General features: G+C 49.6%; 57 protein-coding genes and 2 pseudogenes (1 of these 59 only partly in view). 35 read left to right on the forward strand and 24 right to left on the reverse strand.

The window, feature by feature from the left end:
* The 5 genes in view from AC6I8R_RS25750 to AC6I8R_RS25770 are tightly spaced (at most 42 nt apart) and all read left to right on the forward strand, a layout consistent with a single transcriptional unit that may run on beyond the window.
* Nucleotides 1-404 carry the 3' portion of a vWA domain-containing protein gene (locus AC6I8R_RS25750; RefSeq protein ID WP_208726992.1) on the forward strand. It extends 1,555 nt beyond the left edge of the window, so 404 of the gene's 1,959 nt are visible here — the last part of the coding sequence; the start codon falls outside the window, past its left edge; its stop codon occupies nucleotides 402-404.
* Entirely contained in the window at nucleotides 404-1,132 is a 729-nt protein-coding gene (locus tag AC6I8R_RS25755) for an ABC transporter ATP-binding protein (RefSeq protein WP_497833255.1), read from the forward strand. Before AC6I8R_RS25750 ends, AC6I8R_RS25755 begins: the two co-directional genes overlap by 1 nt.
* On the forward strand, nucleotides 1,122-2,336 hold the full coding sequence (locus AC6I8R_RS25760; RefSeq protein ID WP_497833256.1) for an ABC transporter permease: 1,215 nt from the start codon (nucleotides 1,122-1,124) through the stop codon (nucleotides 2,334-2,336). The genes AC6I8R_RS25755 and AC6I8R_RS25760 overlap by 11 nt, the downstream gene beginning before the upstream one ends.
* A gap of 42 nt (nucleotides 2,337-2,378) precedes the next feature.
* A complete protein-coding gene (locus tag AC6I8R_RS25765) occupies nucleotides 2,379-3,962 on the forward strand; it encodes an SUMF1/EgtB/PvdO family nonheme iron enzyme (RefSeq protein ID WP_021184031.1) in 1,584 nt (527 codons plus the stop codon).
* Between the two features lies 1 nt (nucleotide 3,963).
* Nucleotides 3,964-4,410, forward strand: a complete 447-nt coding sequence (locus tag AC6I8R_RS25770; protein ID WP_367617730.1) for an IrmA family protein — start codon at nucleotides 3,964-3,966, stop codon at nucleotides 4,408-4,410.
* Between the two features lie 119 nt (nucleotides 4,411-4,529).
* On the opposite strand, the gene AC6I8R_RS25775 is transcribed toward AC6I8R_RS25770, so the two are convergent.
* The 4 genes from AC6I8R_RS25775 to AC6I8R_RS25790 form a co-directional block, all read right to left on the reverse strand.
* Nucleotides 4,530-4,880 (reverse strand): hypothetical protein, encoded by a 351-nt coding sequence (locus AC6I8R_RS25775; RefSeq protein ID WP_036626171.1) that lies wholly within the window; start codon nucleotides 4,878-4,880, stop codon nucleotides 4,530-4,532.
* A gap of 350 nt (nucleotides 4,881-5,230) precedes the next feature.
* On the reverse strand, nucleotides 5,231-6,007 hold the full coding sequence (locus AC6I8R_RS25780; RefSeq protein WP_497833257.1) for a MipA/OmpV family protein: 777 nt from the start codon (nucleotides 6,005-6,007) through the stop codon (nucleotides 5,231-5,233).
* 81 nt (nucleotides 6,008-6,088) lie between these two features.
* Complete coding sequence (locus AC6I8R_RS25785) at nucleotides 6,089-7,363, reverse strand: sensor histidine kinase (protein WP_497833258.1); 1,275 nt, start codon at nucleotides 7,361-7,363, stop codon at nucleotides 6,089-6,091.
* A 4-nt stretch (nucleotides 7,364-7,367) separates the two neighbouring features.
* Nucleotides 7,368-8,072, reverse strand: coding sequence for a response regulator (locus tag AC6I8R_RS25790; protein WP_497833259.1), 705 nt, complete (start codon nucleotides 8,070-8,072; stop codon nucleotides 7,368-7,370).
* Between the two features lie 330 nt (nucleotides 8,073-8,402).
* On the opposite strand from AC6I8R_RS25790, the gene AC6I8R_RS25795 reads away from it, so the two are divergent.
* The 3 genes from AC6I8R_RS25795 to AC6I8R_RS25805 all read left to right on the forward strand — a co-directional run bounded on the left by AC6I8R_RS25795 (nucleotide 8,403) and on the right by AC6I8R_RS25805 (nucleotide 13,055).
* Nucleotides 8,403-8,717 (forward strand): DUF6678 family protein, encoded by a 315-nt coding sequence (locus AC6I8R_RS25795; RefSeq protein WP_051337961.1) that lies wholly within the window; start codon nucleotides 8,403-8,405, stop codon nucleotides 8,715-8,717.
* A 66-nt stretch (nucleotides 8,718-8,783) separates the two neighbouring features.
* Nucleotides 8,784-9,356, forward strand: a complete 573-nt coding sequence (locus AC6I8R_RS25800) for a hypothetical protein (RefSeq protein ID WP_036626174.1) — start codon at nucleotides 8,784-8,786, stop codon at nucleotides 9,354-9,356.
* A 486-nt stretch (nucleotides 9,357-9,842) separates the two neighbouring features.
* Nucleotides 9,843-13,055 carry an autotransporter family protein gene (locus tag AC6I8R_RS25805; protein WP_497833260.1) on the forward strand — a complete coding sequence of 1,071 codons (3,213 nt, stop codon included), beginning with the start codon at nucleotides 9,843-9,845 and terminating at the stop codon, nucleotides 13,053-13,055.
* Between the two features lie 84 nt (nucleotides 13,056-13,139).
* Here the strand turns inward: AC6I8R_RS25805 and AC6I8R_RS25810 are convergent, their stop codons facing one another.
* The 3 genes from AC6I8R_RS25810 to AC6I8R_RS25820 all read right to left on the reverse strand — a co-directional run bounded on the left by AC6I8R_RS25810 (nucleotide 13,140) and on the right by AC6I8R_RS25820 (nucleotide 14,352).
* Nucleotides 13,140-13,532 carry a nuclear transport factor 2 family protein gene (locus AC6I8R_RS25810; RefSeq protein ID WP_497833261.1) on the reverse strand — a complete coding sequence of 131 codons (393 nt, stop codon included), beginning with the start codon at nucleotides 13,530-13,532 and terminating at the stop codon, nucleotides 13,140-13,142.
* A gap of 271 nt (nucleotides 13,533-13,803) precedes the next feature.
* Nucleotides 13,804-14,019: a YdgH/BhsA/McbA-like domain containing protein gene (locus AC6I8R_RS25815; RefSeq protein WP_013508022.1), complete on the reverse strand. Its 216-nt coding sequence runs from the start codon at nucleotides 14,017-14,019 to the stop codon at nucleotides 13,804-13,806.
* A gap of 123 nt (nucleotides 14,020-14,142) precedes the next feature.
* Nucleotides 14,143-14,352: a YdgH/BhsA/McbA-like domain containing protein gene (locus AC6I8R_RS25820; protein ID WP_013508023.1), complete on the reverse strand. Its 210-nt coding sequence runs from the start codon at nucleotides 14,350-14,352 to the stop codon at nucleotides 14,143-14,145.
* Between the two features lie 798 nt (nucleotides 14,353-15,150).
* Between AC6I8R_RS25820 and AC6I8R_RS25825 the strand changes: the two genes are divergently transcribed.
* From AC6I8R_RS25825 to AC6I8R_RS25845, 5 genes are all read left to right on the forward strand, one after another.
* Nucleotides 15,151-15,666, forward strand: coding sequence for an RNA polymerase sigma factor (locus tag AC6I8R_RS25825; RefSeq protein WP_497833262.1), 516 nt, complete (start codon nucleotides 15,151-15,153; stop codon nucleotides 15,664-15,666).
* On the forward strand, nucleotides 15,656-16,645 hold the full coding sequence (locus tag AC6I8R_RS25830) for a FecR family protein (RefSeq protein WP_497833263.1): 990 nt from the start codon (nucleotides 15,656-15,658) through the stop codon (nucleotides 16,643-16,645). Before AC6I8R_RS25825 ends, AC6I8R_RS25830 begins: the two co-directional genes overlap by 11 nt.
* Before the next feature lie 238 nt (nucleotides 16,646-16,883).
* Entirely contained in the window at nucleotides 16,884-19,232 is a 2,349-nt protein-coding gene (locus tag AC6I8R_RS25835; protein ID WP_497833264.1) for a TonB-dependent siderophore receptor, read from the forward strand.
* Nucleotides 19,233-19,237: 5 nt separating this feature from the next.
* Complete coding sequence (locus AC6I8R_RS25840; protein WP_497833265.1) at nucleotides 19,238-20,470, forward strand: MFS transporter; 1,233 nt, start codon at nucleotides 19,238-19,240, stop codon at nucleotides 20,468-20,470.
* A 3-nt stretch (nucleotides 20,471-20,473) separates the two neighbouring features.
* The gene (locus tag AC6I8R_RS25845) at nucleotides 20,474-20,920 is read left to right on the forward strand and encodes a hypothetical protein (protein WP_021186217.1); all 447 of its coding nucleotides are present in this window, start codon (nucleotides 20,474-20,476) and stop codon (nucleotides 20,918-20,920) included.
* Between the two features lie 160 nt (nucleotides 20,921-21,080).
* On the opposite strand, the gene AC6I8R_RS25850 is transcribed toward AC6I8R_RS25845, so the two are convergent.
* Nucleotides 21,081-21,971, reverse strand: a complete 891-nt coding sequence (locus AC6I8R_RS25850; protein ID WP_497833266.1) for a LysR family transcriptional regulator — start codon at nucleotides 21,969-21,971, stop codon at nucleotides 21,081-21,083.
* Between the two features lie 127 nt (nucleotides 21,972-22,098).
* Here AC6I8R_RS25850 and AC6I8R_RS25855 point away from each other — a divergent pair, with 127 nt between their 5' ends.
* Nucleotides 22,099-22,851 carry an SDR family NAD(P)-dependent oxidoreductase gene (locus AC6I8R_RS25855; RefSeq protein ID WP_497833267.1) on the forward strand — a complete coding sequence of 251 codons (753 nt, stop codon included), beginning with the start codon at nucleotides 22,099-22,101 and terminating at the stop codon, nucleotides 22,849-22,851.
* Nucleotides 22,852-22,879: 28 nt separating this feature from the next.
* Nucleotides 22,880-23,344, forward strand: a complete 465-nt coding sequence (locus AC6I8R_RS25860) for an NUDIX hydrolase (RefSeq protein WP_497833268.1) — start codon at nucleotides 22,880-22,882, stop codon at nucleotides 23,342-23,344.
* Nucleotides 23,345-23,347: 3 nt separating this feature from the next.
* Here the strand turns inward: AC6I8R_RS25860 and AC6I8R_RS25865 are convergent, their stop codons facing one another.
* Nucleotides 23,348-23,830, reverse strand: coding sequence for a glutathione peroxidase (locus AC6I8R_RS25865; RefSeq protein ID WP_021186221.1), 483 nt, complete (start codon nucleotides 23,828-23,830; stop codon nucleotides 23,348-23,350).
* A 321-nt stretch (nucleotides 23,831-24,151) separates the two neighbouring features.
* Here AC6I8R_RS25865 and AC6I8R_RS25870 point away from each other — a divergent pair, with 321 nt between their 5' ends.
* The 4 genes from AC6I8R_RS25870 to AC6I8R_RS25885 all read left to right on the forward strand — a co-directional run bounded on the left by AC6I8R_RS25870 (nucleotide 24,152) and on the right by AC6I8R_RS25885 (nucleotide 27,009).
* On the forward strand, nucleotides 24,152-24,589 hold the full coding sequence (locus tag AC6I8R_RS25870) for a VOC family protein (protein ID WP_497833299.1): 438 nt from the start codon (nucleotides 24,152-24,154) through the stop codon (nucleotides 24,587-24,589).
* Between the two features lie 725 nt (nucleotides 24,590-25,314).
* Entirely contained in the window at nucleotides 25,315-25,893 is a 579-nt protein-coding gene (locus AC6I8R_RS25875; protein ID WP_497831424.1) for an LOG family protein, read from the forward strand.
* Complete coding sequence (locus tag AC6I8R_RS25880) at nucleotides 25,790-26,074, forward strand: NUDIX domain-containing protein (protein ID WP_497833269.1); 285 nt, start codon at nucleotides 25,790-25,792, stop codon at nucleotides 26,072-26,074. Before AC6I8R_RS25875 ends, AC6I8R_RS25880 begins: the two co-directional genes overlap by 104 nt.
* Nucleotides 26,075-26,130: 56 nt before the next feature.
* Entirely contained in the window at nucleotides 26,131-27,009 is an 879-nt protein-coding gene (locus AC6I8R_RS25885; protein WP_497833270.1) for an AEC family transporter, read from the forward strand.
* Between the two features lie 86 nt (nucleotides 27,010-27,095).
* On the opposite strand, the pseudogene AC6I8R_RS25890 reads toward AC6I8R_RS25885, so the two are convergent.
* Nucleotides 27,096-27,491: pseudogene (locus AC6I8R_RS25890) on the reverse strand (SDR family oxidoreductase); the annotation flags it as partial.
* 171 nt (nucleotides 27,492-27,662) lie between these two features.
* On the opposite strand from AC6I8R_RS25890, the gene AC6I8R_RS25895 reads away from it, so the two are divergent.
* Nucleotides 27,663-28,124 (forward strand): helix-turn-helix domain-containing protein, encoded by a 462-nt coding sequence (locus tag AC6I8R_RS25895; RefSeq protein ID WP_036627866.1) that lies wholly within the window; start codon nucleotides 27,663-27,665, stop codon nucleotides 28,122-28,124.
* Complete coding sequence (locus AC6I8R_RS25900; RefSeq protein WP_036627870.1) at nucleotides 28,124-28,699, forward strand: PIN domain-containing protein; 576 nt, start codon at nucleotides 28,124-28,126, stop codon at nucleotides 28,697-28,699. Before AC6I8R_RS25895 ends, AC6I8R_RS25900 begins: the two co-directional genes overlap by 1 nt.
* 86 nt (nucleotides 28,700-28,785) lie before the next feature.
* Here AC6I8R_RS25900 and AC6I8R_RS25905 read toward each other — a convergent pair whose 3' ends face one another.
* A complete protein-coding gene (locus AC6I8R_RS25905) occupies nucleotides 28,786-29,685 on the reverse strand; it encodes a DapH/DapD/GlmU-related protein (protein ID WP_021186225.1) in 900 nt (299 codons plus the stop codon).
* A gap of 81 nt (nucleotides 29,686-29,766) precedes the next feature.
* Nucleotides 29,767-31,335 carry an RNA repair transcriptional activator RtcR gene (gene rtcR, locus AC6I8R_RS25910; RefSeq protein WP_497833271.1) on the reverse strand — a complete coding sequence of 523 codons (1,569 nt, stop codon included), beginning with the start codon at nucleotides 31,333-31,335 and terminating at the stop codon, nucleotides 29,767-29,769.
* Nucleotides 31,336-31,521: 186 nt separating this feature from the next.
* On the opposite strand from rtcR, the gene AC6I8R_RS25915 reads away from it, so the two are divergent.
* From AC6I8R_RS25915 to AC6I8R_RS25925, 3 genes are read left to right on the forward strand one after another with little or no spacing between them, the layout of a single operon-like run.
* The gene (locus AC6I8R_RS25915; protein ID WP_497833272.1) at nucleotides 31,522-32,745 is read left to right on the forward strand and encodes an RtcB family protein; all 1,224 of its coding nucleotides are present in this window, start codon (nucleotides 31,522-31,524) and stop codon (nucleotides 32,743-32,745) included.
* A gap of 11 nt (nucleotides 32,746-32,756) precedes the next feature.
* Entirely contained in the window at nucleotides 32,757-33,563 is an 807-nt protein-coding gene (locus AC6I8R_RS25920) for a nucleotidyltransferase domain-containing protein (protein ID WP_497833273.1), read from the forward strand.
* The gene (locus AC6I8R_RS25925) at nucleotides 33,560-35,140 is read left to right on the forward strand and encodes a hypothetical protein (protein ID WP_497833274.1); all 1,581 of its coding nucleotides are present in this window, start codon (nucleotides 33,560-33,562) and stop codon (nucleotides 35,138-35,140) included. Before AC6I8R_RS25920 ends, AC6I8R_RS25925 begins: the two co-directional genes overlap by 4 nt.
* Nucleotides 35,141-35,143: 3 nt before the next feature.
* Here the strand turns inward: AC6I8R_RS25925 and AC6I8R_RS25930 are convergent, their stop codons facing one another.
* Together AC6I8R_RS25930 and AC6I8R_RS25935 are read right to left on the reverse strand one after the other, a co-directional pair.
* Nucleotides 35,144-35,494 carry a hypothetical protein gene (locus AC6I8R_RS25930; RefSeq protein WP_497833275.1) on the reverse strand — a complete coding sequence of 117 codons (351 nt, stop codon included), beginning with the start codon at nucleotides 35,492-35,494 and terminating at the stop codon, nucleotides 35,144-35,146.
* A 209-nt stretch (nucleotides 35,495-35,703) separates the two neighbouring features.
* Entirely contained in the window at nucleotides 35,704-36,405 is a 702-nt protein-coding gene (locus AC6I8R_RS25935) for an NADPH-dependent F420 reductase (RefSeq protein WP_497833276.1), read from the reverse strand.
* A gap of 142 nt (nucleotides 36,406-36,547) precedes the next feature.
* On the opposite strand from AC6I8R_RS25935, the gene AC6I8R_RS25940 reads away from it, so the two are divergent.
* From AC6I8R_RS25940 to AC6I8R_RS25955, 4 genes are all read left to right on the forward strand, one after another.
* A complete protein-coding gene (locus AC6I8R_RS25940; protein ID WP_497833277.1) occupies nucleotides 36,548-37,228 on the forward strand; it encodes an O-methyltransferase in 681 nt (226 codons plus the stop codon).
* Between the two features lie 104 nt (nucleotides 37,229-37,332).
* The gene (locus tag AC6I8R_RS25945; protein WP_497833278.1) at nucleotides 37,333-37,755 is read left to right on the forward strand and encodes an Rrf2 family transcriptional regulator; all 423 of its coding nucleotides are present in this window, start codon (nucleotides 37,333-37,335) and stop codon (nucleotides 37,753-37,755) included.
* A 146-nt stretch (nucleotides 37,756-37,901) separates the two neighbouring features.
* The gene (locus AC6I8R_RS25950; protein WP_497833279.1) at nucleotides 37,902-38,291 is read left to right on the forward strand and encodes a DUF1360 domain-containing protein; all 390 of its coding nucleotides are present in this window, start codon (nucleotides 37,902-37,904) and stop codon (nucleotides 38,289-38,291) included.
* A 312-nt stretch (nucleotides 38,292-38,603) separates the two neighbouring features.
* Entirely contained in the window at nucleotides 38,604-39,014 is a 411-nt protein-coding gene (locus tag AC6I8R_RS25955; protein WP_497831435.1) for an ester cyclase, read from the forward strand.
* Here the strand turns inward: AC6I8R_RS25955 and AC6I8R_RS25960 are convergent.
* The 5 genes and pseudogenes from AC6I8R_RS25960 to AC6I8R_RS25980 form a co-directional block, all read right to left on the reverse strand.
* Nucleotides 39,011-39,427 (reverse strand): MarR family winged helix-turn-helix transcriptional regulator, encoded by a 417-nt coding sequence (locus AC6I8R_RS25960; RefSeq protein WP_497833280.1) that lies wholly within the window; start codon nucleotides 39,425-39,427, stop codon nucleotides 39,011-39,013. The genes AC6I8R_RS25955 and AC6I8R_RS25960 overlap by 4 nt on opposite strands.
* 47 nt (nucleotides 39,428-39,474) lie before the next feature.
* A pseudogene (locus tag AC6I8R_RS25965) lies at nucleotides 39,475-39,678 on the reverse strand (alpha/beta fold hydrolase); the annotation flags it as partial.
* 299 nt (nucleotides 39,679-39,977) lie between these two features.
* Nucleotides 39,978-40,310 carry a hypothetical protein gene (locus AC6I8R_RS25970; RefSeq protein WP_208727029.1) on the reverse strand — a complete coding sequence of 111 codons (333 nt, stop codon included), beginning with the start codon at nucleotides 40,308-40,310 and terminating at the stop codon, nucleotides 39,978-39,980.
* A 125-nt stretch (nucleotides 40,311-40,435) separates the two neighbouring features.
* Entirely contained in the window at nucleotides 40,436-40,924 is a 489-nt protein-coding gene (locus AC6I8R_RS25975) for a thioredoxin domain-containing protein (protein WP_497833281.1), read from the reverse strand.
* 176 nt (nucleotides 40,925-41,100) lie between these two features.
* Entirely contained in the window at nucleotides 41,101-41,604 is a 504-nt protein-coding gene (locus AC6I8R_RS25980) for a DUF2569 family protein (RefSeq protein ID WP_497833282.1), read from the reverse strand.
* 353 nt (nucleotides 41,605-41,957) lie between these two features.
* On the opposite strand from AC6I8R_RS25980, the gene AC6I8R_RS25985 reads away from it, so the two are divergent.
* The gene (locus AC6I8R_RS25985) at nucleotides 41,958-42,965 is read left to right on the forward strand and encodes a hypothetical protein (RefSeq protein WP_497833283.1); all 1,008 of its coding nucleotides are present in this window, start codon (nucleotides 41,958-41,960) and stop codon (nucleotides 42,963-42,965) included.
* 212 nt (nucleotides 42,966-43,177) lie between these two features.
* Here the strand turns inward: AC6I8R_RS25985 and AC6I8R_RS25990 are convergent, their stop codons facing one another.
* Nucleotides 43,178-43,789 (reverse strand): hypothetical protein, encoded by a 612-nt coding sequence (locus AC6I8R_RS25990; RefSeq protein WP_497833284.1) that lies wholly within the window; start codon nucleotides 43,787-43,789, stop codon nucleotides 43,178-43,180.
* A 31-nt stretch (nucleotides 43,790-43,820) separates the two neighbouring features.
* Entirely contained in the window at nucleotides 43,821-44,516 is a 696-nt protein-coding gene (locus AC6I8R_RS25995; protein ID WP_497833285.1) for a helix-turn-helix transcriptional regulator, read from the reverse strand.
* A 90-nt stretch (nucleotides 44,517-44,606) separates the two neighbouring features.
* On the opposite strand from AC6I8R_RS25995, the gene AC6I8R_RS26000 reads away from it, so the two are divergent.
* Nucleotides 44,607-45,005 (forward strand): VOC family protein, encoded by a 399-nt coding sequence (locus AC6I8R_RS26000; protein ID WP_497833286.1) that lies wholly within the window; start codon nucleotides 44,607-44,609, stop codon nucleotides 45,003-45,005.
* 75 nt (nucleotides 45,006-45,080) lie between these two features.
* Here AC6I8R_RS26000 and AC6I8R_RS26005 read toward each other — a convergent pair whose 3' ends face one another.
* From AC6I8R_RS26005 to AC6I8R_RS26015, 3 genes are all read right to left on the reverse strand, one after another.
* Complete coding sequence (locus AC6I8R_RS26005; protein WP_497833300.1) at nucleotides 45,081-45,548, reverse strand: GNAT family N-acetyltransferase; 468 nt, start codon at nucleotides 45,546-45,548, stop codon at nucleotides 45,081-45,083.
* A gap of 152 nt (nucleotides 45,549-45,700) precedes the next feature.
* Complete coding sequence (yajD, locus tag AC6I8R_RS26010) at nucleotides 45,701-46,048, reverse strand: HNH nuclease YajD (protein WP_036627905.1); 348 nt, start codon at nucleotides 46,046-46,048, stop codon at nucleotides 45,701-45,703.
* A 491-nt stretch (nucleotides 46,049-46,539) separates the two neighbouring features.
* Nucleotides 46,540-47,079 (reverse strand): GNAT family N-acetyltransferase, encoded by a 540-nt coding sequence (locus AC6I8R_RS26015; protein ID WP_497833287.1) that lies wholly within the window; start codon nucleotides 47,077-47,079, stop codon nucleotides 46,540-46,542.
* A 294-nt stretch (nucleotides 47,080-47,373) separates the two neighbouring features.
* Between AC6I8R_RS26015 and AC6I8R_RS26020 the strand changes: the two genes are divergently transcribed.
* The 5 genes from AC6I8R_RS26020 to AC6I8R_RS26040 all read left to right on the forward strand — a co-directional run bounded on the left by AC6I8R_RS26020 (nucleotide 47,374) and on the right by AC6I8R_RS26040 (nucleotide 53,162).
* Complete coding sequence (locus tag AC6I8R_RS26020) at nucleotides 47,374-49,410, forward strand: beta-galactosidase (RefSeq protein ID WP_497833288.1); 2,037 nt, start codon at nucleotides 47,374-47,376, stop codon at nucleotides 49,408-49,410.
* Complete coding sequence (locus AC6I8R_RS26025) at nucleotides 49,410-50,831, forward strand: MFS transporter (RefSeq protein ID WP_021186247.1); 1,422 nt, start codon at nucleotides 49,410-49,412, stop codon at nucleotides 50,829-50,831. Before AC6I8R_RS26020 ends, AC6I8R_RS26025 begins: the two co-directional genes overlap by 1 nt.
* Before the next feature lie 84 nt (nucleotides 50,832-50,915).
* On the forward strand, nucleotides 50,916-51,797 hold the full coding sequence (araC, locus tag AC6I8R_RS26030) for an arabinose operon transcriptional regulator AraC (RefSeq protein WP_497833289.1): 882 nt from the start codon (nucleotides 50,916-50,918) through the stop codon (nucleotides 51,795-51,797).
* Nucleotides 51,798-52,203: 406 nt separating this feature from the next.
* Entirely contained in the window at nucleotides 52,204-52,824 is a 621-nt protein-coding gene (gene parA, locus AC6I8R_RS26035) for a ParA family partition ATPase (protein ID WP_021186249.1), read from the forward strand.
* A 104-nt stretch (nucleotides 52,825-52,928) separates the two neighbouring features.
* Nucleotides 52,929-53,162 (forward strand): plasmid partition protein ParG, encoded by a 234-nt coding sequence (locus tag AC6I8R_RS26040; RefSeq protein WP_497833290.1) that lies wholly within the window; start codon nucleotides 52,929-52,931, stop codon nucleotides 53,160-53,162.
* Nucleotides 53,163-54,984 lie beyond the last annotated feature (1,822 nt).

Raw genomic sequence — 54,984 nt, forward strand, 5'->3', positions numbered from 1 at the left:
GGCAACTGAGCGATTTAAGTGATGTGGTGAGCCAGATCCTGCAAGCCGCTAATGAAGGCATGATTTCGCCGAATAAAATGTTTGAGCGTCTACGTTCCGTTGCCGCCACTATGGGTGCCGACCCGAACCAGCTTAAGCAGCAGGATAACGCCAAAATCAACGATCTCGGCGTGTTAGGCGAATACCTGGCAGACCTGCCCTATCGGAGTGACGTGTTGAATCTTGATGAAGAGACCTGGAAAAGCTGGGATGGCTTGTCGCAGGAGAAATTCATCCGCACGCTTTCCACCAAGCTGCGTTATTACCAGAAATACAATGCCGATGTTGACCGCTGGGTGGAGCTGGCCAAAGGTAGCGATCCGCGCGATCGCGTCTATCCGGTGCCACTGGAAATGATGCCCTGATGCTACACATAGACAACTTGTGTGTGGTGCGTGGTGAAGGGGATCACGCGCATCCTGTCTACCTGCCGCAGTTGAGGCTGCGGCCAGGCCAGGTCATGGCGGTAACCGGCGAAAGTGGCTGTGGCAAAAGCACCCTGCTGGAAGCGATTGGCTTGTTGTTACGCCCGGCCAGCATTGGGCGTTTTATGCTGGATGGCGAAACGCCGCTGGATGTGGCTTCCTTACTTACTCACAACCAGCAAGCCGAACTGGCTGAGATACGCGCGCGCCATCTGGGCTTTGTGCTGCAAAATGGCGGGCTGCTTCCCTTTCTCAGCGTGCTGGACAACATCCAGCTTCCGTGCCAGCTGCTGGGCAAGCCAGCGGATAAAGCGATGTTGAACAGGGTCGTTGATGCGCTGAAACTTGGACCTCTGCTACATAAACAGCCAGCGCAATTGTCATTCGGTGAAAGGCAGCGCACCGCCTTTGCTCGTGCCATTCTGCATCGTCCCGCATTGGTGCTGGCCGATGAGCCTACCGCGGCACTGGATCCCCACAATGCACAGCAACTTTTTCGCCTGTTTATCGACCTGGTTGCTCAGGAAGGCATGATGGCATTGGTTGTCTGCCATGACTGGCCACTGGTGCAACGTTTCAATTTACCCTGTTTAGTTGCCCGGCCTGGTTCTGGTGCATCTGACCTGTCAGGGGAACAATCCCAAAGGGGAAGCCACTTTGTCCTGTAACCGTATCCTGTTGCTGGGACGCCTGGCACTGAAAGACCTGTGGCACGACCGCATCATCTCTTTCTGTATTACGTCATCTCTGGTTGCGGTAATTGCCCCACTCCTGCTGCTGTTCGGCTTAAAGTTTGGCATTGTCAGCCAATTGCAGGACGAGCTTGCCAATGATCCGCGCAATCTCGAAATCAGAATGTTGAGCAGCGGCAGCTATGACCCGGAATGGATAGCGCAGCTACGCCAACGTCCCGACGTGGGATTTGCCATAGGGCAGACGCGGTCGCTCAATACGCTGACCGACTTACAAGTGGACAGCACCCATTTCATTGAAAATGCCGAAGTGATTCCGACCGATATCGGTGATCCGCTATTGGGTCATCTCAAGATTCAGCAGGAAAATGAGGTGGTGTTAACCCAGGAAGCCGCACGGAAACTGGCGGTTAAGGTCGGTGATAACGTGACTCTGCGTGTCAGCCGTCAACTGGATCAACGCCAGGAATGGGGGCGACGCAGCCTGGTGGTGGTCGGCATTTTACCCGCCATCTATTTCAACCGCGCAGCAATCTTTACCCAATCTTCCCTGCTGCTGATGCTTGAACATTTCAGAGACGGTTACGCGATCCCGGCCCTTGGCGTGAGCAGTGGGCAACCATTAAGTGACAAACCCACCCGCTATGCGCGTGCCAGATTATATGCGCGTAGCATCGATGACGTTGCCAGCCTTGAACGCGATCTACGCGCACAACGCATCGAAACCTCGAGTCGTCTCGCCGACATTGAAAACGTGAAAAGCATCAACCGCGTGCTGGGGCTAATTTTCAATACCATTGCCGCCACCGCCCTGATTGGCTGTATCGCCTCTCTGATTGGCTCATTTATCGCCAACGTCGATCGCAAACGCAAACATATTGCCGTGCTGCGGCTTTTGGGGTTTACCGGCCCTGCCGTGGGAGCCTATGTCATTGTGCAAGGATGCCTGCTCAGCCTGCTGGCCTATATCGGGGGCTACGGCATCTATCTGATCGCCAGTCAGATTTTTGACCGGGCGCTTGCCGGTAGCCAGGCGACCGATCAGATGTTGTGCCGAATCACCTGGGCGCATAGCTTGCTGGCCATGACAATAACCGTTGTCGTGGCGGTAGTGGTTGCCAGTATCGGCGCTTATCGCGCCATTAATATTGAACCTGCGCAGAGTCTGCGCGAGGTGTGAATCCCCCCCTTTGAGTTATTTGATGATTAGCGGAGATTGTTTGTGACCTTAACGCCTTCCTCACTGCCTTACTGGTTAGTTCTTGGCTTGCTCGCCAATGTCTCTTCTGCGCTGGCGGAACCCTGGACAGAAAATAGCTGGAACCCGAAACCGGATAGCGAAGATATTATTCTGCCCATGCCCTGCGAAGGCTCAATGGCGTTTCGTCGCGTCGAAATCCCGATGACAGGGCCACTCGATGACCTGCCGATTACGCTGGGCCAGGACAATGGGGATTGGGGGGTGATCGAACACAGTTATCCCGCTTTTATTGCGGGCAGTTTTACCGACAAAAAAGCCAGGGGGCGCTATTACCTGATGGCGAAGTATGAACTGACCACCCTGCAATATCAGGCGTTGACCGAAGGCACCTGCCCTGTGCCATCTCGCAAGCTCAGTTTGCCGGTGACAGGGATCAGTTGGTTCGATGCCGTGAGTGCGGCTGATAAATACAATCAGTGGTTGCGCAGCCATGCTATGGATAAGTTGCCGCAGGAAGACGGTGATGCAGGCTTTTTACGCCTGCCGACAGAAGTAGAGTGGGAATTTGCCGCACGCGGTGGTCTGAAAGTGAATAGCGCCGAATTCCGCGACCAGCACTACCCGATGGACGATATGAAGAATTATGAGTGGTTCTCAGGTGCGCAATCTTCCAATGGCAGAGTGCAGCTTATTGGCCTGCTACAGCCCAATCCGCTGGGTTTGTATGACATGCTGGGCAATGTGTCAGAGATGATGTTCAATCCCTTTTACCTCAATAAGCTCAATCGTTTGCACGGCCAGGCTGGCGGCTTTGTGGTGCGGGGCGGTAACTTCCTCTCTGGCCCAACAGAAATTCGCAGCGCGACGCGTAAAGAGGTGAATTACTACGATCAGGCCACCCCTGCAAGCAGCAAAACGACCGGTCTGCGTCTGGTGCTGGTGGCACCAACCATCACCTCAACCGATAAAGTGAAACAGCTGGAAAAAAGCTGGGAAACACTTGGCGCGGATAGTCAGGCTAACGCTAAAAAAGACGATGACGCTAAAGACACGGTCAAAGCGCTGGGCAGCCTCGCATCAAAGGTTGATGACTCTGCCCTGAAGCAGAAATTGAAAGACCTGGAAAACCAGTTACGGGCCAGTAACCAGAAACAGCAGGAAGAGCGTGACCAGTCGATTCGCGCCAGCCTGAATTTGGGTTCCTTCCTCTGTACCAAATTGCAGGATGATGGCCGTTTCCTCGACTTCTTAAACCATAACTACGAACTGCTGTGTAAAAATAAAGACGCCAGCGACGCCAACTGCGCCATTCGCAAAACCAAGCTGGGCGAGCAGTCCGACAGACTCCAGCAGCTGACAGGCTATTACGCCAGTAGCCTGGTTGATGCCGCCACCCTGTATGGCAAAGAGGGCCTGCAACATGAAGTCACGGTGTTTGATCAAATGCTCACGCTGAACAAGCGGCTTTCCGGGCTGAAGCCCTTCCTGGCCGCACACTGGCAGAATCAGCAGGCGTATCTGGCAAACGGCAAAATAGATACTGCGGGCTGGCTGGAAACCTGTAAACAGATCAACGCCCCTAAAGCTATCGCACAGGAGAAGTAACATGAACATGGGACGCTCAAGCAGACTTTTATTGGCAGCGGTATTACTCGGGTTGGGCTGGCAGTCGACCAGCCTTGCCGAAACACAGCGCTATATTAGTATTCGAAATACCGATAACGTGTGGATTCAGGGCGTTTGTTCGCTGGTATTCAGGCTGGATAATGGAGGTGCCGGAGAATTTAACGCACTGGCGCTAACCATCCAGCTGAAAGATAAAACAGGTCATCCCCTTGGCGAAGGCACGTTAAACGTGCCACCTTTTGGTGACAGTGACGCTACTCGCTCTGTAGACACCTCAACAGAGTTTGACTGCGAAGCTGTGCAAAACGCTGACTCAGTGAGCATTACTCAGGCCGAGGAATTATTGGGTAACAACACTAAAAAGCCTTTGCCCCTGTCCACGTTCGACCCGCAATACTATCAACCACTGAAAATAAGTATCAATTAGCCCTGAAGACCACGGGTGACAATTACGCTAACTGAAATCAGCACTAAAACACCTTGCGGTGACGCAAGGTGTTTTAGTGCAAGAATATGCTTTTGATTGTGTTGTCGCTGATACGGAGTTTAAGGGGCGACAGTACTGCAATTGTTGCTGTTGAGCTTCAGACCGAGGCGTCCAGCAGCCAGCTCATTTTCGGTGTGCGTGGCAGCAAAAATAAACCCTTTTTTCAGCAACCCGGTTGTATAGTATTTATTGTACATAAATGACCATATCAACATCATAAAGAAAGGGGCGATACCCATAGTAAGAAAGGCTAAAATAACCCAAACCACAAACACACCAATGAAGGTTAAAAAATCTTTTCGAAATAAAGCTGGAAAAGCACCGAATAAAAGTGTTGTCCATGAATATCCATAGAAACCAAAAACACTTTCACCCGTCTGAGGATTTTCCATCTTAATTTTAGTTGCCATGTGTAATCTCCATTTTTAAATAATTGATCTGACCAGATTTGACCAAATTTATCCTTTCCCAACCCAGAAAGTACGCATTGGTTGCCCTATTCACATCCATACAGGAACATGAGGATGCAGGATTTGCCTTACTTTGCGAATGGCAATCAACGCCTGGACTGTTATCGGCAGCGCCGAGTTTTTCTTTAGCTTTAATGACCAATGAGTTTGATAAAAACAGCGCCGGTCATTCGTGTTACCTGGCAAAGCTGGGGAAAAGGACGCTGGCGTTCTCAGGATCAGTGGAGCTACATGGTAAGGGATTCGGTCATCAGATGACCTCAGTAAGTCGGTGTCACCCGCCAGGCTTATCAGAAACGCCAGGCCAATAATAAGGCATAACTCAGTTGCTGCTTCTCCTGAGTCAGCGGGCTGTCTGCGGCGTCACCTTCCAGACGTTGAGCCATGACACGGGCCGATACCCGCCAGGATGAGGTCAGGTCATAATCGGCCCCGACTTCCCATCCCATCTTCTCCAGCCCTGCGCCTGCGTCATAACGGGCTAAACCACTACGTGATGATTGTTGCGCGGAGACACCATGTTGTGTCTGCATATAATCGCTATCCGCCCAGCTCAGGCTCGGGCCAGTAAAGAGTCGCAGATCCTGCCAGGGACGCCATGACAGATTGGCGTAGGTTGTCAGCAGAAACCCCTGCTGATTTCCCCCCACATCCTGTGAAAGGATCAATCCGGCGTTGAGGATATCATTGCGGTAAATTGCTGAAGTAAATGCGCGCGGCGAAGTTTTAATATCGCCCATGCCACGCAGATATTCGTCATCTGACTCATGGCGTGGCGAAAGATCTGCACCTGCTCCCAGGGCGAATCTCCAGTGTTCGGTTTTGGCAAACTGCCAACCGAACGCCGTCAGGGTATCGACGCCACCGATAAAAAACGGGCCGTAGTTCACTCTCACCGCAGGAAGAAAGGTTGTATCGTTCTTTTTGGCTCCTGAGTACTTCGGTTTTACACCGACGCCTCCACCAATAAATCCGCTGAAGGCGTTATCTGACTCCTCAGCGAGGGCGGGTAAAGCTGCCGACAGAATTAACAACAGCAGAGCAGACTTCACGGGAATGGAAAGCATGGTACTTCATCCTTTTCGTTACAGGGCTGGCGCAAGTGTTGGCCTCCATTACAACAGCCGCCTGTAACGCCTCTTTTTACCTCAGGTAAAGTTATGTAACAGCGGTATGCGTACTCTGAAGCTGGCACCTCCGCCACCGCGATTAATGACACTTACCTCGCCATCGTGATATTCGCTAATCGAACGCACCAGTGCCAACCCTAAACCTGTGCCATTTTCTTTGCGGCTCAGGCGGAAGAACGGCTCGAAGATGCGTGCCATTTCTGATGTGGGAATGCCTGGACCACGATCATCGACAGTCAGCAACATATTATCCGGATCGCTACGGTATAAACGCATAACCACTTCCTGACCGGCATAGCGCAAGGCGTTTTCAATCAGATTGCGCATTAAACGGCGTATCAGGCGGGCATCAACCTGAGCAACAATATGTTCAGCAACCAAATCGATTTCAGCCCTGGCACACTCTTCCGCAGCCAGTGCCGTGACATCGGTGGCAGTAAATTCACCTGCGATGACCTTTTGCGCCATTTCCAGCCGACTCAGTGTAAGTATCTCTTCAACCAACGTGTCCAGTTCAGCCACGCTGCGTTGCAATTCATGTTGCGCCTGAGAAGGTTCCCCCGCCAGCAGTGCTGAGGCCATTTGGATACGCATTAACGGTGAACGTAGTTCGTGTGACGCATTAGCCAACATGGTTTTCTGCGACTGCACCAGCGTTTCGATTTGCGCGGCCGACCGGTTGAAGCTGGCGGCCAGTTGACTGACTTCATCTTTCCCCGTCACCGGCACGCGTGTGGTCAGGTTTCCCCTCCCCAAAGCTTCAACACTTTGTTGCAGGGATTCCAGGCGCGCCGTTAGTCGGCGAATCACCGGAAAAGCTATCAACGCCACAGTGACCGCCAATGCCAGCTGCATGATGATAAACAACCACGGACGTTCCCTGCGGTCAGAGCTGAACTCAATAACCAGCAGGCGTTTATCCTGCAATTGCCAGACGAAACGTGTTCCATACCCGTCATCAAAGAACCCCCCTCGCCTGGCTTGTTTCGGTAAAGGAATCTCTGGCGAAAGCGGTCGGCTCAGCAACTGACCATTGGCATCAAATAGCGCGAAGCGCGCATGAGTACGCTGCATCCAGTCATCTATTGCAGCTGACTGCACACTTTTTTGCGCCGATGCAGGAGGCAGGTTTTGCTCGACCAGCTCACTGAAGGTAGCAAATGCACTGAGATTACGGTTGTTATCGTCATTCCATAGCCAGAGGATAATGGTACAGAGTACGACCAACACGATGGCGCTTAGCACCGCAAAAAAGATCTGCAAATGCATGGGAAAATCTGCGATGCGTTTCATGGCATTAGCGTTCCGATAATGCAGAAAACACGTAACCCACTCCACGCACCGTGATAATGCGTTTTGGGGAGCGCGGATCGTCCTCAATCAACTGGCGGATACGCCCAATATGCACATCAATAGCGCGGTCAAAATTGTCATAGCTCTCCCCGCGTACCGTCTGCCATATTTGCTCGCGACTCAACACCCGTCCAGCCTGGCGAGCCAGTGAAACCAGCACATCGAATTGCAACGAGGTGAGCAGGCAGGGCTGTTGTCGTAGTGTGACGGTCCGTGCAGCAGTATCGATCTCCAGCTCACCCGACTGGATCACGCTGATGTCACCACGTTGGGACGTCCCTGGACGCAAACGGCGAAGTACGGCGCGCATACGCGCCAGCAATTCACGCGGCTCAAAAGGCTTCGGCAGATAATCATCAGCGCCAACCTCCAGCCCGATGATCCGGTCCGCCGGGTCGCCCCGTCCGGTGACCATAATAATTGCCGGGTCGTTGTGAGACTCAGCCCTTATCTGGCGACATAATGCCAGGCCATCGGCATCTCCGAGCATCAGATCCAATAATACGACATCAAAATCCTTCATTTTCATGCGGGACTGCGCGTCTGTTGAGCTGGCGCTATGAAGTACATCAAACTCATATTGCTCCAGGTAAGGCACGATCATTTGCGCCAGACGGGTATCATCCTCAATGAGCAAAACTGTCGTCATGTCTTTAATATTCCTGTCAAAACGAAGCGGAGACATTTACAAAAGACAGCAGGAAAGGAGATGAGTTTCAGAAATCACAGGTGCAGGATAAAATCCTTGTATGTCAGATAGCTCAACACGAGGTCGAGAAAAGCGCCTGACAACGAATCACCCGCAGAGCGCTTCAATCAGTGTGTTGCATCTATTGACTGCAAACCGGAATGAACAAGCCGTATCTTTATGAAGAAATCATTATAAAATCCCATTTACCCTTGCAACATTAATGTCCGACATTCGCTTTTAGCCGAGCGATACAGAGCGTAATGTGTAACCAGGCCACGGGAGGTTTGAATGCTCTACAGCTGCATGAATAATACAAAATGGAATGAGATCCGCCTGGCAATGGTTAATATGACATCTCCTCCTTTATGGAAAACCACCACTCTCAATGGTTTTGAATCCGCAGTTGATGGTGAGTGGTTTTACCATTTCAGTAAAGGTGGCTATTCGGATATCCGGCATCTGGATATTTTGACCAATTCAGTTGAGCAGCACGGGTTGGTTGGAGCCATTCTTAGGGCTATTCATCTCCCCGGAATTGAGACTTCAACCGGTTATAGAATCTTGGGATACGCAGATTCGGCCTGTAAGGTGGCGTATCTTTAATCGGGAAAGGCATTGTGCGGCCTTGTAACAAGGACGACATAAACTAATAAGAAATAAGAGAATAAAATGGTGAGCAATAGCATTTATTTCGAAAATAAATGTAGGAAATGGTTCTCTATAGCCGTGGCATGCCTCATCACAGGCGGCTGGTTCTGGTATACGTTGTGGGCGTCAAGCCTTTCCCATAACACCATTTTACAAAAGTCGGTTCCGGAATGGATTACGTATATTTCAATTGGCCTGTTCATTGGTGGCGTCTTCTTTTTGCATGCTTTGTATAAGCGCACTTTTAATAAGACATTAAAATATCTTTTTAATGCATTCATAGGTGGTTTTTGTCTGGGATTTGCTCTGAGCTTAAACTGTTATGATGTCTATGTTTATCTCTTCCCGGATAAAGTGATTGGCTATGAATCTGAATATGAAGTCGTCTTTCCGGGGCCGTCAAGAGGCAAGCATGGGCACTGTGAAGCTGGGATCTGGCTCAAGGATCAGAACACCTCCAGATGGATACAACTTTGTACAAGCAAAGAGTATTTGCACAGCCACCGCAAGCAAGGAATGACGGGAGTATGGGTAACAGCGCGTGTTAATAACATTGGAACTTACATCGTAAAATATGAGTTTATCTATATGTGAATCAGATAAGCAGAAATGTGTTCGTATCATTAGCAACAGCGAGTTGTATAGCTAAACTTGCCGATGGAGTCTTAGTGGATTACTGCTCCGGCGCGCAATATTTCGTCGATGATGCAGTGAGCTGGCTTCGCCGATGATACGAAGTAAAGCAGATGATAAGTTAAAAACACCAATTAAAGTCCACTTCACTTAATCCCTCTATGCAGATATAAATTTCAGTCTTATGTTGATAAGTAGCACCACATTCCAACACTTAAATTAGCCAGCAATATTTACGGCTAAGCACATCCCCCATACATAAGATGAATTAATAAACCACAGTAACTTTATGCCTACCCGTGACAGCTGACAGATTTCTGCAATCCCGTGAATTGAAGGAAAAAAAGCCGCCACTCTCAGCTATCACTCGCCACACTTTCATGATAATTGTATTGAATAAGATTAATCTTAATTAATATAAAAAATATTCAATAATCAGGGTGAATGATGATGCGTTACGTTGAAAGGCTGCAACGGGCAGTGGGCTGGGTATTCACTTTTCTCATACTTTTCATATCCACGCTCACCTCCGCTTTTGCGCTCTCCACCGGTTGTACCGCACTCAACGCGCTGTCCGGTTCAACGTCACTGAATTACATCACAAATGCTTATCCTGCATCAGAGTTTGATGCTGGCGATACGCTATCGGTTTCCGTCACCGATAGCGGTGGTGCATATAATGGAGACCCATCTTCCTCCGATAGTTTTGGTATGACTGATTACGAAGAAACCTCATTCCAGAACTACTATGCCTCATCGTCAATCAGCAACTCTGCGCATACCGTGACGTTGAGTTACTTGGCGGGAACCCTCTCAACCGATGGTGTTCGTATCAGACTGACCTCGTCACATGGTCAATTCAGCAATTTTGTTGTTACCTGCTCCGGTACGGCAGCAACTCCGTCCAGCGATGCAACATTGAGCAGCCTGTCACTTTCGGATGGTAGACTTTCTCCCTCCTTCAGTGCCGGTACAACCAGCTATAGCGCATCCGTAGCCAACAGTGTCTCCACTATCACCGTTACCCCGACCACCACCGATTCCAATGCAACGGTCACGGTGAATGGCACCACAGTGACATCAGGTTCTGCTTCTGCCGCCATCAGTCTGACAGCAGGTGCATCAACCGCCATTGCCATCGTTGTTACGGCCGAGGACGCCACAACCAAATCCTATACGCTGAATGTGACGCGAGCGGAAGCTGCTGTAGTGGCAAACAACAGTACCGCCACTGTCGCGGCGAACAGCACAGATAATGTGATAACCCTCTCCACCAGTGGTGGCACAGCAACCTCTGTATCCGTTGCTTCGGCACCCGCACATGGCACAGCCACCGCGTCGGGAACCAGCATTACTTACACTCCGACCGCGGGATATTCTGGCAGCGACAGTTTCAGCTGGAACGCGACCAACAGCGCGGGAACATCGGCTAATGCCAGCGTGGACCTGACAGTCACGGCACCCACATTCACGTTCTCCCCTGCGGCCGGTGCGCTTCCCGCCGCCACGACAGACAGCGCATGGTCCCAGACATTAACGGCCACGGGCGGTACTGCCCCCTACAGCTGGAGCGCGACGGGATTGCCAACAGGGTTAACACTTAACAGCAGTACCGGTGTTATTTCTGGCACGCCGACTCAGACAGGAAGCTTCAGCATCCAGGTCACAGCAACGGACAGTAACAGTGCCAGCAGCACGGTTAACTACACTCTGAATGTCACCGCAGGTGGCACTGCGCCGGTTGCAAACGATGTCACAGCATCGGTGGATTCAGGCAGTAGCGACAACAGCATCACTCTGGCAATCGCCGGTGCAGTCACCAGCCTGCAAATTGTCCGTCAGGCCAGTCACGGCACGGCACTGGTTGCAGGCACCAGCATCCGCTACACCCCAGTAAGTGGCTATTCCGGTAGCGACAGTTTCACCTACAGTGCAACCAACACATACGGTACCTCCCAGGAAGCAACGGTATCGCTGACGGTGACGGCCACCAGCCTGACAATGTCACCTGCCAGCGGCACATTGCCGACTGCAACGGCGGGAACCGCATACAGTCAGACCTTCAGCGTTTCAGGCGGCACGGCCCCTTACAGCTGGCAACTGAACGGGTCATTGCCTGAGGGACTGACTTTTGCGAATGGCGAGCTAAAAGGCACCCCAACTGCTGCGGGCAACGCTTCTTTTACCCTCATCGCAACTGACGCGAACGCGGCAACCGTGCAGTCAGCCTATACGCTGACCGTTAACGCCGCTGTCCCTGTGGCTGCTGATCACAGCGCCTCGTTGTATGCCGGACAGTCAGTGAAGGTAAATCTGGTTGAGGGTGCCACCGGCGGGCCTTTCACCGGTGCGCGTTTGCTCGATCAACCACAAAGCAGCCTCGGTACAGCGACTATCCAGTCCTCGGGGGCAACGTATCAGCTACTGTTTACCGCTGCGGCTCAGGCGAGCGGTACCGTTGCACTTCGCTATGAACTGAGCAGCGCATCAGGCACTGCCCAGCCAGCAACCGTCACCCTGACCATTGCCGACCGGCCCAATCCGGCCAGCAATGCTGACGTGATTGGCCTGATCAGCGCACAGGTACAGGCAGCGCAGAACTTTGCCAAAGCACAGATCCGCAACTTTAACGATCGTCTGGAGCAGCTTCACAGCGGTGCCAGTCTCCCTTCCGGGCACAATGGCATCCATTTCTCCATGCCGACCAGTCGCTCCGAACGAGATACCGATAAAGACCTGTGGGCCAGCGCCTGGCAGCAACAGCGCCACTATCAGGATGACCGCGCACAACCGCAACCGCCAGCCACGCCTTTCGCCCGTCAGAGTGAGGACAGCCGCCTGTCATGGTGGACCGGTGGTTACATCGATTTTGGCAGTGATAAAGACGATGCCGTGCGTTTCAGCCATACCCTGGTGGGTATTACCACCGGCAGCGACTATCGGTTCACGCCATCCTTTACCGCAGGCATGGGGATTGGCTTTGGCCGCGACGTTAGCGACATAGGCGACTCCGGTTCTCGGCAAAACGGACGCTCAATCAGCTCCGCCCTGTATGGCAGCTGGCACCCGGATGCGTTCTTTATTGATGGGTTGCTGGGTTATAGCAGTCTTGAGTTCGACAGCAAACGTTATGTGAGTGAGTCAGATGCATTTGCGCGTGGCAGCCGCTCCGGCCGTCAGTTTTTCAGTTCGCTGACATCAGGTTACGAGTTCCGTACTGCCAGCAGCCTCATCTCACCCTATGCGCGCATTCAGTATTACCGTACCTGGCTTGATGGCTATGCCGAATCAGATGCTGGTGTATTCAACCTCGCCTACGCACCTCAGACGCTTGCACAGGTCGTGACGGGAGCCGGTCTGCGCGGCGAACACAGCGTGCCGACCCGTTGGGGCTTTGTGAAACTTCAGAGTCGTCTTGAGTATGCCAAACTGATGAATGACAACGGCAAAGCGCGCGTAGGCTATGCGGATGTGGGTAACGATACCTGGAGCATGTCGCTCTATCAGCAGAGCACCCAGACGCTGGCTCTGGGTTTCGGCATTGATTTTCTGCTCCCGCACGATATCACGCCAGGCATCGCCTACCAGGGCACGCTCGGACTGGATGAGCAGCAGACACGTTCACAGATGATTATGGTGCGTGTGAATATCGGTTTCTGATATGGGTCACTCTGCCCCCTGAGATGCCTGTCTAAGGCAATCAGGGGGATTCTCCAGCTAAACCAGAATGTGCATTATTCGCTATTAACTTCTGCTACCCAGATCATGATCCTGCTTATTTCCGCTGACCAGCCGGGTTAACTCTTCACAACGAATAATCCGATCCGCTTCCAGGGTAAATCGTGCCATCACCTCTATTTCACTTTTTGTTTCATCGCATTTTTCCACCTTCACGCGATGGTGAGTGAACACCGTATCTCTTTCAGCTACAACGCTTAACAGCACCACCTCCATTCGCTTCGTCAGCGTTTTTAGCAATGCCATATGGCTGACAAAGCCCGGATAATCCAGGCATTTTCCGTCAACCTGCTGTTGATAGCTTGCGGCGAAATACGCGGCGATCATTTTCTCATCATGGCGTGGATTGCTCACAATCTCCTGCAACGCATGAATGACGAGCTGACTTTGCTTATTCATATCCTGTCCTGCTTGATTAACACGGTTGTACCGACGCAGATTACCGGAAGCGCTGCGCGGTACAGTATCCGTAACAGGACAATAAATACCGATAACTGGCCATAACGTTCAGCCCAGGTCAGCCCCTCATTTTTTCTGCTCTGATTACGCCTGCCACGCTATCCAGATTAAGGTGCTGACCAAAATGCTCATCGATTTCAGTTTGGGCCGCAGAAACAAAAAAGGCCGCCTTGCGGCGACCTCTTCCGGCACGTCCCTGTACGACCATCCGTTATTTGTACAGTTCTGCGGTCATGTGAACACGGTTATTGGTGTTCGCTTCGGTGATTTTGTACTGTGCACCCTGCTGTGCGGCCTGTGCAGCGATTTTCGCTTCTGCACCGTCCAGCGTTGAAGAGGTAACAGAGATGCTTTGCGCGAAGCTGGCTGCTGACATCAGGGAAAGAGCGGCTACAGCGGCGATTGACAGTGCTTTGATAGTTTTCATGGTCTTAATCCTTAATTTGTTTGTTTGGAAGGCTGTGTGCCTTCGATGAAAGTAATAATAACCATAGTTATCGTTTCATGATTGATAATTAGTGCGATAACTGTGATCGTGCTAATTATTACCTTATTTAGTCAGTTCAGCTGACAGGTAAGCACCGTTGTCTACGCGTGCGCCGGTGATTTTGTATGACGCACCTGCCTGTTTGGCCTGCGCTGCGATTTTGGCTTCTGCGCCATCCAGGGTAGAAGCGGAAGCAGTGATGCTCTGCGCAAAGCTACCGAAAGAAACCAGTGACAGGGCGGCAACTGCAACGAAAGTTTTGATAGATTTCATGGTCATTTCCTCAGAAGTTTGTTTAATCGGTGAGGCGTTGTGCCTCGATGTGAGAGAGAATAGACCTGACGGCGGGGGAGTAAAAGCTGAGGGATTTGCTGAAATAATTCAAAAAAATTGAATGAAAGTTGTACTGCCTTATTTCCCGGTCAGCAGATAGCTAACCGGGCGGTGATCGAGGTTAATTCTTTAAACGGCCGGAATAAGATTTCAGTTGTTCAACAGGGAGCGATACGCTGTCTGCCATCAATGTTTTGACGTATCTCCTTGCTTGTTAACATTATCTCCCGCGAACTCAGTCTGAACGATCTTGCAAAGCGGTCGATATTGCAGATCAGACGACCTCTTTTTCTTTAACGTTTTGCCTTTCTTTCCTGTAGGCCAGTAGATAAATAGATCAGCAATCAACTCAAGTAAGTCTCTCATACTTTCCTCACTTATCTTTCTTCCAGAACATCCCCACAATTTAATCCGTTATTGCGTTCTTCTGCCAGCTTCAAATGATGCGAGCTCTGAAGAACATCGGTTTTCCTCACCACGAGATCGGAGGACGGCGATGGTGTGAAGAATAAAAAATTAATTAAACTCGGAATGGTTTCATTTATTTAAACACCCCTGAATTCCTGTTGTTATTCCTGTGAAAATACCCACCACAACGCGGTTACCGCCCCCTGAACCACGGACTGGAATTATCCTCAAACCTAAGTAATAATCCCTGCCCAGCTAACTGGTCGCTAAGGCTAAACACACAATTTCATTGTGTAATCAGGTAATTTTCTACTCCCGGGACTCAATTGAATGGCAGACAAAAGCAAGGAGCTTGCTGCGCTGTACCTTATTGAACACAAACGGCTGGAACGTCAGATTCGTCGTCGTGTTGGGTGCGGCAATACGGCCATGGATTTGGTGCAGGATATCTTCCTGCGCCTGTGGGAAAAAGCCGAATGGTGGAAAGGCGATTCCGCTGCCTATCTGAGTCGCTGTGCTCGTAATGCTGCTATCGACCACCTGCGTACCGAGAAAACGAAAGAGAGTTACCTCCAGAACGCAGCAACCGGGCAGGATGAGGAACAATCCGCATCGCCGCATGAGATCGTCGCCGCACAGGAAAATATCCGCCACCTTGATAAGATATTGGCGTCGTTACCGCAAAAAACGCGGCATATTTTCCTGCTTAACCGGGTTCACGGACGCAGCTTCTCAGAGATCGCTGCGGTGATGGGCATAAGCTCCCGCGCAGTGGCGAAACATATGGCCCGCGCGGTGGCCGCTTGTGAAGATCAATCGGTTAGTGGAGTGAAAGATGCCGAATAACCCTGCCCCACAGCATGCCGATATTCGGGCAGAAGCGCGTCGCTGGTTCCTGGTGATGCAAGATAACCCCTCACGTTTCCAGCGAGCAGCCTGTGAAAAATGGAGGCGCAGCCACCCTGCACACGAAGAGGCCTGGAACGCCATTGAGTCAGTGTGGCAGGACACCGCTGCACCAGGCCTGCAACTTGCGGAACAAGAGGCTGACGTCCTGGCGGGATATCTGGCGGCGATGGACCACAATCGTGACCGACAACAGCGCAGACGTCGCTTCGCGTCGGCTGGCGCAGTTTGCATACTGCTGCTGATGGTGGCAGGCGTATGGCTACAGAACCCCTCGTGGATTGAGAATCTTTCTGCCGATCATGTTTCAGTGCGGGGAGAACGCAGCAGCGTGCTTCTGGCCGATGGTTCAAAAGTATTACTGGATGCTGACAGCGCGATCAGCGTGGCTATGTCAGCAGAAACACGCCGCGTTCACTTGCTACGCGGTGGTGCCTATTTTGATGTTACCCCGTCAAAGACCCCGTTTATTGTAGAGACATCAGCGGGGAATGTTCGCGTGTTAGGCACGCAATTCGACGTGCGACTACAACATGATAATGCCGTGGTCACGCTGGCTCGTGGTAGCGTCGCGGTACGCAGCAACGAACAATCAACCCCCACGATTATTAAACCCGGACAACAGGTTACCTTCAGTCGCAACGGTGTGGATGTGCCTGCTCAAACCAATATTGCCGATGCCATGGCATGGCACAGTGGCCGCTATATTTTCTATCGTGCCCGTTTGGCTGACGTAGTGAGTGAGATTGAACGCTATCGTCATGGGCGAGTGATCATTCCCTCTGCTGAGCTGGCCGAGGAGCGCGTCACCGGGAGCTTTTCTCTGACTGATACCGATAAAGCGCTGGACTCACTTCAGGCCAGTGTTGGCTTCAGCATGCGTAAGGTGTCTGAATATCTCGTGATAATCTCGAAATAAATATCATTAATTAACAATATGTTATGAATTTTTTCCTGAAAAAATTCATCTTCAGGTTCAGTGGTACGCATTCTCGTTCGTGATACCAGAGATAGTGAAAATGATAATTAATATTGTTTTCGTTTACCTCGGGGTGTCAGTACAGAGAAAAAGGCGTGTCATGAACAATAAAAAACTCCCTTCCGCAGGCTACGCGTTAGCATCCGCATTGCTGTTATCTGCGGGAGGAACGACGACTGTGGCAGCAGCAGTCCAGCAACCACAAACACAGCAATACAGCTTCAATCTCCCGGCTAAACCGGTTACCCAGTCGGTTAATGAAATTGGCCGCATCGCAGGCCTTTCCGTGGCATTCCGCGAAGACCAGGCGATTCAGATCACCGGCCAGCCAGTACGGGGCAAAATGACCGTGGATCAGGCGCTGAGCACCCTTCTGAGTGGTACGGACCTGGGATATCGCTTCAGTAACCACAACACCGTTCAAATTTATGTTCTGCCAAAGGACACCACCAGCGACAGCACCATCGTGGTAGAAGCGACTGATGATGGCACGCTCGGTCCGGTGCACGGTTATGTCGCCAGTAACAGCACCGCCGCCACAAAATCCAACACACCGTTGATGAAAACCCCGCAGTCGATCAGTGTGATCACCCATCAGCAGGCGGAAGCCCAGGGGGCGCAAAGCCTGAGTCAGGCGCTGCGTTATTCGGCAGGGGTCGCGGCGGAAGTCAGGGGATCAGCATCACGCTACGATATCCCCTACATCCGAGGTTTTGGCTCACCGACCGACAGTAACCAGTATCTGGATGGCTTGCGATTACTGCGCGGTGGTGGCTATGCCATCCCGCAAATTGAAACCTATGGCATTGAGCGCATTGAATTTCTCAAGGGCCCCTCTTCCACACTCTACGGTGGCGTTAACCCCGGCGGATTAATCAACGCGGTTTCCAAAGCGCCATCCAGTCGATCTCAAAATTCGGTGGAGATGCTCTACGGAAGCCACCAACATATGCAACTGGGCGTGGATTCAACCGGGCCGCTGACCGACGATAATACCCTTCTCTACCGCGTTGTAGCGCTGGGTAAGAAATCAAATACACAAGTCGTTAATACCAAAGAAGAACGCTTATACGTTGCCCCATCGCTGACCTGGATCCCGGATGTGGATACTTCTTTTACGCTGAACATGAGTTATCAGCGTGATCCTGAAGGCGGGTACTACGGGATTTTACCGACGGTGGGTAGCCTGTGGTCGAGTCCGGCGGGACAGATTCCGCGTAACTTTAATGACGGCGATCCTGATTTCGATGAATTCAGCCGAACGCAGACGGCCGTGGGCTATCAGTTCGAACACCGCTTCAACGATACCTGGACCGTACGCCATAAGATTCGCTACCTCGATCTGACCACTGTCACCAAAAGTCTGGGGACATCCTCTCTCGCGGCGGATGGCCATACGATTTCCCGCTACGCACTTGCGACCGATGAAACATTGCGTGGTGTGGCATCTGATCTGCAACTCCAGGCAGAATTTGATACCGGGCGTCTTTCCCATACCGCGGTTGCCGGCTTCGACTATCAGGAATCCTCCTGGACGCAGATCCGCGATTATGGTTCAGCTCCGTCAATTGATTATTTGAACCCGGTTTACGGTGTTGCAAGCAACCTGACGCTGTCGCGGATTACCAATCAGAAACAGAACATCACTCAGTCAGGACTCTATTTGCAGGATCAGATTGATATTGATAACTGGACCCTGGTGACCGGTGGACGCTACGACTACGCCCGTACCCGAACAAATAACTATCTGGCCAGTTCACGCAGTGTTCAGGATGATGACGCTTTCAGCGGCAAAGTCGGCGTCATTTATAATTTTGATAACGGTATCGCGCCCTACGTCAGCTACTCGACATCCTTTTTGCCCGTCACTGGCAGTGACAGCAACGGAACCGCGTTCAAACCAACCACTGCACAGCAACGTGAGGTGGGTTTGAAGTACAAACCCACCTATTTTGATGCGTTATTTACCCTTGCCTGGTTCGACATCACGCAGAAGGATGTGGTGACCTACGCCAACGCCTACACCTCCTATCAGACTGGCGAACAACGCTCCCGCGGCCTTGAGTTTGAAAGCAAAATGGCGGTAACAGATAACCTCAATGTCACCGGTGCTTTCACCTATACCCACGCTAAAGTGGAAAAAGGCCTCGGAGCCGATGTAGGGGATCGCCCGATCGGTATCCCGGATTATTCGGCGTCATTATGGGCTGACTATACCTTCCGTCATGGCCTGCTGAAAGGCGTGACCATTGGCAGTGGCGGCCGTTATGTAGGTAAAACGGTAGGCGGCTACTCTCCGAATGTCTACACAGCTAACGCCAGACGACTGGATGTACCCGGCTACACCCTGTTTGATGCCGCCCTCAGCTATGACTTTGGCCTGCGATCCCCGATGCTGGCTGGATTGAGCACCCGTCTCAGCGTCAATAATGTCTTTGATAAACAGTATGTCACCTGCCTTGCCAACAACTTCTGTAATTACGGCAACGAGCGGGTGGTCAATCTGTCTGTGAACTATCGCTGGTGACATGGATGAACGTAATTATGCAGCCAGGAGATGCAGGATCATCTGACGACAGCGGACAACTCGCGGTGCTGTTAGCTATCGGTGCACTCTACATCGGTTTCGGCATGACGGTTGGGCTAATCCAGGGAGGGTTACCCACTATGATGCGCGCTCAGGGAATGAGTCTTGGGGCGGTAGGTTGGCTGTACGCTCTCTACCTGCCACTCGGTGTGGCGTTCCTGTGGTCACCGGTGATTGACCGCTGGCATCCACCCTTTTTGGCATCAGAGCTGGCATGGATTGTACCCATGCAGTTGGTCTCGGCATTGATTGTGGCAGCGGCTGCTTTTATGGCAGACGCGGCACTGAGCACAATGTTTCTGTTGGGTTTATTGCTCGCGTTCGCTATGGCGACGATGGATATCGCCCTTGACGCGCTGGCGGTCGAACGTATCAGTGCTGCCTGGCGATCGCGGGCCGCCGCCTGCAAACTGGGCGCACTCTCCATCGGCGCGATGATTGGTGGAGGGGCTTTTGTCGCGTTATTCCATCACCTTGGCTGGACCATTCTCTTTTTATGTTATGCCGCCGGTTTGCTCCTGCTGATGATCCCCATGCTGTTTTTGAGCAAGGCGCAAGCATTTCACGGAGTGAATCGCACCCGATCAAACCACCGCGCGAGTTTACAAAATCTGTTGCGCAATCACCGGCAGCGCAGGCGGCTGATTTTGTTGACGCTGACCTGCTGTGTGATTTTCCCGCTTGCGGCGCTCAACCGACTGATGTTGGTCGATCTTAAAGTACCGATGGAATTAATCGGAGGCATAGTCGGCACACTTGGGCCGGTAAGCATGCTCATTACCGCATGGATATCGGCCCCTCTGATGCGCCACTGCGGATTACCGCGAACGATTAGGGGGTTTACCGGCCTGGGAGTACTGGCTCTGGCTGCCATGACATTGGGCTACACCCTGGTTAAACCCTGGCTGGCTATTTCTGGCACTGTGGCGATCGGCGCTGCGGTGAGCGGAATTTTCGTTGCTCTGAGTGCCAGTATCCTCGGCTGGTCACGCGGTGAACAACCGGCAACAGACTATGCCACTTTTTATGGCGTTGGCCGTTTCGCCAGCACGCTGGCTACCGTTGCCGTCTCACAAATGGTCGCGGTGATTAACTGGCCGCTGTTTTATGGTTGCGGAGCACTGGCGCTGCTGTTGGTCGTTGGATCACTGCGTACCTCTCTGGAAGAAAAGGATTGAATTATGAACCCAAAAAACGCTTACCACGGTGCACCACCGGACGATGAGATCTTTGATATTAGTGAGTGGCCGATCGTCTTCATTCGTTTCCCACAGCTCGATATGCCGGACAGAACCAATCGCCTGCTTAATGGACTGAGCGGTTTACTTGCGCAGCAGCAACGCCTGGTTTTTGTCTGGATCCCTGCGTTGCATGGCCATGAAAGGGAGCCTCATGAGGACGAGAAACAGTCTTCCCGGTGGATGAAACAATATAAAAATGAGATAGCTAACTACTGTGCAGGCTACATTTACCTGACTGATAATCCAGCCGTTCGCGCCAGCCTGAGCGAAATGTTTCCCAAGTTAAGGAAAATGATGCCTTTCCCGAAAACACTCGCCGACGACCGTGCAGACGCCATTGCAAAAGCACATGAGTACCTGGCCTTGCCACCGGGTAATACGTTGTAATTCTTTCGCCGCAGATTCGCTCTGTGGCGAAAGGCATTAAAAGCACGAGTTAGTGTAGACGCGATAAATCACGTCGCTACGGAGATCGCAAAATGAGTTTTTGAGTAAATGAGTTTATGAGTTAGACCAGCGCGAATGCTGCATCCGCTGGTCGTCATGGTTATATCCTGCTCCAGGTTTGGGTATGGCGCCGCTCGCCAAGCTCACTCCCGGTTTCAATCAGCCTGTGGGCATTCGGTGATAGCTGTCCACTGCGCCAGAGATAATGAATTTCGGTATACCCTACCTCACCGAGCGAATGGCTGCGTACATGCTGATGTCCTGGCAAGGTTTGTAATACGGAACGCAACACCCAGGCCGCCCCCATCCCTGCTGTCACGCAAGCCAGCATCGTATGGTATGACTCAATTTCCGTCACCGGCAGATGGCTGATGCGCGCTTCTGCCAGCCATCGATCCATGCGGAAGCGAAACGAGCAATCATGGCGAAATCCATAGAGTTCGGCACACTGGAGATCCGATGGCTTTCTGACCGCAGGATGATTGAGTTCCGTGATCAGCAACATTTCGTCGACAAAGGCCAGTCGGCTTTCAAGGGCCTTTGACTGTACCGGGCCATCAGTCAGGGCAATGTCGAGTGTCCCATCTGCCACATGTTGCACCAAAACCTCCGAGGCTTCGTGCCGGATGTCGAGGCCAATACCGCTGTATCGTTTACGGAAGGTGCCAATCAATGCCGGCATAAAATCGACCAGAACCACATCCAGCGCGCCAATCACCAGTTTTCCTCCCAGATCCTCTTCTCGCATCAACAGACGGGTGCTGTCGGTGAGGTCCAGAATACGTTGCGCGTGGTCCAGCAGTAGCCGCCCGTTCTGCGAGAGGGACATCCCCTGGCGATCGCGCAGAAAGAGTTCGCAGCCTAAATCCTGTTCAAGCTGCTGGATGCGTACCGTGATGCCTGAAGGAACGCGGTTTAACACCCGAGCTGCGCCTGAAATCGATCCGGTCTGCGCTACTGCACAGAAGGCCCTGAGTTGAGAAAGGTGCATGCGGCATTCTCATTTAATGAATGATGGGTTCTATTAATTTCATTTTTCAGAATGCTGGTCAAATCCTATATTGCTTCACAGATAACCATTATCCCGGCGGATGAAACCCGGAAAACAGGAGAAAATTATGGATTTAGGCCTGAAGAATGCCAGAGTCATGCTGAGTGGTGGCACACGCGGTATTGGTCGAGCCATTGCCGAAGCATTTTTGTCAGAAGGGGCAAGCGTCGCTTTCTGTGCGAGAAAGAGCGAAGAAATTGACGCGGCTCAGGCCGCAATGGGCAACCGGGCATTCGGTTATAAAGTTGACGTGACAGAATCAGATCAGGTACGCGCCTGGGCTGAGGATGCTGCCGAAAAAATGGGTGGTATCGACATCGTCATTCCCAACGTCAGCGCACTGGCCGGGGGTTCCGACCCGGAAACATGGCGTCTGGCTTTCGAGACCGACCTGCTCGGCTCTGTGAGCATGGTAAACGCTGCGTTGCCCTGGCTCCGCCAGTCACAATCAGGTTCAGTGGTTCTTATTTCAAGCGTATCAGGCCGAGAAGTGGATATGTTTGCCGAGCCATATGGGGTGTTAAAGAGCGCGTTAATTCACTATGGCAAAACCATGTCAGTAAAACTGGCACCCGAGAGAATTCGCGTAAATACGGTGTCTCCTGGCAACGTTTACTTCGTAGATGGGGTTTGGGGAAAAATCGAGCGCGAAACGCCCGATCTCTTTGCCGAATGTCTGGCAATGAACCCAATGGGACGAATGGCTCGTCCGGATGAAGTGGCTAAAGCCGTGCTTTTTCTTGCCAGCTCCGCTGCCAGCTTCACGACGGGCACCAACCTCACTGTCGACGGTGGACTGACAAAAGGTGTTCAGTTCTGAGTAATTTACCGCATTAAAGGGAGGCTTTGTGCGCACTCGTCCATCATCCCGGTTGATCGTTCGCTCTCCGGCAAATCAGGTTCTGCTGTTTAAATTTTGCCATAAAGATGACGCGTTAAATGGCAAGACATACTGGGCAACACCGGGCGGCGGGCTGGAGCCGAATGAATCCTTTGAGCAGGCCGCCTTACGCGAATTGCGGGAGGAAACCGGGTTGCAAAGGCATTCAGTTGGCATGTCGGTCGCATCCCGAACCTTCACCATGATGCTGCCAAATGGGGAAACCGTTTATGCTGACGAACGTTTCTTTATCATTCACGCGGATAAAACAGATATCGATTGCTCAATGTGGAGTAACAATGAAAAGGAAGTCATGCGGGATCACCACTGGTGGACGCTAGAAGAACTGAGACATACCAACGAAACGATCTTCCCACATGATTTGATCATCGACATACTTGCAGACAGCCTGGACAAGCTCCGTTCCGTTTAGTCCTCAGCTTTCAAGTGCAGTAAGGATTGAGGCTTCCATTTTCTCCGGCGTGGTGAACGGTGCAAAACGCTTAAGTGGTTTACCGTCACGTCCAATCAGGAACTTAGTGAAGTTCCATTTAATCCGCCCCCCCAGCACGCCAGGTAATTCATTTTTCAGATAACGAAACACCGGGTGCGCTGCGGTTCCGTTGACCTCAACTTTCGCGAACATCGGGAAGTTCACACCGTAGTTAATGTGACATGTCTGCGCGATTTCCTCGGCGCCGCCAGGTTCCTGTTTACCGAACTGGTTGCAGGGGAAACCAAGCACCACGAAACCCCGGACGGCGTATTTCTTGTAGAGCGCTTCAAGGCCGCCGTATTGTGGCGTGAATCCACAATGGCTGGCGGTGTTAACGACCAGAACCACCTGACCAGCGTAGTCGGCCATAGAGATAAGCTGGCCGGAAAGACTGGTGGCGGTAAGTTGATAAAAGGTAGTCATCTCGTAATCCTCAAAGCAGAACCCGTTCGGCCACGTAGCGCGTTGTTGCCGGGGCACAGGTCATGGGTCGTGGAGAAGCATGCCTGTTACTGATTGCGTGGCAGGTGTGGAATCTTGTGCAAAGATATCTTTGCAAAGTCGAACCAAAAGAACAACTAACAGGCGGCCCATCAGCGGGCTGTCATGAGCGAAAAGCGCACATTCGCAATTTATCGATAAAAGATGCAGGCTTGTAAAACGGTTGCGCATTTATCGTGTAGAAATAAAGCAGGCTTTTTATATAGTTGGATGATGAACTTTGAAAACTCAGCAGGTAATCGCATGATATTAAGTGTTAATCACGTTGGTTTTTCAGTTAAAAACATTGAAGACTCATTATTATTCTGGACTCAGATTCTTGGAGGTAAATTATTACGCGAAGGAAAAATGTCTGGACCTATAATCGATGAGGTAACAGGTGCAAGGGGAGCTGATGTACGAATGGCTTTGCTTGAACTGGCTGATATTCAAATTGAATTACTACAATACAATAACATTGAGCAGCCAGAAGAACCTTCAGCGCCCTATATCCCAGGCTACGCTCACCTTGCTTTTATAGTTGAGGATCTTGATACGCTCTTGGGCAAAGTATCGGACTACGGCTGGAAGACGCCCGGTAAACCTCAGACAGTGTTGTCAGGACCCATGCAGGGAACCCGAGTAATATATTTACAAAGCCCTGATGGTCAGACGCTTGAATTGATGGAACGCAGTAAATGAGGCCCACATATTATGACCTGTTATTCTCTAATTAAAACAGTGATGTCTGCAAAGTCCGCTCCTGGCACAGAGAAGACCTAATTGAGGAGAGTCTCTGTTATCGAGCAGCCAGCATCTCATTTACCAAAGATGAGCCTTCAGCAGTGGGATTAGGTTCTGCGATACTTGCAGAAGCCGACGTGGATCCAGAATACAAAATGTGGCGCCAGAGTGTTTTAATTTGTTAAACGGATCTGTTTATAAGTGGATAAATAATGAGCAGCGGTACCGATAGCAATCCACAAAACAGATATACAAAAATAAAAAAATTCCAGCTGGGGCCATTTACAGTGAATAAATAACTCCACGTTTCTTTTTTCATTATCATTAGCCCCAGTTTATTTGTGACAAATAAAGAAAATGGGTACGTTACTGCACTTATTGACAAATAGATAGCAACATACGGAATATAGGGTATGTATGCAGGAAAAATCAATCCATCATGTAGGTCTTTCAGAATACTGTAAACAAAATAGCCAAAACCAATCAAACCCCAAAAGCAGTGTCTAAAATAATATTTCCCGGTCATTTCATGTGGTTATTTTATGGTATTTCGAGAAATTTTATTAGAAATAGATAATAATGGCAAGAACCTGTTCATCCACTCTCCCCGAGGTAACATGTTAAGATGGGTCTCGCTTGTTCTCCCCATCACGGGGATTTTCCCATTTGTTTGAGGAGAAAATATGCACACTGTAGGCATATTCTGTGGCTCTTCTGAAGGCTGTACACCAGCTTACATGGAGGCTGCTCGTCATGTTGGTAGGTGGTTAGCTGAACAGAGTATAAATATCGTTTATGGGGGCGGACGTGTTGGTTTAATGGGTGCCGTAGCCGACTCAGCTCTCGCATATGGTGGTCATGTAACGGGTGTTATTCCAAAGTCCCTGCTGGAACGTGAAATTGCCCACACCGGGTTGTCTGAGCTACAAGTGGTGGATGACATGCATCAGAGAAAATCTGTGATGGCAGAATTATCATCCTGTTTTATCGCCTTACCGGGTGGCGCAGGAACTGCTGAGGAGATATTTGAACAGTGGACCTGGGCGCAATTAGGCATACATGATAAACCCTGTGCGTTTCTGAACGTTAATCACTTTTACAACCCGCTTAAAGTGATGGTAAATCAGATGGTGAGTGAAGGTTTTATGAAACAGGATTATGCCGATATGCTTCTGTTTTCTGAAAATTTGCACGACATTATCGAGTATTTCAAAACCTATACGCCACCTGCTTCAAAGTGGACAACCCGGAGAGAAAATTGAGCCAGGAGAAGACGCTCATTCAGCATTGATTCGGGAATTCAGGGAAGAGCTTAATCTTGAACTATCGCAAGAGGAGCTTACCCCACCTGGTGAATTCACAGATGCACCGCTAACGTTAAACAAAAATGTCCCACACGTATGGCCATCAACACCCCAGGCAATCTGTTGCAGGGTTTGTTGAGAATCGGACAAGGTCGCGGGCTGTTGAGTTTTGTGAACACACGGTAAGGAAACGCTGTGACGATATTTGTACCGCTGATTTATCTTTTTGCCGGCTGGCTGGTCGGTAAAACAGCCTGGGATTTAAAAGCAGCTGCCTCATGGATATTAACCCGCGTAGCTATTCCGGTTGTCATCATCTTCAATATATCCACGCGCTTTGGCAGTATGAGTACGATAATCATCGCGACAGCCATCAGCATGCTGATTATGCTGATGGCTTCCCGGTATTTCTTTCGTGATCCCATCAAAAGCCTGTGCTTCAGTTACCTGAATATCGGATGGCTGGGATTACCTGTGGCGACGGCCCTCTTTGGCGATCAAGCCGCAACCATTGTTATCGCCGCCTATGTCGGCAGCTCAATCGTAGGCAATTCCGTCGGGGCTGGTATGCTCTCCGGCCACCATTTCAGACTGTTGAAATTAGTTCAGACTCCGCCTGTGCTGGCACTGATTGTCGGGGCCGCGCTCATTCCGTTCAGTCAGCAGATAACGCTGTGGTTTAACGATCTTTATGAAGTCGCAAAATTTCTGATGAGCTTTCTTGGTATGGCGGTGCTTGGCGTTTGGCTGTCAAAAACTGAGCTGACGCTTAAGGATCTCCGGCATGAAGTTCGCCCATATCTGATTAAATCAGCAGCGATGTTGATGATGATTTCGCTGATGATAGGGCTTGCCAGAATTGTCGATTTCAGACTGATAACGGAAAATACGCCAACACTTTATCTCTTTTGTCTTCTGCCTCCGGCAGCAAATATCATCGTTCTTGAAACGCATTATCTGGGGACAGGTCGTTCGGCCCGGATTATTACCTGTGGAACCTGCATCAGTATTCTTGCGATGAGCCTCTTTGCAGCAGCTATCACGATCGGCAAAACGATGGGCATCGTTTTCTGACGTTGTCAGCACTTAACAAACCGAGAATTATGGCCCCCGGTGCTAATGCACCGGCTATACAGCAAACTCTGCACTGTTCATCATCTTCCGTGTCTGCCTGTTCTCAGAAGTCTCAATAAAGCACCTTCATAAACCGACGAGGAAGACGTGACCAGAACAGAAGCTCCGGGATTAAGGGCGTCAGAGAGTGCCGCAAGTTGTAGCATCGGCCCCCGGACGTTAACATTCATCATGTGATTAAATGATTCAGCGGTAACCGATTCCGGGGAACCTACTTCGGCGAATCCTGCGTTAAGCCACAGCCCATCAAGAGTACCCCAGTGGTTAATCGCCACCTGGAATTCACTGATATCTGATTCGCTGGCAGCATCACTTTTGAGGATGAGCGATGTTTCAGGCAGCAGATCACGAGCGCGTTGCAGTCGTTCTTCATTTAACCCCGTAATAGCGACCTGACCACCTTCATATAGGTAAACATCTATTTTTCGTCTGTTTCGTCTGTTTCGTCTGTTTCGTCTGTTTCGTCTGTTTCGTCTGTTTCGTCTGTTTCGTCTGTTTCGTCTGTTGATATTTTCGTTTATTTCGAATAAACTGCCATTGAAGACTGTTATAAAGCTAACGCATAAAACTGAACCTAAACCCTGGATACTCAAATGACGAACTCAATTCTGGATAGCCTGAGCCTTCCGGCTCAAGGGGAGATTGAGGCAGCTGTACGTGGACAAAGGGAGCTTGCTGCCTGGCTCTCCACGAAAATGGAAACGCAAAAAATTACGATTCAGGACGCAGATAACAACACTCACCAGATCGAAATACCAACGTCTGCATTGACGTTGCTTATGTCAATTTTAGGAGAGTTGGCCGCCGGTAACGCGGTTCAGGTCGTTCCTGTTCATGCTGAATTAACAACTCAGGAAGCTGCCAACATTCTGAATGTTTCCCGCCCGCATATGGTGAAACTACTGGAAGACGGGAAGCTACCTTTTCATAAAACAGGCCGCCACCGCCGAGTGCTTTTCGCCGATCTAATGCGTTACAGGGACCAACGTGATAGCGAAAGCCATAAAGCGATGCAGTTATTAGCAGATCATAGTCAGGAACTTGGATTTTACTGATGAGCCACTCACCTTATCCCGTAGTATTAGATGCATGCGTCCTTTATCCATCCTTACTACGGGATTTATTGATGCACCTGGGGTTGAGCGGGCTCTATCAGCCGAAATGGTCGGCCATTATAGAAGAAGAATGGCAGCGTAATTTGATTAAGGACAGACCAGACTTAACTTCTGAACAAATCAAACACACTGGTGAGCTTATGAACCGGGCATTACCTGATGCTATGGTTACAGGTTTCGAGCCTCTCGTTGCCAGTATTGATCTTCCCGATACGGATGACAGGCATGTTGTTGCTGCCGCCATTTGCAGCCATTCTGAAATTGTCGTTACGTTTAATTTGAAAGATTTCCCACAACAACATCTGGGCAACTTCGGTATCGAAGCATTACATCCAGATGATTTTATTACTGATTTATTTGACTTGAATCAGGCGCTTGTTCTGGCGGCCGTAAATAAACAGCGTTGCAATATGAGAAAGCCACCTAAATCGGTTGACGAGTACCTTGATGCGCTACTCCGCCAAGGGTTACCACAAACAGTAAAAGAATTAAGTAAATACCACGTTCTTATTTAGTCAGACTGGTAATAGGCAGCTATAAGGTGTTAATAGACATTACGCCAAATGTAAGAGTGTCTGGTATTCAAGAAGTCTTTTCCTCATCAATTGTTTTTATGAAGTATGGCATTAACTCCACCCCAGACCGTGCTATCCGTTGATAGTACTTCTACGGTGCCAGTGAGACTGTTCCGTCGGAATAACAAATTGTTTTTTCCTGATAAGTCTCGTGCATAGCTTACCGTTCCGTCAGGTAGCGTTACTTTTGTACCGGAGGTAACGTACAGTCCAGCCTCTACAATACAGGAATCACCAAGAGAAATACCGATTCCCGCATTCGCCCCGAGCAACGAGCCTTTACCGATCTGGTTTGTCTGTTTACCGCCGCCGGACAGCGTACCCATAATTGACGCCCCCGCTCCAACATCACTACCATCTTCTACCGTGACTCCGGGTGTTATGCGACCTTCGACCATACATTGCCCTAACGTGCCTGCATTGAAATTAATAAACCCTTCATGCATCACTGTAGTTCCTGGGGATATGAAAGCTCCGAGCCTGACCCTGTCGGCATCTGCAATACGAATTCCGGAAGGAATGACGTAGTCAACCATACGAGGGAATTTATCAACACTGAAAACCGTGAGTTGATGGTAGTCATCGGCAACAAGGTGTCTCAGATATGGCACAGATTCCGGGAATACCGGCCCCGCAGACGTCCAGGCAATGTTAGGAAGATGCTGAAATAGCCCTTCCAGATTTATCTCATTTGGTTTGTATTCTCGTAAAGATAATAAGTGTAGACGGAGGTAAGCATCTTCCGTAGAAGTAATGCCATTTGAAATATCACTCTCGATTTCAAACCACTCACATCGTATGATTTTATGTTTCACAGCAAGACATGAGCGATTGTGAAATTCCCCCGAGGGATAGTAGGAGTCAATCGTTTTATTAGTCTGTATATCAACGTATCGATTACCACCGCGTTTAATTCTATGATCCATATCCACGCTCAGGTCGGATTATCGTCCCTTTCTTGTATATCAAAACCTTTTTGTTTACCAGCTTATGGTGTGACAAATTCCCTAATGCACATCCTCCCACTTCAGATCGAAGCGCAGCAGATATTTACGCAAACGATCCGCATCGTTGGGTTGTTTTTTTTGTTGTCGTGATACGGCAAACAGCCTGCGTCCGGCATCCGACAACGATGCCGAAGTGCGACAAACATCAATCACCGCCTCAAGCTGCTTTTGGTCGAAAATATCGATTTCCTGATTGAGCGGAAACTCTGTGGTTCCGCCCTGCTCTGTCTGCCATGCCCCCAACAGCCGGGTAATCTCTTCGTCCACCAGCGCAAGATTAATGCGTCCGTTCTCAGCCAGTGTCGCCATGCGCGCAACACTGGCCCCCAGCTCACGAAAATTCCCTCTCCAGCTGGCCTTGGCGGAATAAGCGAAATGCAGATAACGTTCACGCGCTTCCTTATCAAAGCGCACCTGTTGTTGATGCTGACGCCCGTAACGGTGCAGTTCATATTCAACGTTAGGTTCAATATCTTCGCGCCGTTCTGCCAGTCCGGGTAAGCGGAACGTCCACATGTTGATACGTGCGTATAAGTCCTCCCTGAAACGTCCCTCACTCACCCAGCGCGGCATATCCCTGTGCGTACCCGCAATGAGCTGAAAATCACTGCTGACTTCACGGTCGGCACCGAAAGGAAAGAAACTTTTCTCTTCGATGGCACGCAGCAGCATGGCCTGCTCATCCAGTCCCAGTTCAGCTATCTCATCCAGAAAAAGAATGCCGCCATCTGCTTCGCGGAGTAACCCACTGCGGGCAGTCAGCGCACCGGTAAAGGCCCCTTTAACATGGCCAAACAACGTCGACATGGCATTATCACCACGGAGTGTGGCGCAGTTAACCGCCACAAACTTTCCTTTTACCTGATGGCGTGACTGGCGCAGTTGATAAATTCGCTCAGCAAGAAACGACTTACCGGCACCGGTGGGGCCAGTCAGCAGCATGGGGGCATCCGAACGCTGCGCAACACGTTCAATTTGCTCAATCAATGCGTTAAAGGTGGGGTTACGTGTTTCAATGCCAGATTTCAGGAAAGATACCGAATTTGCCTGCTCGCGCTGGAAGCGACTGGTTAGGGTGGCGTAGCGGCTGAGATCCAGATCGATAATCGAATAGATCCCTTTTGGTGTGGTTTCATCCTGCGGCCCCGGCCCGGTCTGAAGAAGAGTGGCGGGCAGATAACGGGCTTCTGTCAGCAAAAACCAGCAGATCTGCGCGACGTGCGTCCCTGTAGTGATGTGCACCAGATACTCTTCATTTTCTGTATCGAAAGGATAACGGCTGACGAAATCCAGAAATGCGCTATAGACCTCTTCGAAGTCCCAGGGATCATTCAGACTGACGGCGTGAGGAACCACCTGCGTCTGGGGTGATATCTGCGCGATATCCTCCGCAAGCTGATCGGCCATGCCGCGATTGCGCGGTTGATGAAGTAGCTCAAACCGATCAATCGGCAAATCTTCATGCTGGCACAGCGCAACGCTGGGACGCCATTTCGTCCAGCGATTCTGACGCTTACCCCGTCTGTCCAGCTGAGTCCCCAAAACACCAATCACCACCCTGCGCTTCATTTCTTATCCTGTAAGATAAATTCTATTTTTAAATATAAATAATTACAGACCTTGTGACTATCCCTCGTGTCGAGGGTTTATTTTTTAATGTTATTTATCAGATGTTTATTAATTTTTTATCGATATGCTTTGTTTTGGCACGCCGTTCGCAATAACAAAACGACGCAAACAAAAAAGAGAACAAGCATGAAACCTCAATTTGACATTATTCACCCCACCGCAGGCGCACCGATAAAAATGTGGACGCAGGGCGTACCTGTCGAGCCAGAAGCGAAAATGCAACTGCTGAAAACGGCCAGCATGCCATTTATTTTTAAACATATGGCGGTAATGCCCGATGTACATCTGGGTAAGGGTTCGACGATTGGTAGCGTCATTCCGACACGCGGCGCCATCATTCCGGCGGCAGTAGGCGTGGATATTGGCTGCGGCATGATCGCCGTACGCACTTCGCTGATGGCGGGCGATTTGCCGGATAACCTGCAAGGACTGCGCAATGCCATCGAACAGGCTGTGCCGCATGGTCGGATCACCGGGCGGGGTAAGCGTGATAAAGGTGCCTGGCAGGATACTCCCGATGACGTAAACGCCCATTGGGCGCAACTTGCACCGCGTTTCAGAAGGCTCACGGACAAGTATCCACAGCTCCTGAAAACCAATAACCACCAGCACCTGGGGACGCTGGGGACGGGTAATCACTTCATCGAGATCTGTCTTGACCAGAGTGAACGCGTATGGGTGATGCTGCACAGTGGTTCGCGTGGTGTAGGCAACGCCATCGGCACGCTGTTTATCAAACTGGCTCAACAAGATATGCAGCAGCATCTGGCTAATCTCCCGGACCGGGATCTCGCTTACTTCAGCGAAGGCAGCCAGCATTATGACGATTATCTTGCGGGGGTGAGCTGGGCGCAGGATTACGCGCATCACAACCGGGAAGTGATGATGAATCGCGTGTTAGCAGCCTTGGCGGCCTGTATTACCAAGCCATTTGCTACCCATCAGGAAGCCGTCAACTGCCACCACAACTACGTACAACAGGAGCAGCATTTTGGTGAGCAGATTCTGGTGACGCGTAAGGGGGCCGTATCGGCACAGAAGGGACAAATGGGCATCATCCCGGGTTCGATGGGTGCCAGAAGCTTTATCGTGCGCGGGCTCGGCAATGAAGAAAGTTTCTGCTCGTGCAGCCACGGTGCGGGCCGCACCATGAGCCGTACCGCAGCCAAAAATCGTTTCACCATCGATGACCATATCCGTGCGACCGCCCATGTGGAATGTCGCAAGGACACTAACGTGATTGATGAAACACCGATGGCCTACAAAGACATAGATGCCGTGATGGCCGCGCAATCGTCGCTGGTGGAAATCGTGCATACGCTGCGCCAGGTCATCTGCGTTAAAGGATAAAGGAGAACACAATGGAGATAAAAACCGGACTGCATGGCGTTGATGAGGCCATGCGTGAACGCGTCCGTGGCGTGCTGAAGGAAATCGAGGCGGAACACGACGTACGCGTGCTGTTTGCCTGCGAGTCTGGCAGTCGGGGCTGGGGATTTGCCTCGCCAGACAGCGATTATGACGTGCGTTTTCTCTATGTACACAAGCCTGAGTGGTATTTGCGGGTGGAAGCCTCGCGTGATGTCATCGAAAAACCCATCGATGACGAGCTGGATGTCTGCGGCTGGGAGTGGCGCAAAGCACTGGGGCTGCTGAAACGGGCTAACCCGACACTGATCGACTGGCTGGACTCACCCGTCGTTTATCGGCAGGAAAGCAACGTCATGACACGCCTTAACACCCTGAGTGGCCGTTTTTTTTCGGCGGATCGTGCTCGCTGGCACTACAAGACGATGGCAGCCAAAAACTTCCGCCAGTATTTGCAGGAGGAAGAGGTGAGACTGAAGAAATATTTTTACGTGCTACGCCCGCTACTGGCTGTGCGTTGGATAGAGGAAAGAAACGGTGCGCCACCGATGCGTTTCGATCAACTGGTGCGTGGAACGGTATCCGACACCCAATTATTGCGCGACATCGAAGAACTGCTGACCATAAAACAGCGTTCAGGCGAGGCACAGTATGGTTCGCGCCGTGAAGTGCTACATGCGTTTATCGAAGCGGAGCTGACTCGCGACGAAATCCTCCTGCCCGCTGCACATGATAAGTCTGCTGATGCGCTGCTGGACCGGTTGTTGTTTGAAACCGTCATGAATGTGGAAAACGAATGATGAAAAGCTGGTTTGAGCGTTTATTGGGTAAAAACACGGAAATGACCTTCCCTGTTGTTTGGGACGATCAGCAACCGTCGATCTACGCTTGTCTGGCTGAAAGCTATGCGCAGGCCGAACCGCTGCCTGCTGACGCCGGGGTGCTTGCCAACCAGCCGATGAGTGATTCCGATGAGATTTGCTGGGCACCAGGTGCGCTGGAAGGCACCATGATTTATCACTTTGGCGTGGGTAATGACGGCCCGGATGCAACGGAGATTCTGTCTGCCCTGCATCAGGTGCAGAAAAAGCCTGACACGAAGGCCATACAGGCGCTCTATCAACTGATTCATCAGGGCTCGCCCGTGCACTACATTGACGAGCTGCTGAGCGCGATTCCGCAGTCTCAAAACCTGCGCGCAGAAGCGCTCTGTAAGCTGGTGGTCTGGCTCGCCACCGCCAGTCCGGATCGTAATGTGGTGAAGTTTGCTATGGCACTGATGGCGTACTTCCCACAGCAACGCACCGTGGAGATTCTTCAGGTACTGGCTCGTCATGATGAATTCACGCTTTACGCGGTGGTCGCGTTGCGAGCGATGCTGGAACCGGAAGAATATGCACCTGTGTGGTATGGCATGGCGCAGCGCGTCACTGGCTGGGGGCGTATCCATTTGATGGAGCGCATGCCGGAACAAATGGATGATGAACTTCGCCGCTGGGTACTGCGCGAGGGGTTCTCCAACTCCGTGATGAATGAATACACCGCCGTTAACTGCGCAGTACGCGGTGGGTTGCTGGCTGCACTCGAAACAGAACATGACGACGCGTTGCTGATGGGTGCCGCTGAGATGCTTTATGCCATGCTCATAGAAGGTCCGGTTCCGGGCATCTCGGTTTACGATGATGCGCCCCTGAGCTGTCAGCGCTATCTGGAGAAGGTGTTGGCTTGTAAGCCCTCTCACCCACTGCATTTTTTAACTGCCCGGCATATTGGAACATGGGTAGAGAGTGAAACATCGCTCTCCCCTGCCACTGCACAACACCTGGCTGAAAAGAGTAAGCAGGTGCAGGCGATGTCGCTGTGGGACGACCTTATCCCTCAGATCCTCGCCAGCGGCGAAGGTTATGTCTATTACCTGGCAATTCAGGTCAGCCGGGAGCGCAAACAGGATCCGTGGCCTTCCCTCTTTGAGCGCCAGTATAAGGATTCAGCAGAAGATAACTGGTATCAACTGATGCAGACCGAGGATGCTGCTCAGGCACAGCAGGTGTGTACCCTGGCACAGGCTCAGTTTGACCTGCCGGCGATCGCCTCGGGTCCTGCTCTCAGCAGCGGTGTGGGTCCAAACTGGAAGATGCATTCTAAACTTGACGCTGTCGTCCAGGAGTTGAAGCGCTTCCCGTCAATGGGATGGCCTTTACTGGAGGCCGCACTACAAAGCCCGGTGATCAGAAACCGTCAGATGGCGCTTAACGCTCTGGAAGCATGGCCAGCGCCAGTACAGTCGGAGCATCGTGATTACCTGACGGAATGCGCAGAACGGGAACCGCATGAAGAGGTACAAGCTCGGCTGTGGGCTCTTTTAGCGGTAGATTAAGGCTCAGAACTCGCTCAGATCGTAACCAGACACCGTGGCGCAATGTTCAAAAGTCGTAAACCACTCCTCCAGCGATGCGCCTGCTTCACACAGCATACCGGCAAAATCTGCTGGAGGAATCAGCCAGATCCCGGTGCTGCCGATGTGCAGAAAGCGATCGAATGACTGATCATCAGAAACATAGCCAGCCCGAATAACGTTGGCACCCATGTGATCACGCCCAATGCAAAGCGCACTGATAAGCGCAAATTGATCCTCAAGCGGCCACAAGCTCAGAAATTCCTGTGCGTCATGGATGCGTCTGAAAGGGATCAGGGGCCTGGCAGCAAGTATCAGCTGCTGAATATCTGTCATACATAAACCTCAGTGACGTCAAGGCCCTGGGGGGACCACTGACTCGGCGGGGGCGGATTATGCCGTAGAAGCACCAAGAGTGGAAACACAAATCGTGAGGTTTGACTCACTGTCTTCATGTCAGCTCATCCTCTCTGTCAAAAAGATGAACATTTCATTGAACGCCAGCAAGCATTTCTTCAGTGATTCAGAATTATGCGTGGCTCCGATTAGCGGCTAATTGCCTGTTTTAACTCATCCGCCGTCATCGTTTGTAAAAACAAATCACTCCCAGGCTGAAACAGCGTGGCTTTGCTCAAATCGCCCACCACTACAGGGGCAAAACCAGCAGCTTTGGTTAATTGTATCACGGTATCCAGTGCCTTCCTGTCATCCCCTGCCAGAGGCACGGCCAGAGCGTCGCCTGTACGATGTGCATTGGATGCGAGGCTGGATGCGGCGATTGAATTAAATCCGCGGACAACGCGTGCCTGTGGAAACAGACGGGCACTGTAGACACCACTCCCAACCTGTAATGCCTGGGTGGCAACATCACCGTCTCTTTGCGGATAGGGGTTGGCAACGTCCAGCACCACTTTGTCCTTCAGCGCTTCCGCCAGGTTTTTTCCCAGAGCGGGCAGCGCACCGTAAGGGACTGCCATCACAACCACCTCTCCGAATTCAGCGGCCTGCTGGGGTGTACCCCCCTTTGCCAGCGGCCCGAGAGAGGCGATTAAAGGCTGCAATTCCTGCGGGTGCCGGGAAGAAAAAAAGACCGGGTAGCCCGCCTTAACCCACAACCGCCCAAGCGTCCCACCCATCGATCCGGCACCGATAATGCCGATACGTGGCAGAGTTTCTGCCATCACGCTGGCGCTGGCACACAAAATAAAACAGCAAGACAGGCAAAATGCTTTCGCGATGTTCAACATGGTTTTTCTCCTGTTACCCAATGCATTTTTGTGACTCAAGTCACAAAGAGTAGCTGAGAAAGACAGGATTGGTGTAGATGAGCAACCTCCCAACGGCGACTACACTTCTGATAAAAAACCCTTCAAGGAGATAAGACCGACTATGCGAACCCCTGATTATCCTTCCAGCGACGCCGCAAAATGGTCACAAGTCGATACCTGGTTGGCTGAAAAGCTTGTTTCTGAGCAACCAGACCTGAAACATACCCTCACGAATAACGCAAATCATGGCTTACCCGCTATCGATGTATCCGCCTTGCAGGGCAAGATGCTGGCGCTTCTGGTCAAAATGACTCGTGCTGTTCGCGTTCTTGAAATTGGTACACTTGGCGGCTACAGCACGATTTGGATGGCGAAAGCGTTACCGCATAACGGGATCGTGACGACCATAGAATTTAATCCGCATCATGCCGACGTTGCGCGCCAAAACATCGCTAATGCCGGGCTGACAGCACGCGTCGAGCTTCTTACCGGAGCGGCCCTTGAGGTATTACCTGGGCTTAGCCCGCCATTTGACCTTATTTTTATCGATGCGGATAAAGTGAATAACCCTCGTTATCTCGCATGGGCAATAAAACTGTCGCGGCAAGGAACAGTTATCGTCGGGGATAATGTGGTACGCGGCGGAGGGGTCATTGATCCCGAGAATCATGACCCGAACGTGCAAGGATTGAGAGACTTTATACAGATGATCGCAGAAGACGACCGACTGGAAGCAACGGCAATTCAGACTGTCGGTGAGAAAGGATGGGATGGCTTTGTCATGGCGCTGGTTAATACTTAATAACGTTTCATCTCAGTAGCATCCCGCTTCCTGGAGTTCAGTATCATGATGTATTACGTTATGATCCAACACGATACTGAATATCCTGGTAGGCGGGAGGGCACTTGAGAAGCGACACACGATTATCGCGAGTTTTACACGTACTGGTTCATCTGGCCTGTGATTCAGGAATCTACACCTCCCAACAACTGGCTGAGATGCTGGACACCAATGCCGCGCTGGTACGCAGAACGATGGCAGGTTTACGTGAAGCCGGTTATGTCCGCTCCGAAAAAGGACACAATGGTGGCTGGTCATTAAGTTGTGACCCTACCCAGGTGACTTTGCGGGATATCTACAAAGCGGTGGGAATAACCCATCTCTACAACCTTGGCATCAACAGGGATAATCCTCACTGCCTGATAGAAAATACCGTTAATGATGAATTAGATGTTGCGTTAAAACAGGCTGAGTCATTGTTAATGGAACGTTTAAGCGAAATCACCCTCAGTCATTTGTGTAATAAGTTCAAAGAAAACAATATCTAACCCATTTAACTGCTCACAGTCCCTGTCATAACGATGTAGCCATAAGTGCTTTAATTTTTATGACCACAGAATCGTGGTGTTGATCTTGCACAAAAGTTATCGTATCTTTTGTTGTTACATGAGTTAGGCAAATCACAGGAGCCTCTGTGCAACAGGTTATTGAATTATCCGCGATCCAGTCATTGTGGACATGCATCGTCCTCAGCTTTGCTGCCGCCAGCATCTCTTTTACCATCACCCAGACAGAACTCTTTGTGCCGGTGCGAAACCTGGCCAATAAAATTGGTCATATGACCGGCTATTTGTTTCATTGTTTTTATTGTATGAGCCACTGGGTCGTACTGGCTGGCGTGATCATTTATCGTCCGGTCATTATCCGTAGCGGTAATATTTTTATCGATCTGGTTATTAGTACTTTTTTCACCATCACACTGACAACTTTTACTAATGGACTGATGTTTCGCAGCTTTATTAATGCAATGGCAAAGAAGATGAAGGAAAAAGAACTTAAAGAAACAATGAGCAACAACAAATAGAAAGCCCTGGTGGGTTATGTTCATCCAGTGTGAATCTAACCCACCTGTAATTAACCTTCCCTGCCATCGCCTCTCATCATTTTCTCTAATCGCGGATGAAACATTTTAATAATGGTCGAGAGCGTCATTTAAGGCCTGCAAAACGGGTCCTTCGTGGGCCTTGCTCGAGTGAGTACATATCCACTGATGTGAGAGTGCCCACATGGGCCCCTTCTGACTTTCCGGGCTGCTCACCGCACAACTTACCTATCCCAATCCCACAATATCCCCTTAAATATATACAGTCTAACTGTACATATTTAAGGAGCACCGATGTCAGAACAGAACAAAATCGTCGTACAACGCTTCAATCAACAGGTGATTGTCGAAGGAAATCGCCAGAGTTTTGACGAGTTGGTGGCTGAGAATTTCATTAACCGTTCTGCTCCCTCTGGCGCAGCTAATGATCGCGAAAGCCTTTGGCGCACCTTTGAGTTGATACTCCGGCCAGCGCTGGCTGACTTGCAGGTCAACATTGAAGATCAAATTGCGGAACGTGACTGGGTCACGACACGGAAAACCCTGACGGGCGTGCACCAGGGGGAGCTATTGGGTGTTCCGGCTACAGGCCAAAACGTGACTATCACCGTGATTGATATGGTGCGTATTGAAGAGGGCAAATACGTTGAGCATTGGGGATTGAATACACTAATACAGGTAGTGAGCCAACTCAGGCAGATTTAAAGCAACTTATGCAAAGCAGCCAGCCCTTTTTGCAGGTCGGCACGCCCGGCCTCATCGAGCTTGTTGGCGATCTGTGCAGCTATCCACTCGCTACGTTGCCTGCGGGCAGATGCCAGCAACAGGCATGCACTTTCACTCAAGACAATCAGCTGCGCACGCGCATCCTTCGGGCTTTTTTGCCGCTCGATCAAACCTTGCTGTTCCAGTTCATTGATCACCAACCGCATGCTTTGATGTTTTACGCCACGCAGACGCGCAAGGTCTGCAATGGAAAGTTCCTTATGCGTATTGAGCAACTCCAGCGTTTCATGCTGCGAAGTGCGAACAGTAGCCGTTGCCACGCGTACATGGCGCACGAAAGCGCTGACAACGTGGCGTAATTCATCAGCCAGCATTTGAGTTTCGTTTGACAAAGTGACGGTTCCTGCAACATGAAAGCGCCACAGTATACAAGATACCGTCAGACGGAGCGCCAGCTGCTTAAGAAATTCATCAGCAGTTGATTCACTTTTTCAGGATGCTCCTCCTGGGGCAAATGCCCACACTGTTCCATGGCGATGGCCTGCACGTCATCGGCCATTTCAGACCAGACACTTGCCATGTCGAACAGTTTTCCGACCGCATGAAAATCTGCTCCCCACAATGACATCACCGGGCAGGCAATTATGAATAAATGACGCAAACAGATGTGTTTACGCCCCGGGATTAGTGCCTCCAGGAGATCAGGAACCACGAAGATCAAGTGCAGTCACGCGAAACTGAATACGTCTAACCCTTTATTGAGGCAGGCGTGATCCAGGAAGTAGTACTTGAAGATGCCAGGCCGGAGCCGTTAAGTATCTGGGCCGTATATCCAACTTCCCGGCTTGTTCCCTTAAAGGTGAAAATGTTTGTCGAAGCGCTGGAACATCACCTCGCATAACTGTTCGGACATGAAGTCACATGTAATTTGGGATTCCCCACTTACATTTCCCAATGATCATCTACCCATGAAGCAGGGCAATCATCAATTTGTACTTCCCAAACTGCCGTTGGTAATGCAGATGTTAAATGAGTAAGAGCTTTCAGCCAGTAAATAACCGACTCAACTATTATCGTTTCATCACAATAAGGAAGTTTGGTTGCCCCCTCAAGTATGTATTCTTCTGATGGCTTCCGGTAAAATGATAGCGTTTCACCTTCATTTTTATAAGGAAAACCTTGATTAAACATGTCTGCTATGGCCAAGAGACTAACATTTTCAGCCGTTGTAATGGGTGAATTTCTTTTAGCTGAATAATAAATAGATACGCTCATACTTTCCCCACAGAAATTCATATGATTGAATAAAAAACACAACCGAGATTTAAACCGACATCCTCAGCGGGAAATGTTCCCATTTTAAACTTCATCAGCAAATCTAAGAATTTCATAATTACCATTCACTGACAATATTTTTCGTTCATCTCATTAAATGACCTAATCTGCAAGCGATACTCATCAACCAGGAACCTATCATCAATTGTGTATGCAATGGGGCGACGTGAGTATTTAACGTTCAATATCAGGTGATAAGGCTCTGAGGAGATAAACCTGACACCTATTTTTCGGTTGATTTTTGTTCGACCAGAAATGATTCCGCACACATAATCCGCACCCTCAAAGCGATGAGTGCTTATCTGAGAGAATGATATTGGCTTAGAGAAATCAATATCACTATCGCAAAAACCTAACATCATTTTCTTATTTCGTTCATTTGAAATGTCTTTTGCAACAAGATCTTTGAATAAAGAGCAACTTTCCGAGGAGCTTGCTACCTTTTCAAGAAAGCCAATCACATATGGCTTAATGTTTTCATACTGGAGATTCTCCTGGCCATACGATAATGGAACGATAGCGAATAGAATCAATGCTGTTAGAAAAATTCTCATGGGCCTTCTTCCGTGAACAGATATTCATGTTACATCGGCAAAAAATCATCTAACTTTAACCACCCGTGAGCACCAGTCACTTCAGGCGCCTGAATTGCATTGTGCCGCTCCGTTTTGATTATTGAGGGGCACTGTATGTTTACTAATCAGCAACAGGAAACCGTCAATGTGGCTTCCTAACGGGTAAAAGTTCTTTTTACACGAACTGATGTGATGAAGTATGGAATCCAGATAAGAGCCGTTATCACATTTCTAAAAACAGGAACAAGCTCATTATATCCAATTTTAGCGCTGGGGATTAACCGGTAAAGCATATAGACATTCAGTGACATCGTCGCCACGACTGATATCAAAAAGAAAATGAAAAGCTTTGGTAGCAGCTTTTTCTTCTTTAAAAAAAACGAAAGAACGGTGACTGAGAACAAGAACTCCCCGATATAAATAGCAATGGAGAGTATGAAGAATATTTTTGCATTTGCATTCAATTGCGCATAATTTTCTGTCAAGAATTTAAACGCATCTGTCATTACAAACAGATAAGAAGCAGCAGTAACGATCAATCCTATGAGGGGTAAAAACAGAAATCCGCCAATTTTCCTGAAATGCTTTTCTTCACATTCATCGCAAAACTCTCTGTCCTGAGGTATTTCCACCCCACACTTTGTGCATCCCCATTCCATATATGGACCTTAGAAATATTTATATCGTTATTATTATATTATGCGATCAGTGTCGTTGGCGCAACCGCATCGAAAGTAATGCATGCAACAATGATAATATCAGAATAAATTTGAGTTAAGGTGAATATTCACAGTGTCGGTAATCATCTTGCCGAAGGCGCTCAGATACTCGTCACCTTCTGGCAACGCATTGTGCTAAATTTTTCGCTCCTCTTGCCGATTATGTTCCAGTACCTTGGGTGAAGCTCGTATGTTGGCAAATAGCATGTGGATTAATGAAATTCATCCTTGTGTTAACACAACATTATTGATAAATAAAAGCTATCATAAATGTTTATAGAGGGAGTTATCTCATGTCACTTGAGGACAGTCTTCAACAGGAAGTTATTTCTTCTATAAAAAAATCATTAAGTTTTAATAGCTTTTATCAGAGAATCAGACCCGACATCACCGCATTTATTGCCGCAACGTCAAAACTTCCGCTAAAAAAATTAGATGCGTGGGAGCGTCTTATCCGCTGGACAATTTACGCATCGGCACAAGCATCTGCAAAGCAAAATGGCGATGCAAAAAACCAGCAATTTGGTTCTCTTTCCTGGCTGGATGTATGCAATGCTGATGGTTTCAAACGGGAGAGAGCATTACGGACATTAACAGGCGGCGCACCAAACAGTTTCGTGTTCGCGTTGGCAATACGACGGCTAAATGACTGGGTTCCTCAGGTAAGGGCTGCGGCATGTGACAGGTTGCTGTTAATCGCTGAGTTAACAGATCCGGAAATCATCATAGATGTCTTATTCATTACATTTCCCTATTGGGATTCATGGGGAAGAATGGGGAGTACAGAAAAAGATATTCTGATGAAAATGGTGACATTGGAGAAAATAGCCGAATCACTGAAAAAACGGCTGATAACATCCCCGTCAGGACCTGTTGCTACCATATTCTCTCAGGCAGGACGTACCGAAGCGTTAGACTCTTTTCTGGGCGAAATTGCTGAGTTATCAGTTCAACCCTCCCTGCGAGCAAAAGCATATCGTTGCCAGTTTGAAGGGAAAATTGTTTGGGTTGAAGGCATGGCATGGCAGTGGATAGACAAAGTATATGGAATACAACGCCTCACTCCGGTTTTGAATGAACGCAAGATTTCCCCAACCAGGCCTTTTCTTGAAAACTTAAAAATGGCAGCAGCTGATCGTTCTCCAATGGTTCGACGCATCGCCGGTGAAATGCTAATCAGGGAGTCAAAAAATCTTGGCGAGGAGGCATGCAAATTGGCAAAGATATTGGCATCCGACAGATCGCCCTCCGTCGCCGAGCGAGGTAAGTATGCATTAGCCGATTTAGAAAAGCAGGGATAATACTCTGTCTCGCTCCATGCCAGGCGCGTTCATGCGTTGTGCCAGACCATTTCATTCTGCCGTCCGGCAAGCGCCGTGTTGAAACAGTTATGTGGTTCGGTAACCGAGATATTCAGTAAACTGTTTCACCGCCCGAGAGATTGTGTTTCTGTTTCTGAAAGCCAGCCCGATACGGCGGTAAGGTGCTATGTCTATCTCCCGGGTAATAGCCTTTACTTATTAACGCCTGGAGTAGTCTCAGAATTTTCGACCTTTGCTTTTACGGCCATTAATGTCCTCTTGCGGATCCAACCACTTCCTGCACGCATTGCCAGCCAGTAAGCAGCCATTCTGCACTGCGTGGCCAGGTCCGGACAGTAGATGAACGTTTCTGTACAAAGCTCATGCTGGCCTGCCATAAGCTGCCTTACCCGATAACGCAGCAGCAGCTTTGCGCTACCCGGTTCGACTGCCTGCTGATAAGCACTGGCATCCGGCACCAGTTCCAGGCCGAAATCTGCCCGCCAAAATTGCCCCCTTAAGCCAAAGCACAGCTCAGATGCGGAGCTGACTAAAGGGGTAAAACTGTGCAGCCCAAAGCTGTTAAAGGCTTCATCAGGCGGATGAGATCGGAGCTTTTGCGGAAACTGTCGTACCGACATTAATGCCCGAATCACTCTATCCTGCCGAATATCAAATTCTGCCACTGCCGACAGGATTTTTTCCGGGACGGAAGTATGAATGACAACCAGATGTTTTTCATGAAACTGGAATTCAGGCAGGTAAAAAGGAACATCTCGCCATTCAGCCAGCGCTTTACGTGTAACAAATCCCGTCTTTAACATGCTGAAATCCCTTTATTCCGCAATATCGGTACTACTTGAATCGTAATAACTCTGCTTCACGCCATTGTTCCCATCGAGCCCTGAGAACCGTTCTATCCATGCCTGCGTATTCATCCAGCCTAACCACACTGATTAATCGGTCGGTACGAAAATGTCGAAAATCCTTTTTATTTTCACACCAGGCAATCAGAAGGCAATGAGTAAGATCATATCCAAGCACAACCGGCCAGACGACCCTTTTAGAGACCTTTCCTTCAGCCGAGCGGTACTCAAGCAGCAGTTTTTTACTATCGCGAATGGCGGCCCGGATTTGGCGCGTGTCGGTTTTATTCGCGCCAGTTTCCTCCGGTTTAACCGCCACCGCAGAATGATGTAGAAACTGCATCATCTTTCCGGGGATTACTGATGCTATCTTCGACAAGACATCGTTTGCATTGTTGGCAAGGGTGGCATCTGGTAATCGTTGCACCAACTGAACGCCAAGACAAACTGCTTCAAGTTCCTCTGCGGTGAACATTAACGGGGGGAGATCGTAATATTCACTGAGCCTGTATCCCGTGCCAGCCTCTCCTTCGACCGGTACACGTTGACCTGCCAAATCCGCCATATCCCGATAAATGGTGCGTTTAGAAACCTCAAGTTCCTCTGCAAGCCTGGCGGCGGTTACCGGAAGTTTTGTCCGTCGAAGTATCTGGATGATCTGAAAAAGCCGATCTGCACGCCGCATTTTTTTGTCCCTGTTGCCACCACGTTGTCAGCAGACCTGAACGATGATGCTCCCGGAGGCTGTACTTCTTGCAGCCAGGAGGGATCAACCGTGAAATTAGTATCAATACGTCTTATCGTACAAGACATCAAAGAAGTTGTTAATTTCTATGAAGTAGTTACGGGTTATCAGGCTGAATGGCATGCCCCGGTGTTCGCTGAAATCATCACTCCGGTGGCCGTTATCGCGATAGGGAGCGTGGAAACAGTCGCGTTGTTCAAAGAAGATTGCGCCCGGCCAGCCTGCAACCAATCCGCCATTCTTGAATTTATGGTCAGGGATATTGATAAGGAGTTTATGAGATTGAAGGAATATGGTCTGGAGTTTGTCCATCCACCTAAAAATATGCCCTGGGGAAACAGAACCCTGCAAATTCGCGATCCTGAAGGAACGCTGGTATCACTTTTTACCCCGATGACACCAGCTGCCATCAATCGCTTTCAACGATGACGACATGCCCGTTTCTATTCAGGGCTACGCGGCCCTGAATGCTGACCGCTTCATTTCACTGAATATGATTGGTCGTCAGCGGCTATTTTTGCCACGAAGGTAAATATCAGGTCGGGTAATGGTCCACGCATAGTTTTCTTTATTGACGGGTTCATAGCCAAACTTTTCATAGAGCCAAGGCGCGGTTGTTGTGAACAACATGATCCGGCGAAGTTTCTCAAAAACCGGGTGGCGATGAATACACTCCATAAGCCATCTTCCAAGCCCATCTCCCTGATATTCCTCTAATACGTACACATCGCAGAGGTAAGCGAAGGTCGCATAATCCGTTATCAGACGAGCAAAGCCTATTTGGGCTTCATTGTGATAAATACCAAAGTTCAGGCTGTTCTTGGTTGAAGCAGTAACGGTTTCAACATCGATTCCTTTAGCCCATGAGGATCTCGTCAGGTAATTGTGTACAGCCGGTATGTCTAGCTTTTCGCTGTCTGTACTTACCAGATAATTCTTTTCTCGCCATTCATAAATCGCTGAAATGCTCATTTTTATACCTGTCCAATGGTCAGAGAGAATTTTTTCTTTTGATTCAAGCAATGCACCCAGGGCAGGCATCGATACTCTGGCCCGCTTTTGCGCACAGCTGCCCGGAGGTGTTGTCACAGACAGCATCATGACAGAAGCGGACGTGACGGGTTCTATTTCTTCTTGTTAAGCATCGACTTTAAATCGGCAAAGGGATTGTAGGTTGCAGCGCCAACATCCTTTTGGGCATCCTCCCCCGCCACAACGCTTGTGCCGTAAAGGTCAGCTTCGGTGTACTTTGAATGTTCGTGGTCATGGCAATACAGACACAACAACTCCCAGTTGCTGCCATCCTCTGGGTTATTGGTGTGGTCGTGATCGATATGGTGAACCGTTAATTCGCGTAGGTTTGAATAAACAAACTCCCGCGAGCATCGTCCACACACCCAAGGATAGATTTTTAATGCTTTCTCACGGTAACCGCTTTCGAGCCGCGCGTAGTTCTTCGGGATCAGGGCCATTGCTAATGCCTCCGGCTGTAAAGATAAAATTTTATAAATTCTATCATGGAACAGAGGGCGGCAGGTTGTTGTAGTACGCTTCACACCCTGAGACTCGCAACGGTTGTTTTTATTGCTTTGGCTTTTCGCGTGTCAGTCAGCGAAGCATAAAAACAGCTGCTGCAAAGACCGATCAAATGACTGGCGCGAATCACGGTAGTTTAAATTCCAGAGATTTATGATGATTATCTCTTGAGATGGCGACGCGAAGTGCAGGCACAACACCGAAGCAGTCTGTTCGTTGCACTTCTCTCACCACCAAGTTATCCACAATCAAAGTGCATATCCCGCTCAATAGCCTGTGTATAAAAGCGTGCTGGCCAGATGGGCAGCCTCGTGAGCAAATGGGGGTTAATTATTAATCAGCAGACAGGGAAGTATCACCCTTAGTACAGAGCCATGACAGGAGTTAGCGCTGCATCGTGATATTTTTTACATTGTCGGTCGCCCGGTTATTCAATTTTACTCATTTGCCATGCTTGACGGCTTAGAGCAAACAGGAGACTCGGTGGTGCGTTTTCAACATCATAAATGTCCCTGACAAACTTGAGACCTGATTTTTTGAGTACATTTTGAGATACAACATGGTGGGGCCTGACAATAGCGGCTATTTCAGCCAGGTTAAGCTCAGTAAAACCATGTTTTAGGGTAAAGCGCGCAAACTCCGTCGCATAACCTTTACCCCACGCGGCGGTTTCGAAGCGATAACCCAGATTGTTGACAGAAATATCAGCATATCTCCGAATACTCAGGCCACCAAACCCTATGATTCTTTGAGGATATTGCTTCTCGGTTATCGCCCACATCCCAAATCCATAGTCTGTCCAATGCGTTAACCATCGAGCCAGAACAGATTCCGCATATTCCCTGTCAGGATAAGGGCCTGCTGGATTGAAGGTGTTAGTCGCCGGGTCTCCGTAAATGCGAAAGAGATCCTCAACATCCCTTTGCCCTATTGGCCGCAGAGACAAACGGTCAGTTTCTGATGACATAAAATACTCCTTTTTATTTTTGTCATTCTATCGATGAGTAATGACTATCAGATTAAAACCTTACAGCAAGGATTTATCATACTGTTTCTTGACCTATTACATCATCACATCAGACTGTTGATCACTCCCGGATAAAACCTGAGTTTTTTTGTTTCAGATTCAGTGTTATGTGATGTCAATCATAAGACTGACGCGGAAGCGAGTTTCTCTATGTTGGCAGCGACATACTTTATCTTTCACCGGATTCCTTCAGATAACGTACCGCCCTATCGGTACTGAGATGAGGGAAGTGCAATGGATAAGCTGTTATACGGTGTCGCCTATTACCGCGAATATATGCCGGTGGAACGACTGGATGAAGACATCCGTCTGATGAAAGCGGCAGGGATCAACGTAGTACGCATTGCTGAAAGCACCTGGAGCAGTTATGAGCGCCGGGATGGGGAGTTCGATTTCTCCGCTGTACTGACCGTACTGGAACGCATGCACGCAAACCAGATTGCCGTCATTATCGGCACCCCCACTTACGCCATTCCTGCCTGGCTTGCTAAAAAGCACCCTTCCGTGATGGCGACGACTCCGCAGGGCGTGAATAAATACGGTCATCGCCAGAAAATGGACATCACCAGCCCAATCTACCTGCGCTACGCCGAACGCATCATTCGCGCACTGCTCACCGCAACAGCGCACCATCCTGCGGTGATCGGATATCAGATAGACAACGAAACCAAGTACTACGACACCTGCGGTGCACATGTGCAGCGTGATTTTGTCGAGCATCTGAAGCAACGTTTCGGCGGTGATCTGGAAAAACTCAATGCGGAGTATGGCCTGAATTACTGGAGCAACCGTATCGATGCCTGGGAGGATTTCCCGCCGCTGGAAAGCACCATCAATGCCAGTCTGGGTGCTGCCTTTCAACAATATCAGCGCAGTCTGGTCACCGACTTTCTCGCCTGGCAGGCAAGGTTGGTCAGTGAATATCGACTGGCAGACCAGTTCATTACGCACAACTTTGATTTCGAATGGCGGACCTGGTCCTTTGGTGTGCGGGGCGAGGTCGATCACTTTTCCGCATCATCAGCTCTTGATATCACCGGTGTGGATGTTTATCACCCCAGCCAGCATCAGCTTACCGGAGCAGAAATTGCTTTCTGCGGGGATATTGCGCGCACCACCAAGGACAAAAACTATCTGGTGCTCGAGACTCAGGCTCAGGCATTCAAAAACTGGACACCTTATCCTGGGCAATTGCGACAACAGGCTTTCAGCCACATCGCCTCGGGTGCAGCCATGGTCGGATACTGGCACTGGCATTCGTTGCACAACGCTTGTGAGACCTACTGGAAAGGATTGCTCAGTCATGACCTGGAACCTAATCCCGTATATGACGAGGCCAGAGAAGTTGGACTGGCACTGGCACGTCTGTCTCCGCAGCTTGCCGGGCTGAAAAAGCAAAACCGGGTGGCATTGCTGGTAAGTAATGACTCACTTACCGCCGTGGACTGGCATCCATGGCAGGGGCATCAGTTCGGACGTCATAAAGAGCATCAATATAACGACCTGATTCGCAGCTACTATGACACCCTCTATCGACAAAATATTGAAGTCGATATTCTGACCGTCGATGACCCCCGCCTGTCCCGATATGAGCTGCTGATCGCTCCCCTGCTCTATGCCGCTGCTGATGACTCACTGCATCGGTTAAATCAATTCGTCGCTGACGGTGGTCATATTCTCTATTCGTTCAAATCCGGCTTTGCCAATAAACATCTCAAGGTACGGCATGAGCGCCAGCCAGCAATCATTCGTGAAACATTGGGGGCCAGCTACCAGTTGTTTGTCGAACCACACGATGTCACCCTGCATTCAGACATACTGGATATCCCGCCTGCATCCGCTGCGGTCAGTCACTGGATGGAGTTACTGGAAGTCGAGAGTGCGGATACCGAAATCTGGGCACGCTATCAACACCCCTACTGGAACAAATACGCCGCCATTGTGCATAAGCGCCACGGTTCAGGTACGGCAACCTATATCGGCTGCCATACCAGCGAGGCTGTGCTGGAAAGCGTACTGACACACTTACAGCACAGGATCGAACTGCGCACCGGAGCTGACCCGTTGCGTTTTCCGCTGATTGTAAAACGCACCATCAACCCTGCTGGCAATACGATGCTGTTTTATTTCAACTATTCCAGTGAGCCACAGGACATTACTTTAACCTTCAGCAGAGGTCGGGAGTTGCTGAGTGACAGACGCTATCAGCAGGGCAATACGTTGACCCTGGCTGACTGGGGTGTGGCAATTATTGAACTGGAGAACCTGTGATGGCACAACCTACTGCTCATGAAGATTTGCAGCGTATTGGCATTCGCGAACGGTTGGCTTTCGGTGTCGGCGACTATGGCACAAACCTGACTTACACGCTGATGGTCACTTTCCTGGCGTTTTTCTACACCGACGTAGTGGGTATGCCTGCCCTGCTGATTGGTTCGTTGATGTTCTTTGCTCGCGTACTGGATGGCATCATCTGTATTTTTGTTGGTATCCGGATTGATAAAACGCGTTCGAAGATGGGAAAAGCTCGTCCGTGGGTGCTCTGGACCGCCATCCCCTTTGGCCTGTCAGCATTTTTAATGGCAACGGTCCCGGACGTTAGCTATGGCCTGAAAGTCACCTGGGTTTGTATAACCTACCTGATGGCCAATATTTTCTTCACCGCAAACAACATCGCTTACGGGTCACTGCTGGCGTTAATCACGCGCGACAACTATCAGCGCGGCATTCTCAGTGTGTTCCGTAAGGGGCTTTCGACCTGTGGTTCTCTGACGGTGGGCGTTTTCACCCTGCCACTGGTTGCGTTCTTCGGTAATGGAAAAACATCCTGGATAATCGTGTTCGCTATTCTGGGTTTTTTCACGGCGTTTTTCCTGCTGTTGACGGCACTGGGTACGCGTGAGCGCGTGGAGCCTGTAAGTCGGGATAACAGTAAGCGGATCAACGCGCGGCAGGTCATGCATTCAATGATGGCGAATCGCTACTGGATAATTATTTTCTTCTATCTGCTGATTACCTTCACCAGCCTGACGGCGCTCTCCGCCGTGGGGGTGTATTACTCGAAGTATATTTTGTCCGACGTCTCACTGATTGCTTATATCAGCATGGCGCAGTACATACCGGGCCTGCTCACCCTGATGATTATTCCGGTTCTGCTAAAAAAACTGGGCAAGCGACGTCTGGCCGTTCTTGGATTGCTGATCTGTTGCGTGGCCTACCTGATTCCGTTATTCAACAAACAGGACGCGCTTTTTGTCATCATATCCACGGCCATTCGTAGCATTGGCTTCTGTGGCATTGGCGCTACCATGTTTGCGTTACTGGCCGATACCATCGATTACGGAGAATGGCGCACCGGCTTACGTATAGAAGGAATCCTGTTTAGCGCGGGTACACTGGGGCAGACGCTGGGGATGGGGCTTGGTACTGCCAGCGTAGGATGGATATTGGGTGCCGCTGGTTTTGTCAGTGGCGGTACAACTGCTCAGTCGGCAACTGTCATCCAGACTATCGAGTTTTTGTTCATCTTCTTTCCCCTGTTGCTGGCTGCCATCAATCTTGTCTTGCTGTGGTTTTATAAGCTGGATGATTTTTACGAAACGGTTGCACATGACTTATCTGCTGGTCGTTACCAACAGGTTGATGGACCGGCGGTTTCACCAGCAAGGGATAGATTACAAAGTCAGGAGTGAGCTTCGCCGCAAATCTGGCAGGCAGCGCCAGTCTGCGGCAGGCGTTGCCGTTATACTTCCCGCAATTTAATGATCGGACGGGTGATGATGGCTGAGCTGAGCGATACAGAAATGGTGAACTTCTCTCCCCTGATGAAGCGTTTCACCTTTAACGCATTTATGGTGTCTGGGTTTACACCGATAAGTCCCGGCAGCCGGCTCGACTTTTTCATTCACCGTCCCGAAGGCATGAAAGGATACATGCTCAACCTGACACTTAAAGGTGCAGGTGTTATTCGCCATGCCGAGGGTGAGTTTCATTGCGTCGCCGATGAGATGTTGTTATTCCCGCCGGGCGTTCTTCACCATTATGGTCGGGCTAAGGAAAGCCCTGCCTGGGATCATTTATGGATTTATTTCATCCCACGCCCTTACTGGATTGACTGGCTGCACTGGGATCGTACGGAAGGGAATATTGGCCGTATGCAACTCACCCGTTCGGCTGACAGCCAGCAGGTAACGAACCAGTTCAAGGACGTGATTCGCTGGAATGCTGCATCAGAACCTCTTTCTGAAGCAATGGCAATGAACACACTGGAACGCATTATCCTGGAGTTATTCCAGCGTCAGCCTGCCAGTAACCACCATAATCGTGATCCCCGCATTCAGACGGTATGCCATTACCTGAATGAGCATCTGGCGGAAGATGTTCGAATCGAAGATTTGGCTCGGATGACGTTCCTCTCCTCTTCCCGACTGACTCATATCTTCCGAAAGGAAATGGGGAATACTATCTTTGGCTGGCGTGAAAATCAGCGCATCTCTCGTGCCTGTGATTTGTTGCAACAGACGCAGCTTTCGATCACACAGATTGCCCGCGCGGTCGGTTATGAAGATCCACTCTATTTTTCTCGTATCTTCAGCCAGCATCGGCACCTCAGTCCGCGCGAGTATCGTAAGAAATTTGAGCGCATACCACTCTTCTAGTCCTGGCGAATCGCGCGCCATCCCGCTTCTTGCGTGTCACTTTCCGGGGGCGATTTCTTGATTCAATGACATGTACTCATTTATTGGAGCCTCTGAGTTTTGGTAAAGTCCCCTCCCCTCTTTTCTTTTGAATGTACAGGTTGAGACACACACCATAGGCGCTGTTGTATGAATCATTGACGTATCCGTCAGAAACCGCCCTACGCCACTCCATTATAAATAACATAAATTCAATAAGTTAACCTCATTCCGTTTCTGAAGAATGTTGTCAACTTTACCAATGGCACGGACCTATAATACACAAATACTCATTTACTCATATGATACTAAACGTATTTACACATTAACTCATATGTGTTTTACTTCATAAGAGTCATTACTCATATGAAACTTTGAGGATTTGCGCATGAAGATTATTTCTTTCCTGAACCCAAAAGGTGGCTCTGGAAAAACCACTGTTACCATTAACGTCAGCAGTTGCCTTGCAGCCAGTGGTAAAAGAGTTGCGGTAGTCGATACTGACCCACAGATGAGTCTGACTAACTGGAACAGGAATGAAAAAGCCCGGTTTGATGTCTACACCGCCTCTTCCGAAAAAGATGTCTACCAGGTACGTAAAGAACTGAGTGAGTATGACTACGTCATTATTGATGGTGCGGGTTCTCTTTCTGTCATTACTTCTGCGGCAGTGATGGTCAGTGACCTGATAATTATTCCTGTGACGCCTAGTCCACTGGATTTTTCCGCGTCAGGTTCAGTTGTTACTGTACTTGAAGCGCAGGCTTATAACCGCCCGGTTGAAGCTCGTTTCCTGATTACGCGTAAGATTGAGCAAGCGAAAATGCTCAGCGTCCTTAAAGACAGCATTGCCCAAACCGGCATTAAGGCCCTCAAGACAGCGATCAACCAACGACAGAGTTACGTCAAATCTGTGCTCGATGGGGACAGTGTGTTTGAGACATCTGATGGCGCAGCAAAAGGTGAAATCCAAATCCTTACCAGAGAGATAGAAGCATTTTTCGAGTAATCACTAAATGAGTTAATACTCATACACACCTATACTCATATGGGTATATACTCATTTAAGTAAAATGACTTTTACACAAATACTCATTCAGAAGGATGACGATTATGGCACTGCAAAAGAAGCATTCATCATCAACGATGACCTTTGGTGAACACCGTGACCTGAGTAAGATTGTCTCTGCGCCAGTACAACCAGGCTCAGATAAACAAAAGCGGGTAAACGTTAACTTCGACGAAGCCAAACATGCTCGCTTCAAAGCGGCTTGTGCAAAGCGCGGCACGAACATTACTGTTGTTATTAATGATCTGGTAGATCAATGGCTTAGTGATAATGAGTAAATGAGCTTTTGAGCTTTTGAGCTTTTGAGCTTTTGAGCTTTTGAGCTTTTGAGCTTTTGAGCTTTTGAGACTGCCACAATGCTCATATATGTAAATGAGTTAATGCTCAAATGAATAAATACTCATTTGAGTAAGTGAGTTTCCATGTGTATGCTCGGTCCAACTGGCTAATCGTAGCGTCTGCCTGATAAGCTTTTACTCAATTAAACAAATGAGTATTTACTCACATGAGCTTATGTTGATTTACTCAAATGAGGCTATTCCTACAAGGTAGTTCTTTTCACCCAGATTCGCTGATAGTCTACTAATACTCTCCGCAGCTCTCTGATTTCCGCGTGTGTGGACATGGATTTTCTTGTATCTCACATGCAATACGTCCCCTTCATCAAACCTTTTGCTATCGCGTGGATGCAAAATCAGCTCGAAATAGTAGTGTCGGGCTTTCATTGCGATAAGTATTTACACAAAACCTCACTTACTCACTTACTCATGATATTCCCCAATTTTCACACTGCAACCATTTATCCACCATACATATGTGTGTCCAGTGATGTCTCATCACAAAGGTGGAATACAAAATGATCACAGCAGCGTTACGAGGTTAGATTGAATAGTCATACTCAAATGAGTAGTTGAGTAGTTGAGTAGTTGAGTAGTTGAGTAGTTGAGTAGTTGAGTAGTTGAGTAGTTGAGTGTGAACCGAATTTTACATCACAGGAAGTAACTTGTTGTTCATTATCTGAAAATAGAATACACATTTACTCATTTGTGTTTTTACTCAACCATGACATCAATTGGGACCCATAAAAGATGAACCTGAAACAATCATCCTGCTTTTCTGAGGATGAGAGCCAGGGGGAGGGGGGTAGCTGGTCAACAGCAGAATCAGCAGTAACCTCAATTTATAAAATTGATTCGTGGCTAGCGGAAAGTACGTCTCTGTGCGAAAGAGTGTAGTGCAGCTCAGAGCTGTGGTAATCAAACATGTGACTAAGGCTTCATTGCGATGAACTGAGGGAAATTCGTGTAGTGAAAGCATAAATACGGGAAGAGTAACCAGAAGAAACACGTTAAGTGTGGCAGCACATGACAACAGAACGCGAATTGATGGTTGCACTGCCATAGAAAGTCATTCAAACACGCGGTCGTTAATTCCATACTGACCTGGTGATGTCAGCGTCTAAGATTCGGCAACCTAAGTTCTACCAGGTGAAGGCGAAGAGATTCATCCAGCGTAGTGGTAAGGTTGTGAACTGCGGTGAGTCCAGTGGATATGTATGGTGAAAATGAATGCGTACTACATCATCATCCTGTGCTGATCTCATCAGACAGGGAAAGGTGTTCACTCAGTACCTGAAAACCATTCGATCAAGTCCAGAGTTGTCAGATCAAAACCGAGAATCATATGACTACTATAGAGAGTAACTTTACTCACTACAGTGGTCTTCATTAACGGGGAATGGCGAGAACGGGTAGGGATTGGAGTGCTCTGCTGCTGTTGGTGGTTTGAATCGCAGATGAGAATCAGTTTTCCATTACTCTCTATAGTAGTCAGACACTCACTACAGTGGTCATTAGTGATGTTGCTGTTGAGTCTGATGAGATGTACTTTCGATGTTGTATGGCCAAAGCGGATAGATCATCCCATCATTGAACCAGCAGATAATTTTCGATGAACTGGCCGCCAGACAGAACACAAATGCATGCCAGTGCAGAGACGCTTTTTCCTCATTATCCACAGGACAGATCCAATTATTCGATCCTAATATGATCCCAGTTAGATCCTAAACAGATCCCATACCCCCTGAAACCCTTGTCAGAC

The organism is Pantoea sp. X-Soil-OKNW-713, from assembly GCF_059730685.1.

Coding starts and splice junctions, on each gene's coding strand:
- AC6I8R_RS25755 (WP_497833255.1), top strand. CDS start 404: ATGCTACACATAGACAACTTGTGTGTGGTGCGTGGTGAAGGGGATCAC.
- AC6I8R_RS25770 (WP_367617730.1), top strand. CDS start 3,964: ATGAACATGGGACGCTCAAGCAGACTTTTATTGGCAGCGGTATTACTC.
- AC6I8R_RS25775 (WP_036626171.1), bottom strand. CDS start 4,880: ATGGCAACTAAAATTAAGATGGAAAATCCTCAGACGGGTGAAAGTGTT.
- AC6I8R_RS25780 (WP_497833257.1), bottom strand. CDS start 6,007: ATGCTTTCCATTCCCGTGAAGTCTGCTCTGCTGTTGTTAATTCTGTCG.
- AC6I8R_RS25785 (WP_497833258.1), bottom strand. CDS start 7,363: ATGAAACGCATCGCAGATTTTCCCATGCATTTGCAGATCTTTTTTGCG.
- AC6I8R_RS25790 (WP_497833259.1), bottom strand. CDS start 8,072: ATGACGACAGTTTTGCTCATTGAGGATGATACCCGTCTGGCGCAAATG.
- AC6I8R_RS25795 (WP_051337961.1), top strand. CDS start 8,403: ATGCTCTACAGCTGCATGAATAATACAAAATGGAATGAGATCCGCCTG.
- AC6I8R_RS25800 (WP_036626174.1), top strand. CDS start 8,784: ATGGTGAGCAATAGCATTTATTTCGAAAATAAATGTAGGAAATGGTTC.
- AC6I8R_RS25805 (WP_497833260.1), top strand. CDS start 9,843: ATGATGCGTTACGTTGAAAGGCTGCAACGGGCAGTGGGCTGGGTATTC.
- AC6I8R_RS25810 (WP_497833261.1), bottom strand. CDS start 13,532: ATGAATAAGCAAAGTCAGCTCGTCATTCATGCGTTGCAGGAGATTGTG.
- AC6I8R_RS25815 (WP_013508022.1), bottom strand. CDS start 14,019: ATGAAAACTATCAAAGCACTGTCAATCGCCGCTGTAGCCGCTCTTTCC.
- AC6I8R_RS25820 (WP_013508023.1), bottom strand. CDS start 14,352: ATGAAATCTATCAAAACTTTCGTTGCAGTTGCCGCCCTGTCACTGGTT.
- AC6I8R_RS25825 (WP_497833262.1), top strand. CDS start 15,151: ATGGCAGACAAAAGCAAGGAGCTTGCTGCGCTGTACCTTATTGAACAC.
- AC6I8R_RS25830 (WP_497833263.1), top strand. CDS start 15,656: ATGCCGAATAACCCTGCCCCACAGCATGCCGATATTCGGGCAGAAGCG.
- AC6I8R_RS25840 (WP_497833265.1), top strand. CDS start 19,238: ATGAACGTAATTATGCAGCCAGGAGATGCAGGATCATCTGACGACAGC.
- AC6I8R_RS25845 (WP_021186217.1), top strand. CDS start 20,474: ATGAACCCAAAAAACGCTTACCACGGTGCACCACCGGACGATGAGATC.
- AC6I8R_RS25850 (WP_497833266.1), bottom strand. CDS start 21,971: ATGCACCTTTCTCAACTCAGGGCCTTCTGTGCAGTAGCGCAGACCGGA.
- AC6I8R_RS25855 (WP_497833267.1), top strand. CDS start 22,099: ATGGATTTAGGCCTGAAGAATGCCAGAGTCATGCTGAGTGGTGGCACA.
- AC6I8R_RS25865 (WP_021186221.1), bottom strand. CDS start 23,830: ATGACTACCTTTTATCAACTTACCGCCACCAGTCTTTCCGGCCAGCTT.
- AC6I8R_RS25870 (WP_497833299.1), top strand. CDS start 24,152: ATGATATTAAGTGTTAATCACGTTGGTTTTTCAGTTAAAAACATTGAA.
- AC6I8R_RS25875 (WP_497831424.1), top strand. CDS start 25,315: ATGCACACTGTAGGCATATTCTGTGGCTCTTCTGAAGGCTGTACACCA.
- AC6I8R_RS25880 (WP_497833269.1), top strand. CDS start 25,790: ATGCCGATATGCTTCTGTTTTCTGAAAATTTGCACGACATTATCGAGT.
- AC6I8R_RS25895 (WP_036627866.1), top strand. CDS start 27,663: ATGACGAACTCAATTCTGGATAGCCTGAGCCTTCCGGCTCAAGGGGAG.
- AC6I8R_RS25900 (WP_036627870.1), top strand. CDS start 28,124: ATGAGCCACTCACCTTATCCCGTAGTATTAGATGCATGCGTCCTTTAT.
- AC6I8R_RS25905 (WP_021186225.1), bottom strand. CDS start 29,685: ATGGATCATAGAATTAAACGCGGTGGTAATCGATACGTTGATATACAG.
- rtcR (WP_497833271.1), bottom strand. CDS start 31,335: ATGAAGCGCAGGGTGGTGATTGGTGTTTTGGGGACTCAGCTGGACAGA.
- AC6I8R_RS25915 (WP_497833272.1), top strand. CDS start 31,522: ATGAAACCTCAATTTGACATTATTCACCCCACCGCAGGCGCACCGATA.
- AC6I8R_RS25920 (WP_497833273.1), top strand. CDS start 32,757: ATGGAGATAAAAACCGGACTGCATGGCGTTGATGAGGCCATGCGTGAA.
- AC6I8R_RS25925 (WP_497833274.1), top strand. CDS start 33,560: ATGATGAAAAGCTGGTTTGAGCGTTTATTGGGTAAAAACACGGAAATG.
- AC6I8R_RS25930 (WP_497833275.1), bottom strand. CDS start 35,494: ATGACAGATATTCAGCAGCTGATACTTGCTGCCAGGCCCCTGATCCCT.
- AC6I8R_RS25935 (WP_497833276.1), bottom strand. CDS start 36,405: ATGTTGAACATCGCGAAAGCATTTTGCCTGTCTTGCTGTTTTATTTTG.
- AC6I8R_RS25940 (WP_497833277.1), top strand. CDS start 36,548: ATGCGAACCCCTGATTATCCTTCCAGCGACGCCGCAAAATGGTCACAA.
- AC6I8R_RS25955 (WP_497831435.1), top strand. CDS start 38,604: ATGTCAGAACAGAACAAAATCGTCGTACAACGCTTCAATCAACAGGTG.
- AC6I8R_RS25970 (WP_208727029.1), bottom strand. CDS start 40,310: ATGAGCGTATCTATTTATTATTCAGCTAAAAGAAATTCACCCATTACA.
- AC6I8R_RS25975 (WP_497833281.1), bottom strand. CDS start 40,924: ATGAGAATTTTTCTAACAGCATTGATTCTATTCGCTATCGTTCCATTA.
- AC6I8R_RS25980 (WP_497833282.1), bottom strand. CDS start 41,604: ATGGAATGGGGATGCACAAAGTGTGGGGTGGAAATACCTCAGGACAGA.
- AC6I8R_RS25985 (WP_497833283.1), top strand. CDS start 41,958: ATGTCACTTGAGGACAGTCTTCAACAGGAAGTTATTTCTTCTATAAAA.
- AC6I8R_RS25990 (WP_497833284.1), bottom strand. CDS start 43,789: ATGTTAAAGACGGGATTTGTTACACGTAAAGCGCTGGCTGAATGGCGA.
- AC6I8R_RS25995 (WP_497833285.1), bottom strand. CDS start 44,516: ATGCGGCGTGCAGATCGGCTTTTTCAGATCATCCAGATACTTCGACGG.
- AC6I8R_RS26005 (WP_497833300.1), bottom strand. CDS start 45,548: ATGAGCATTTCAGCGATTTATGAATGGCGAGAAAAGAATTATCTGGTA.
- yajD (WP_036627905.1), bottom strand. CDS start 46,048: ATGGCCCTGATCCCGAAGAACTACGCGCGGCTCGAAAGCGGTTACCGT.
- AC6I8R_RS26015 (WP_497833287.1), bottom strand. CDS start 47,079: ATGTCATCAGAAACTGACCGTTTGTCTCTGCGGCCAATAGGGCAAAGG.
- AC6I8R_RS26020 (WP_497833288.1), top strand. CDS start 47,374: ATGGATAAGCTGTTATACGGTGTCGCCTATTACCGCGAATATATGCCG.
- AC6I8R_RS26025 (WP_021186247.1), top strand. CDS start 49,410: ATGGCACAACCTACTGCTCATGAAGATTTGCAGCGTATTGGCATTCGC.
- araC (WP_497833289.1), top strand. CDS start 50,916: ATGATGGCTGAGCTGAGCGATACAGAAATGGTGAACTTCTCTCCCCTG.
- parA (WP_021186249.1), top strand. CDS start 52,204: ATGAAGATTATTTCTTTCCTGAACCCAAAAGGTGGCTCTGGAAAAACC.
- AC6I8R_RS26040 (WP_497833290.1), top strand. CDS start 52,929: ATGGCACTGCAAAAGAAGCATTCATCATCAACGATGACCTTTGGTGAA.